The organism is Levilinea saccharolytica (assembly GCF_001306035.1).
GTDB lineage: Bacteria > Chloroflexota > Anaerolineae > Anaerolineales > Anaerolineaceae > Levilinea > Levilinea saccharolytica.
The window spans coordinates 114676-172346 of the sequence record NZ_LGCM01000002.1; the positions used below are offsets into that span (position 1 = coordinate 114676).

A 57671-nucleotide genomic window follows, 5' to 3' on the forward strand; every position below is an offset into this window, starting at 1 on the left:
GCGGCGATCAGAGCTGAGATGGAGGTGGTGAAGCCCCAATAGGCGGTGGCCATGTGGGGTGGGAGGTTTCCGGCGGCCACTGTGGCGTAGTAAACGGGCAGAACCGCCGCCATGATGGTGGTGGCAAAGGCTGAATTGGCCCAGTCGTACATCACCCAGGCCTGAATAGCGCGCTTATGCAATTGTTCTTCCATACCGATCTGCTCCATAAAACCAGGATAAATGACTCTGTGTTGATTATACAGGCAGGGTTGAAAAACAAGTTGAAAACGGCGCGGGGTTTTGCCCGGCAGGGTTTGACGCCGCTCTGAGGCGGCGCGGGCGGAGTGGTATAATAACCGTTTGCGTCGTGTCGGCATTGCATGATTGGATGGGACAGCAGAGTCCCATTATAAAACATTTGTGCTATAATCGTTTTACCTTAATGAACGAGGTTCCCCATGTCTCAAAATGTGATTCGCGTGGTTGGCGCGCGCCAACATAATTTGAAGAATATCACCGTCGAGATCCCTCGCGATAAGCTGGTGGTGATCACGGGTCTTTCGGGTTCCGGCAAATCTTCTCTGGCGTTCGATACGATTTTCGCAGAAGGGCAGCGCCGCTACGTGGAATCGCTGTCGGCGTATGCGCGGCAGTTTTTGGGACAGATGGATAAACCCGACGTGGATTACATTGACGGGCTGTCCCCGGCGGTATCCATCGATCAGAAATCCACCAGCCACAATCCGCGTTCCACGGTGGGCACGGTGACCGAGATTTACGATTACATGCGCCTGCTTTTCGCACGGGTGGGCATTCCGCATTGCCCTGTGTGCGGGCGTGAGGTGGCGCGGCAGAGCGCGCAGGAAATTGTGGACACCCTGGAAAACCTGCCGGAAGGCAGCCGTCTGCTGATCCTGGCGCCGATTGTGCGCGGACGCAAGGGGACGTATCAGGCGGTGTTGGATGAAATCCGCAAAGCCGGTTTTGTGCGCGTGCGGGTGGATGGGCAGGTGTTCAGCCTGGATGATGAAATTAAGTTAGACCGCTACAAGCAGCACACCATTGAGGCGGTGGTGGATCGCCTGGTGCTGACCAAGGCCGATGAGGAAGAGGAAGCCCGTTCCATGCGCTCGCGCCTGACCGACTCGGTGGAAACCGCCCTGAAGGTGGGTGAGGGCTATTTGACGGTGGAAAACCTCTCGGCTGAACCCAGCCAGGATTTACTGTTTTCGGAGTTCCTGGCCTGCCCGGAACACGGCATCAGTCTGCCGGAGATTGAGCCGCGCACGTTTTCGTTTAACACGCCCCACGGCGCGTGCCCGGAGTGTCAGGGGCTGGGCAGCAAGCTGGAAATCAACCCCGACCTGCTGATTCCGGATACAGACCGTTCCCTGAACGACGGCGCGATTGTGGCGATGGAGTGGAGCAACGCGCGCGACAATTCGACCTATTACTGGCAGATGCTGGAGGCTGTGTCGGAGTCGTTTCAGATTGATCTGGACCGGCCGGTGCGGGAGCTTTCACCAGAACAGCTGGATTTGGTGCTGTACGGGACCAAAGGGCGCGAAGTGACGGTGCATTATCAGCGCAACGACCGGCAGGCCACCTTCCAAACCGCTTTTGAGGGTGTGATCCCCAACCTGGAGCGGCGCTACCGTGAAACCCAGTCGGAATTCATCCGCAGCAAGATTACAGAGTTTATGAGCGACCGGCCCTGCCCCTCGTGCCAGGGGAAACGGCTGCGCCCTGAGGCGCTGGCGGTGACGGTGGACGGGCAGAACATCATTGATGTAACCGATTGGCCGGTGAACCGTACCCTGGCATGGACGAAGCGTCTGATCCACGAAGGGGTGCTTTCGAACCGCGATCAGATGATCGCCGAACGCATTCTGAAAGAGATTGTAGACCGGCTGGGTTTTTTGGTGGATGTGGGCCTGGACTATTTGACCCTGCGGCGCTCGGCCAGCTCGCTTTCGGGCGGAGAGGCGCAGCGCATCCGGCTGGCGACGCAGATTGGGTCGCGGCTGATGGGGGTGCTGTATGTGCTGGATGAGCCGTCTATCGGCCTGCACCCGCGCGATAATGACCGCCTGCTGGCCACCCTCAAGCACCTGCGCGATTTGGGCAACACCGTGCTGGTGGTGGAGCACGATGAAGAGACCATCCGCACCGCGGATTGGATTGTGGATCTGGGGCCGGGGGCGGGCGTTCACGGGGGGTGGGTGATCGCCGAGGGGCAGTTGGAGGATATTCTTAAATCGGAAAAGTCGCTGACCGGGGCCTATCTTTCACAGCGGGTGAGCGTACCGCTGCCCGCGGAGCGGCGCACCGGCAACGGCAAGCACCTGCGCATTGTGGGCGCTTCGGCCAACAATCTTAAAAACATCAGCGTGGATATCCCCCTGGGGAAACTGGTGTGCATCACGGGGGTATCGGGTTCGGGCAAGTCCACTTTGATGGTGGACATCCTTTACGCCATCCTGGCGCGGGATTTGAACCGGGCGCACACCCAGCCGGGGGCGTATGAGCGCATTGAGGGGCTGGAACACCTGGACAAGGTGATCAACATTGACCAGTCGCCCATCGGGCGCACACCGCGCTCGAACCCCGGCACTTACACGGGGCTGTTCGATGAGGTGCGCCAATTGTTCGCGGAGATGCCCGAAAGCAAGATGCGCGGGTATAAACCGGGGAGATTCTCGTTCAACGTGCACGGCGGGCGCTGTGAGGCCTGTCAGGGGCAGGGACAGCTGCGCATTGAGATGCAGTTCCTGCCGGATGTGTATGTGCCTTGCGATGTGTGCCACGGGGCGCGCTTTAACCGTGAGACCCTGCAGGTGCGTTTTAAGGATCACTCCATTGCAGATGTGATGGATTTGACGGTGGAAGCAGGGATGGAGCTGTTTGCTGCCTTCCCGTCCATCTTGAATAAGCTGCGCCTGCTGTATGAAGTTGGGCTGGGCTATGTGCGCATCGGACAGCCGGGGACCACGCTTTCGGGCGGCGAGGCGCAGCGTGTGAAGCTGGCCAAAGAGCTTTCGCGGCGCGCCACAGGCCGCACACTATATGTGCTGGATGAGCCTTCGGTGGGCCTGCACGCGGCGGATGTGCATAAGCTGATTGAGGTGCTTCAGCGCCTGGTGGATGCGGGAAATTCGGTGTTGATTATTGAACACAATCTGGATATTATCAAGGTAGCCGATCATGTGATTGACCTGGGGCCGGAAGGCGGAGACCGCGGCGGGCGGGTGATCGCAGAAGGGACACCGGAAGAGATTGCGCAGACGGCTGAATCCTACACAGGGCAGTTCCTGGCGAATTACTTTAGCAGCAGTCGTTCTGATGCGAGACTCGCGTAATCGGAAAAACTCAGGTAAAATCAAACCTGTTGTCCTATTCTCAACCTCAAGTATGCGTCAGGGCTCTGGTGACCTGGCAACGATTTGAGGCATAGCAAACAGGAAACCCTATGAGTGGAAAAAATTCTCCCCAAAGCGTGATTGACGCTTACCACCGCCGCCAGCAGATGATGCCGTTCTTAATTGGCGGCCTGGCGGTGCTTTTGGTTGCAGTGGGGATCATTGTTCTGGTGGTGTGGCTGACGGGCGGGAACGGCCCGAGCATTTCCCTTTTTGCCAGCGATACCCCAACCCCCACGAACACAGCGACAGTTACGCCCATTACCCCCACCGTCACCCCGACCGCAACGGCGACTGAAACCATGACGCCGACGGTGACGGAAACTGTGACCCCCTCGGGACCGGTTGAGTACACGGTCAAAGAGAATGATACGTGCTGGGACATTGCGGTCAATAACAAAGTGGACCTGCTGGTGTTGTTGGCGATCAACAACTTCGGCTCGGGCTGCCCGATTAAACCCGGAGACAAGATTTTGATCCCAGCGCCCGGTCAGGAGCTGCCCACAGAAACCCCAGTCCCCTTGGACCTGCCGCGCGGCACCAAGGTGGAGTATACGATCAAACTGGGAGAAACGTTGGATCAAGTGGCTTCGCGCTTCAACAGCACGGTGGAAGAGATTATCAAAGCCACCAACGACTACAATCGCAAGAACAACCTCGATTTGCTCGAGGACCAAAACAAAATTTTTGCGGGCCAACTGGTGATTGTGCCAGTAAACATCGCAACGCCGACCGCGACACGGGCAGCCACCAGCACCCCGGCGACCACCGGCACGCCCGCCCCGCCGACTGCGACACTCACGGCGACGAAACAACCGTAAACTTGGCAACAGGGTTCCAAAAAGATCCCGTTTTTCAACTGGAGAACGGGATCTTTTTCTTCAAATACGGCGGCGATGCCGACGGTGACATCCGGCGGATCGCGGCGATCCACGACAGGAGAACGGTTTGATTGAAGCAGGCAAAGTCCTCCGCACGAAGCTGATCCCCTGGGGGCTGTGGGCGGCGTTTGGGTTTTTGATCCTGGGGGGATTGGGCAGCCGCCTGGAAGGGTGGGGAGCTGTACTGCCGCCTGCTCTGGCCGGGGCGGTACGCACCGCTGAAAATCTGACGGCGGTATTCCTGGGCATCTTCATTGAGGCGGCCCCATTTTTGCTGCTGGGCACCTTGGCTTCTGGCCTGGTGGAGGTGTTTGTGGACCGGGCGGCGATGGCCAAGCTGCTGCCGCGCAGCGGGTGGGGGGCGGCCCTGGGGGGCAGCCTATTGGGGTTGTTCTTCCCGGTGTGCGAATGTGGGGTGGTGCCTTTGACCCGGCGTCTGTTTCAAAAAGGGCTGCCGCTGCCGATGGGGGTGGCTTTTTTGCTGGCGGCTCCGGTGATTAACCCCATTGTGATGGCCAGCACCCTGGCGGCTTTTGGCCCTGGGCTGGTTTTCTGGGGGCGGTTGGGCCTGACCTTTCTCATTGCCAGTCTGACCGGGCTGATTTTCTCACGCGCAGGGGATATGGGGGAACAGCTATTGCCCGCGGCACAGCCGATGAGTTTGAATTTGAGCCTGGAGCCGCAAGAATCATCCCCCGTGGAGCCTCTTCTGGGGGCCAAGATCCAGCGCATGCTGATCATCGCTGTGGATGAGTTCTTCGAGATGGGGCGTTATCTGGTGGTGGGGGTGTTTTTGGCGGCGGCCATGCAGACTCTGGTGCCGCGCTCGGCGCTGCTGGGCGTTTCTCAGGGGCAGTTGGTGTCGGTGGTGGTAATGGTGGCGCTGGCGGTGCTGCTTTCCATCTGTTCCACGGTGGACGCTTTCATCGCCCTGGCTTTTGCTTCTACGTTTACCTCTGGTTCGGTGCTGGCGTTTCTGGTATTTGGCCCGATGGTGGACATCAAAAGCACGCTGATGTTCCTGCGCGTCTTCCGCAAGCGCACGGTGGCGTATCTGATCCTGCTGCCGCTGCTGATGACTCTTTTGGCTGGCACAATTTTCAACCTGTGGGCGGGCGGGTAGGAGAGACCGATGAGCGATCACCGTTACGCGATGTTTCAGGGGCTGATCACGGCAGGGCTGGGATTTTGGCTGCTGCTGCGGGTTTGGGATGGGACCATCCTGTTTTATATCAACCAGCGCTTTGTGCTCCTGGTGCTGCTGGCAGCTTTGGGATTGCTGCTGCTGGCGCAGATGGTGTTTCGCCAGCTGGCGCAGCGGCGGCAAAGCCTGTTGACAGGCGAGGTGCAGCCGCCCCATGCCCACTCGGGAGCCGAGGAGCATGATCACACGCATGACCACGATCACGACCACGGCACGCGTCAGGCCAGTCATTTGATGTGGGTTGCGCTGCCTTTGGTGCTGGGTTTGCTTTTCTCACCCAAACCGCTGGACGCCAGCGCGGTGGCCAACCGCGGGATCAGCACCAACGCGGCGGTCAGCCGCACGGCTGCGGGAGGAATGGTCTTGGGGATTCCGCCGGAAGAGCGCACGGTGTTGGATTGGCTGTATGCGGCTGAGGACAGCCCTAACCCGGCTGAGCTGGACGGCCTGCCGGCGGTGGTGACGGGGTTTGTGGTGCGCGAAGCGGGCATGCCCGCGGATCAATTTTTGATCGGGCGCTTCACCATCACCTGCTGTGTGGCCGATTCGGCGGCTCTTGGCTTGCCGGTGATTTGGCCGGAGGCTGAGAAACTGGCTGATCAAGGCTGGGTGCAGGTACGCGGTACGGTGAAGATGGTGCAGGAGGGCGGTCGATGGCAGGTGCAGATTGCGGCGGAGCAGGTGGAGGAGGCACCGCAGCCTGAACAACCGTATTTGTTCCCATGAGTGCGCGCATGAAATCGTTTGATCGGCTGGTGATCACCATCCTGGCGGGTCTGGCAGCCGCGCTGTTGGGGGTGATGCTGATCGGCAGTCTGCGGGGGGCGCGCCTGCCGGAATTGGCCGCGGCGGAGGTGGGCAGCCGCGGGCCGCTGGAACTGATCTACGCAGGGGATACGGCTTTGACAGGGGTTGAGGCGTATGTGCGCCTGGAACCGGAGACGGCGGTGCGCACCCAATGGCAAGGATCTACCCTGCAAATCTGGCCTGAAAAGGCGTTAGCGGCGGGAGAAAATTACACGCTGATCCTGGCGGCAGGCGCCCCTGGCCCCAACGGACAGGTCACCCGCCGTGAGGGGCGCTGGGAAGTGAAGGTGCGGCCTGCGCAGGTGGTGTATCTGCATCCGGCCCAATCCCCAGATTTGTGGAGGGCCGCTTTGGACGGCAGCCCGGCGCAGCCCCTGACGCAGAGCGGCGGCAAGGTGTTTGATTTTGGCGTCAGTCCCAGCGGCCGCTGGGTGGCGGTGTCCATTCGCAACGATACCGCCGGGGTGGATTTGTGGCGGGTGAGCCGTGAGGGGGGCGAAAGTGAACTACTGGTGAACTGCGGCAAGGAGATGTGCACCAACCCGGCCTGGTCGCCGGATGAGCGCCAGCTGGCATACAGCCGCCGGAGGGTAAGCAGCACCACCGGTCAGCCGGGCCTGCCGCGCATTGAGCTTTTGGATCTGGCCAGCGGGCAGGCTGCGCCGCTGTATGCTGACCCCGAGGTGAGCGGTTTTGAGCCGGTCTGGTCGCCGGACGGACAGCGCCTGGCCTTCTTTGACGGTGTGGCGGGAGCCATCCGCATGGTCAGCCTGAGCGGAGGCGGGGAAGATCTGCTGCTGCCCTCGGAGATGGGCATGGTGGGCAGCTGGTCGCCGGATGGGCGGCGCATGGCCTACCTGGATATGCAGCTGACCAGCGCTGCGCCGTTGGTGACGCTGTATGAAGCCAATTTGGAAAGCGGTGAGGTGCGGCCTTTCCCGCTGAAAGGTGATTTCAGCCTGACCGAATTTGCGCAACCGGAATGGTCGCCGGACGGTGAATGGCTGTTAGCAGGTCTGCGCAGCCTGGATGGGCCGGTGAGCAAGCAGCTGTGGCTGATCCGCGCGGACGGCAGCGAGGCGCGGGCTTTGACGGATGATTTCACGCAGACGCACGCAGCCTACCGCTGGTCGCCGCAGGGCGAGGCGCTGGTTTACCAACAACTTTCTTTGGGCGCATCCGCTTACCGGCCGGAAGTGTGGGTGCGGCAGGGGGACGGGCAATTCCTGCGTGTAGCTGAAGACGCAGCTTTGCCGAACTGGCTGCCTTAGGGCGTGGGGGTTCCTGGGGTGTTCGTGGGGCGGCGGGTGGGGGTGCGCGTCTTCTCTACTACCTTGACGTTTAAGTACACATCAAAGAAGTTGACCCCATCTGCGTTGGAAAGCACCCAAATGGTGGTGAAGTCGCCCGCGTAACCGGGGGCGATCATATCCACTACAATGCGCGCCTCTTCCCCTGGGGGGACATCTTTGGGGAGGAAATAGGCGGCGCGCTCGCCCAGGGCGGCCCCGCTGAAGTAGCGCAGGGCGTAGCGCTTATCCCAGGTGGTTTTGCCCGTGTTGCGCAGCACCCAAACCGCGTCAAATTTGCGTTTCAGCCCCACCTCGCTGCCGTCTTCGGGCGACTGCGAGACAAATTCCGCCTTATCATCCACCTGAGGGACGGCGGTGGGCAGGTCAGGTGGGGTGGGCGAGGCTTCTGCCGGGGGTTCGGGCGTGTTGGAGGGGGCTGGCGTGGGGGTATCGGGGGCGGCATCGGCGGTCTGGCTGAGCTGCGCCTGGTAGGTCTGCACGGCGGCGGTGAGCAGGGGGCTGGGGTCGGGGGTGGCGGCAGGGGCGCAGGCGGCCAGCGCGGCCAGCAGGATCAGGGAGGTGATCGAGAGCAGAAGAGATCGAGTTTTTCTCATGAGATTGCCTTTCATCGTTAAAGGGCGGCCAGGGCACCAGCGGCTTCCAGGCGCACGCTGGGGTCAGGGTCGGTTAATTGGGCATGTTCCAGGGCGGGGCGGACGCGGGGATGGTGCAGCTGCCCTAAGGCCCAGGCCGCGTGAGCGCGCACCAGGGGTTCCGGCTCGTTCTCGAGGGTGTGGATGAGGGCGGGGGCGGCGGCCGGGTCGCCCAGGTTGCCGAGGGCCACGGCGGCGTTGCGCAGAAAACCGCGGCGTTTGGTGCGCGCCAGGGGGGTGCGGCGGAAACTGCGGTTGAAATCCACAGGGGACAGGCTGAGGGCCTCCAGCAGGTCTGGGAAGGCTTCTTCCGGGGTGAAATCAAAGGCGGCGTCCACTTGTGAAGGCGCGGCATGCTGATTCCAGGGGCAGACCTGCTGGCAGATATCGCAGCCGAAGACCCAATTGCCGAGGGACGGGCGCAATTCAACCGGGATGAGGCCTTTATTTTCAATGGTCCAATAGGACAGGCAGCGGCGGGCGTCGAGGGTGCGGTTGGGCAGGATGCAGCCGGTGGGGCAGGCGTCCAAACAGCGCGTGCAGCTTCCGCAGCGGTCGGCCTCCCAGGGGACATCGGGCTGCAATTCTACGTCCAGGAGCAGTTCACCCAACAGAAACGCCGAACCGCCGCGCGGGTGGATGAGGCAGGAATTCTTCCCAAACCAGCCCAAACCGGCCTGCTGCCCCCAGGCGCGTTCTAAAAGAGGGCCGGTGTCGGTATAGGCGCGGTGGGCCAGAGGCAGGCCCAGGCGGGTTTCCAAAAAGACGGCCAGTTGGTTCAGCCGCGGAGGGATCCGATCGTGGTAATCCTGGCCCCAGGAGTAGGCGGCGGTGCGCCCGCGCAGACGGCCGTCCGCGGGTGCGGCAGCGCGGGCGGGGTTGGGGTAGGGCAGGCCCACCGTCAGCACCGTGCGTACACCCGGCAAGGTCAGCGAAGGGTCAGCGCGGCGCAGGCGGGCGCTTTCGGCAGCCAGGTAGCCCATCTGGGCGTGGTGACCCGCCGCCAGCCAATCTTCATAGACGGCAGCGTGCTGGGCTTGGGGCTGGGCGGCAGCGAGGCCGCAAAGAGAAAAGCCGAGGTGGAATGCCTCGGCTTTTACGTCATCTTCGAAAGACATTGGACCTCATCCACAGCGAAGGGAAGACGCTGGGCGGGGGTTATTTGGGAACGTTGATGGTGATGTAGAAGCGGTAGAAGGCCACGCCGTCGTCATTGACCAGTTCCCAATAGCTGGTGTAGGCACCGGGGGTGGAAGGCGCGTTGAAATCCACGGTCATTTCTACACTGCCGTTGACGGGGACGTCCTTGGGCAGGAACACCAGATCGGTGTTGGCACCCTTCAGATTGCCGCCCGCGTGGCGGATGTAGAAGGTGGTGTCCCAGGCGCGTTTGCCCACGTTCTTGAGCACCCACACCGCGTCAAAGTCGCGTCCGGCGGGCATATTGCTGTAGTCCTGCGGGCTGGTGCTGAGGATTTTGGCCTGATCGGTGTAGGAAGAGGTGGCCGTGGCTTTGACACTGCCGCCGCCACCGCCGCTGGTGACTGGGCGGGTGAGGGTGGGCACGGCTGTGGAAGTGGGCGCATCCACCTGCACCGCGGGGGCAGCGTGGCCGAGGGGGTCAGCGCAGCCTGGAAGGTGACGCGGGCGACCACGGTCTGAGCGGCCTCGGTGCGCACCTGATCGAGATCGGGGCTGGGCTGCTGTTCGGGCGCAGCGGCGGCAGGAGTGCCCGCCAGGCTGCAGCCAGCCAAAAGCAGTAAGCTGGTGAGAAGCACCAGGCTGAAAAGCGCTTTACGAGTTGAAAACATGCGGTATATCCTCCATGATAGGGGCCATCTTAATCAGCCGTAGGGGCATTTTCAACTGAGATGACCGAATTGTCAAGGTTTAATCAGGACGCCGATCAGGGCGTGACGGTGGGGCAGGAGCCGGGGTTATCCAGGCAGGATTGGGCCGTGGCGGTCAGGTTGGGTTTGGGGGTGTTGGTGGGGGCGGTGATGATCTTGATGGTCAGATCCAGGGGGAAGAAATTGACCCCGGTGGCATTGGTGAGCACCCAGATGGTTTTTTGTTCGCCCAGGCTGTCGGGGGCCGTCATGGGGACTTCGATGGAGACTTCTTCACCGGGCTTGACCTCTTTGGGGAGGAAGACCTGGGCAGGGCCGCCAAAATTGACCTGGATGAAGGGGCGTAAATGGTATTGGGTGGTCCAGGTGGTTTTGCCCACATTCTTGAGAGTCCACACGGTTTTAAACGCCTGCCCCGCGGGGATGGACGTGCCGTCGCTGGGGGACTGCGAAACAAACTGTGCTGCGTCATCTACCTTAATGGTGCTGGTGGGGGCAGGGGCCGGGGGTTGGGTGGGGTTGGAAGGCGGGGCCTGCGTGGGGTCCGACGGCGGAGGGGCCTGGGTGGGAACAGAAACTGTGGGGAGGGCTGCTGGGGGCTGGGTGGGGGTGGTGCGGGGGCCTTGGGCGGTCAGCGCGGCCTGCACGGTTTGAGCAGCCTGGGTGTAGACCGCCTCTGGGCTGTCTTTACCGGCCTGTGAGCTGCCAGGGAAGTTGCAGGCGGCCAAGAGGAAGACCAGCGCCAGCAGGGCGAAGATTTTACGGGAAAAGATGGAGAGAAGGTTCATCATGTGAAACCGTCCTTTTTCGGCTTTTCAACAAAACCCGGGGCTTTGGCTGCCCCGGGCTGTTGTGTAGGAGAAAAGGGGGTTGGGGATTAATCCGCCGGACACTTGTCTGAATCGAAATCGTCGCAACGGGTCCCGTCGTTATCGGGATTATCGTCGCAGCAGACTTCAAGGGCGATCTTGGTGGGATCGGGGGTTTCGGTGGGGCCGGGGTTAACCGACTTGATGGTGATATCCACCACGTAGAAATTGACGCCCTGATCGTTGGTGAGCACCCAGATGGAATTGTATTCACCGTTCTTCGAGGGGGCCACCGCATCAATGACCAGATCGGTGCTGTCGCCGGGCTTGACGGTGGCGCGGAACTTGTAGGTGCTTTTCTCACCCAGCTTGGTTCCGGCGTAGTGGCGGATGGTGTAATTGGTGTTCCAGGTGGTCGTGCCGGTGTTGCGCACCGTCCAGCGGACGTCAAATTTGGTGCCGTGCTCAATGCGCGCGCCGTCGGTGGGGACCTGCGTGACCCATTCGGCTTTGTCACCGGTGGTGGCGGGGGCCGGGTTGGTGGCCGTGGCCAGGCCGGGGAGCGGGGCCAGGGTGAAGGCCACCGAGGGGGTCACATTGACATCCAGGGGCGGCAGGCTGGGCAGAGCCGGAAGCTCAGGGGTCAAGGTGGGGGTTTGAGACGGCGCTACCGTGTTGGTGGGCATGGCCGCCGCAGTTTGGCTGATCTGCACCTGCACGGTCTGCGCGGCTGCGGTGAAGATGGCGTTCGTGTCCACGGTGGGCTCGCCAGCCGCCGCTGGGTTATTGCAGGACGCCAGCAGGAAGGCGGCGATGACGATCAGCGCCCAGGTGGGATTTTTTGATTTGAACATGGGGTTCAACCTCCGTTTATTTTTCTCATTCAATTTTACCAGAACCGTAAGCGCAAATTGTCAACCCTAGCGGGTGAATTGTCAAGGGTTGGTGAACTTGAGCCAGGAGCTGGGTGAGGGGGTGGGCGGCAGGCCGGTGGAAAAACCGGATTGGCCGCGAAAGGTGAAATAGGTGACGGCGCCGGGGCGAATGGTGATTTGGGTGAGGAGGGGGTCATCCTCTTCGCGGTAGCGCAGCGACACCTGATAGTCTCCGGCGGGCAGGTCGCCGATGACGAGATTCTCGCGGTAGTAGTCATCGCTGATGACGGTGTCTTTGCCGTAACTGTTGACCGTCCATCTTTGGCGAGTTTCGAGGGAGGTGATGACCACGGACTGGTAGGTGAGCAGGGAACCGTTGGTGTTCATCAGACGGCCTACTAAAACGCCGCAATCCTGGGGTGGGGCCAGCCACAGCTCGGGGTTGCGGGTGGCAAAGTAGCTGTTATTTTCGATGCGCACCTCAAAATGCAGGTGCGGGCCGGTGGTCAGGCCGGTGGTTCCCACGCGGCCAATTTGGTCGCCGGTGTTGACCCATTGGCCGATGATGGCGTCAATCGAATCCAGGTGAGCGTAGATGGTGTACAGCTTTTTTCCCTGGTAGCCGAAATTGTGCTGAATGGTGACGGCCTGGCCGTAGGGGTCGGAAGGGTTGTTGCCGCCCAGGTAGAGGCCGTAACCGGCCCAGACAACCTTGCCCGGCCCGGCGGCCAGTACCGGCGTGCCTTTCAAGTTGGGGATGTCAATGCCGGTGTGGACGATATCCGTGCTGAAAAAGACCCCGCCGTAGCGGTAATCGGCTAGGGGCCAGTTAACCACATCCGCGGCGATGGGACGCACGAAAAAGAAATGGTCGTTGGGGTTCAACGCCCAGGGGACTTCTTGTAAGGGGGCGCGCCGGAGCGAATTTTGATGCGGGGTGGCAGGCGTTCCAAAATGGTGCCTTCGGTGGCGCGGATGAGGGATTGGGAACCCTTGTTGAAGTCGTAACATTCCAGATCCAGGGCCAACATGACCCCTCGGCGGGTTTTCCCGGCGGCCTGGCGCTCTACCAAAATGAGACCTTCATAGGTCTCGAACAAGCCCTTGTCCACATAGGTTTTCATGGCCTGTTGAGTGGCTTGAATGCGCTCGCCTTCGCCTGGTTTTTCCAGGTAGACTTCGGGAAGGATCAGGCGCAGGGTGGAGGGGGCATCCCCCACGATGCGCTCGACATCGTTCCAATATTCTGGTTGGGAGGTGAACTGGTCACAGGCGATCACCGCCCAGCGTGTCAGGTCGGTCCCGGCCTTGGGCAGCAAGACCTGGGGAATTTGGAAGCCAAGCTTCGAGTAATTTTTCATGTGGAATCCTTTTCCAAATTGGATGGGAATAAAAGTATTGTACCAAATGGAATCGGGCAAGAAAATGGCTTTCAAAAAATGAGGAAACCTGTCGTGCAGAAGGGGGAAAAATGTCTGACAAAAAACCCCGCAAGGCTGCGGGGTTTTTTCGCTCAGGCATGAAGGGGATTACAGGCCGGTCATGAACGCCAGGCCGACCGTGCCAGGGCCAGTATGCGTCCCGATGACGGGAGAAACTTCGGCGCACAGGGCGTCGGAGACTTCGCTGACGGAGAAATTTTGGCGGGCGCGCTCTAAGAGTTGGGCGGCCTCATCGGGTGAATTGGCATGAATGGAGGCCAGGCGCACAGGGCGGCGGCCGTCAATGGAGGTGCTGACGTGTTCCATCATGCGGTCGAGGGCTTTGCCCATGGTACGCACACGCTCAATGGCTTCCACACGCCCATCGCGCAGGGAAAGGATGGGTTTGAGGTTGAGGGCGGTGCCCACCAGGGCGGCGGCCCCGCCGATGCGCCCGCCGCGGTGCAGGAATTCCAGAGTGCTGGGGACAAAGTACACATTGATATTGGTGCGGCCGTGCTGGGCCAGCTGGGTGCATTCGGCCAGGGTTGCGCCTTGCTGCGCAGCGCGGGCCACGGCCAGGGCCAGGAAGCCCAAGGCCATGGAAGTGCTTTCGGAATCCACCAGGCTGATCTTGGCGCCGGGGAAGTACTGCACGGCCTGTTGGGCGGAATCCAGAGTGCCGGAGAGTTTGGAAGAGATGTGCAGGCTGAGGATTTCATAGCCTTCTTCTAACAGGCGGTTGTAAAGATCGCGAAAAGCGCCTGGGGTCACCTGTGAGGTGGTGGGCATAGTTTTGGCGGTTTGCAGGCGGGTATAGAACTCGGTGGGGGTGATATCAATACCGTCGGCATAGTTGTTCTCGCCCCAAATGACGTGCAGGGGCAACACATGCAGAGGTAAACCGCGCAGCATGGCTTCGGGGATGTTGGCGGTGCTGTCGGTGACAACGGCAACTTTGGACATAGGATCATTCCTCCAATGGGTAAAACGGATAAATATTCAAAATTCCTAAGACTATAACCCCGCACCCCGGCGTAGGTTGCGCAGGGTGCGGCGGGCGGCGGGTAAGATGTGATAAAATTCTGAGCTGGGATCGCACCCGGTTGGAGCGGCGATTTCTGGAATTGGCCCTTGACCATTCCCGTCATCAGGGCTAAAATCCGACTGCGAACACCCTTGTCCAAGGGCGTTTGATTGTCTATTGGGTTAAGGATTGGTCATTTGTTCGAGAATCTGTCTGGCCGGTTAAACGAAGTCTTCCAAAACCTGCGCCGCCGCGGTAAGCTGACCGAGGCGGACGTGGACGCGGCTCTGCGCGAAGTGCGCATGGCGCTGCTGGAAGCGGACGTTAATTATGGGGTGGTCAAAGACTTCATTGCCCGCGTGCGCGAGCGCGCAGTGGGCGCTGAGGTCTCGCGTGCGTTAAACCCGGCCCAGCAGGTGATCAAGATTGTGCATGAAGAACTGCTCAACACCCTGGGCCCGGCAGACCGCCTGAATCTGAGCGGACCGCGCCCGCGGGTGATGATGATGGTGGGCCTGCAAGGCTCGGGTAAAACCACCGCGGCGGCCAAGATCGCGCGGCTGCTGCGTTCGCAGGGCGAGCGCGTGCTGTTGGTGGCGGCGGACCCTTACCGCCCGGCGGCGATCAAGCAGCTGCAAACCCTGGGCGAGCGGGTGGGCGTGCCGGTGTTCACCGAAGACGGCAAGCTGCCGCCGGAAGTGGTGCAGCACGCCTTTACGCAGGCTGAAAAAGGCGGCGTGACGGTGATGATTGTGGACACCGCCGGCCGTTCGCAGCTGGATCAGCAGTTGATGGACGAACTGCGCGCCATTGCGCGCAAGGTGACCATCGCTGAGACCCTGCTGGTGGTGGATTCGATGATCGGTCAGGAAGCGGTGCACATCGCCACCGGCTTTCGCGACAGCGTGAGCTTGAGCGGTCTGGTGCTGACCAAGATGGACGGCGACGCCCGCGGCGGCGCGTCCATTTCCATCCGCAGCGTGACGGGCGTGCCGATCAAATTCCTGGGCACGGGCGAAGGCATCGAAGCGCTGGAAGCCTATGATCCGGCGCGGCTGGCCGGGCGCATTTTGGGGATGGGGGATGTGCTGGGGCTGATTGAAAAAGCCGAGGCCATGGATCAAAAATCGGCGCAGGAACAGGCCGAACGCATGATGTCGGGGCACTTTACGCTGGAAGATTTTGCCAACCAGCTGCGCCAACTGCGCAAGATGGGTCCGCTGCACCAAATTTTGGAGATGCTGCCTGGGAATATGGGTCAGATGGCCCGCCAGGTAGATCCGCGCGATGCGGAACGCCAGCTCAAAGTCACCGAGGCGATTCTAAGCTCGATGACCCAGCAAGAACGCAACAACCCGGATGTGCTGAATGCCAGCCGCCGACGGCGCATTGCGCGCGGATCGGGGACGGATGTTCAGGACGTGAACCGGCTGCTGAAGCAGTTCCGCGAGATGCAGCGCGTGTTTAAAACTTTGCAAAAAACAGGCGGACGCGGGATGTCTCGTCTGTTTGGCTAACCGAAGATGCCCGTCAGCGGCTGCGCGTCCTTCAGCGCACCCTCTACCCGCTTTCGCGGCCTGCGGTTGAAGAAAAATTGACAACCTATCTGCTGTAAAAAAGAGGAGTAATTCAATGGTTCGGATTCGTTTGCGCCGTGTGGGTTTAAAAAAGCAGCCCAGTTATCGCATTGTTGTGGCCAATGATGAAAGCCCCCGCGATGGGCGGTTTTTGGAAATTGTGGGTTTTTACAACCCGCGCACTGAGCCTATCACGTTAACCGTGGCCGAAGACCGTGTGTACCACTGGCTGAGCGTTGGCGCGCAGCCGAGCGAAGCTGTGGAACGGCTGTTGAAAAACGCCGGCGTCCTGGATCGCTTTGCGCGTTTCAAGAAGGGCGAGGCCGTGGAGACGCTGTTGGCTGAAGCCAAAGCTGCCCAGTAGTCCCGCGAAAAACGGAAAACGGCCTGATGCCGTGATTTTTCGGCTGTGCCATCTACCGGAAGGAGAGACCGTGAAGGAGTTAATCGAGTACATTGCCCTGTCCCTGGTGGAAGACCCGAGCTGCGTGCAGGTTCGCCAGGAAAGAAGCGGAGGGAATAAAATCCGCTTTGAACTGCGGGTGTGCAAAGAGGACATGGGTCGAGTCATCGGCAAAAACGGCCGGGTGGCGAATGCCATGCGGGTGCTGCTGCGGGTTGCGGCGGCGCGCGAGGGCAAACAAGCGATCCTGGATGTCGTAGAGCCGCGATGACCCCACGCCGAATGGTTTCTTCCGAAGATCATCAACAACCAACAGGCTCGCCCGTTGAGGGCGAGCCTGTGTACTTGGCTGTTGGCCTGCTGCGCAAGCCGCACGGGGTGAAGGGTGAAATTTCCATGCAGGTGCTGACGGATTTCCCTGAGCGCCTGCGCAAGGGAAAAGTGATTTTGGTGGGCGAGGATCACCGCCCGCTGAAAATTGAGGCGGTGCGTTGGCACGGTAACAGCCTGCTGTTGAAATTTGCCGAATTTTCAGATTGTGACGAGGTGGGGGTGCTGCGCAATTTGATGGTGTATGTGAGCGCCAAAGAACTGCCCGCCTTGCCGGAAGGCGAATATTATTACCACCAATTGATCGGCCTGTCGGTGGTGGACGAAGCCGGTCAGACGTTGGGCGAGCTGGCTGAGATTTTGGAAACGCGCGCCAACGATGTGTATGTGGTGAAGGACGAAAGCGGCAAGGAACTTTTGCTGCCGGTGACGGACGAAGTGATTTTACGGGTGGATTTGGCCGCGGGTGAGATGGTGGTGCGCCCGCCGGAGTGGTTGTAGGGGGGAGTCAGCTGAATGGACCCCAGGGCCTACTGGGTCGGATTTAACCGGGTTAAAGGCATTGGCGCGGTGCGCTTTCGGGCGCTGCTGGATTTTTTCGGCAGCGCCGAATTGGCGTGGCAGGCGCCCGCTGAGGCCTACCTTGAGGCGGGGCTGAGCGCAAAGATCGTTGAGAACTTGCTGAACACGCGCCAATCGCTGGATTTGCAAACCTATTGGGAGAAAATTCAAGCCGCGGGAATCGCAGTTTTGACCTGGGATGATGTCGAATACCCGCGGCGGTTGCGCGAGGTGGATCAATCGCCGCCGGTGCTCTATCTGCGCGGGGAGTTGACGCTGGCGGATGAGTGGGCGGTGGCGATTGTGGGCACACGCGGGGTGAGCGCTTACGGGCGGCAGGCGGCGCAGGATCTGGCGGCTTGCCTGGCGCAAAACGGCATCACCGTGGTCAGTGGGCTGGCGCGCGGGGTGGATGGCGAAGCGCACCACGCTGCCCTGGAAGCCGGTGGGCGCACGTTGGCGGTGTTGGGCTGCGGGGTAGACCGCATTTACCCGCCAGAACACCGTAAACTGGCCGAACGGGTGATCCGCAGCGGGGCTGTGCTGAGCGATTACGCCCCGGGAACCGAGCCGGAGAGCAGCAATTTTCCCCCGCGCAACCGAATTATCTCCGGTCTGTCGCTGGCGACGGTGGTGATTGAGGCGGGCACGACCAGCGGCGCGCTAATCACGGCGACTTTTGCCGTGGAACAGGGGCGCGAGGTGTTTGCTGTGCCCGGCAGCATCTATTCCCCATTAAGCAAGGGGCCGAACCAATTGATCCAACAGGGCGCGCGTCCGCTGCTGCGGCCTGAGGATGTTCTGGACGCCCTGAACTTGAAACAGGTGCAGGAATACCGCGCGGTGCGGATTCAGATGCCAGAAGACCCGGTGGAAAGCGGTTTGCTGCGCACTTTGGATCAAGAGCCGCTGCATATTGATGAGATATCGGCGCGGTCGGGCTTGCCAATCGCCCAAGTATCGGCTACACTCACGCTACTTGAGCTCAAGGGCCTGGTTCGCCAGGTGGGCGGCATGAATTATGTGGCCGTACGCGAGCGCTTATCCACATATCAGGCAGGCAGGGATGGAAGCTAATTTTTACGCGGTGATCATGGCTGGCGGGGGTGGAACCCGCCTGTGGCCGCTTTCTGTGCAGGAACGCCCGAAACAGATGTTGAGCCTGAACGGCAAACGCACCCTGTTTCAGATGGCGGTAGACCGGCTGGAGGGGTTGTTCCCCGCCGAGCGCATTTTGGTGGTGACCGTGGCAGAGCAGGCCAGGAAACTTCAGGAACAGGTTCCGGAGATTCCGGCCGAAAATTACCTGTTGGAGCCCATGCCGCGCGGCACGGCTTCGGTGGTGGGCTATGCGGCGGCGGTGCTGGCGCAGCGCGACCCCGGGGCGGTGATGGCGGTGCTGACCGCGGATCATTTCATCGAAGAGGTGGAGCATTTTCAGGCGGTGCTGCGTGCGGCCAAAAGCGTGGCGGAGCAGGGCTATCTGGTGACGTTGGGCATTCGCCCGACGGCCCCGGCCACAGGGTACGGCTACATTCAGCGCGGGGAAAGCCTGGGCGCTTTTGGCGGCCAGGAGGTCTTTCGCGTGCAGCGCTTCAAGGAAAAGCCAGATGAAGCCACCGCCCGCGGCTTCTTGGAACGCGGCGATCACGATTGGAACTCCGGCATGTTCATTTGGACGGTGGAACAGATCCTGGCGGAGATTGCGCGCTGGATGCCGGAGCTTTCGGAAAAATTGGCTGCCATTCGCAAGGCATGGGATACCCCTGAACGCGGCGCAGTTTTGGCGCAGATTTGGCCGACCATCCAGCCCCAGACGGTGGACTATGGGATTATGGAAAAAGCCGAACGGGTGGCCGTGGTGGCGGGGGCGGATTTGGGTTGGAATGATGTGGGCAGTTGGGATTCGCTGTTTGAGGTGCTGGAAGGGGACGAGCACGGCAACTTGGTGGTGAACGCCCAGCACCTGGGTTTGGATACGCACGCTTCGCTGGTGGTGGGGGACGGCAGCGAACGTCTGTTGGTGACCGTGGGTTTGGACGATATGATCCTGGTGGACAGCGGCAGCGCCTTGTTGGTGTGCCCGCGCAGCCAGGCGCAAAAAGTACGTGAGATTGTGAAGCTGTTGAAAGAAAACGGCTATCATCGCTATCTTTAGGAGAGCACTGCGTTGGAAGCTTATTGCGTAAAATGCAAGACAAAACGAGAAGTTCAGGAAGCACAAGCCGAATTTAACGCCACAGGCGCGCCGGTGACCCGCGGGCGCTGCGGCGTGTGTGGGACGACGCTGTACCGCATTGGGCGCACTCCGGCGCACGAGGGCATGGAAGCCCCGCAGCGCAAAGCGGTGCGCAAGCGCAGCGGCAAGCTGGTGATTGTGGAATCGCCGGCTAAGGCGCGCACTGTGGGCCGTTTTTTGGGCAAGGGTTATACCGTGCGCGCCTCGGTGGGGCATGTGCGCGATCTGCTGCGTTCGCAGCTTTCGGTGGATGTGGATCACAACTTTGAGCCGAAATACCGCATTCCCAATGAAAAACGGCCGGTGGTGAAAGAGATCAAGCAGCTGGCGCAGAAAGCCGAAGAAATTTACCTGGCGACCGACCCGGACCGCGAAGGGGAAGCCATTGCCTGGCATTTGATGGAAGCGGCAGAGATTGAGCCGGAAATTACACGTCGGGTGGTGTTTCATGAGATCACCGAGCCGGCCATTCAGGAAGCATTTGAGCACCCGCGTTCGATTGACATGTCATTGGTGGACGCTCAGCAGGCCCGGCGGGTCTTGGACCGGCTGGTGGGGTACAGCATCAGCCCGATCCTGTGGGAGAAGGTGCGCAGCCGCCTTTCGGCTGGCCGGGTGCAGTCTGTGGCGCTGCGGTTGATTGTGGAACGCGAACGTGAAATTGAGGCCTTTGAGCCAGAGGAATATTGGACAATTAAGGCCGAGCTGAAGCCGCAGGGCGGAAAAACCAGCTTTGTGGCGCGCCTGGTGCGCATGGATGACGAAGAACCCGCGCTGACCAGCCAGGCGGCGACTGAGGCGGTGACGGCGGACATGCAGCAGGGGGCTTACAGCATTCAAAAGATCAAACGGTCGGAGCGGCGGCGAAAGCCGATGGCCCCCTTTATCACCAGTTCTCTGCAGCAAGAGGCTTCGAGGCGGCTGGGGTTCACCGCGAAACGCACGATGGCCCTGGCACAGCAGTTGTATGAAGGGTTGGATGTGGGCGAGGGCGGGACGACCGGCCTGATCACCTACATGCGTACGGATTCGACCCAGGTGTCGGAAGTGGCATTGAAAGAAGTGCGCGAGTTGATTGCCCAGAATTACGGCGGCGATTTCTTGCCTGCTGTGCCGCCTCAATATAAGACGCGGGCCAAAGGTGCGCAGGAAGCCCATGAGGCCATCCGGCCCACCTCCGTGCGGCGTCTGCCGGAGGCGATTAAGGCCAGCCTGACCCACGACCAATTCCGTCTGTATCAACTGATCTGGAAGAATTTTGTGGCTTCGCAGATGGAAGCGGCGGTGTACGATACGGTTTCGGTGGATGTGGTGGGCAAAACCCCCTCGCACGAATACGGGCTGCGCGCCTCCGGTTCCACGGTGCGCTTCCCCGGTTATTTGGTGGTGTATGAAGAGGCGCTGGACGAGGATTTGCGCTCCGACGAAGAGATGGTGCGCATTCCGGCGGGCCTGGAAGAAAACCAGACCCAAAAACTGGTGGCGCTGCTGCCGGAACAGCACTTCACCCAGCCGCCGCCGCGTTTTTCGGAGGCCAGCCTGGTGCAGAACCTGGAAGAACACGGCATTGGCCGCCCTTCCACCTACGCGGCGATCATTTCGACCATTCAAGAACGCGGGTATGTGTACCGTGAGGCCAAGCGCCTGCTGCCGACGGAAACCGGCATGACGGTGAACGATTTGCTGGTGGCGCACTTCCCCGACATTGTGGACACCAATTTCACCGCCAACATGGAAGAGAATCTGGATCAGGTGGCGGAGGGTAAGGCGGTTTGGGCGGACGTGGTGCGCGAATTTTACGACCGCTTCGGCCCCGAAGTGGCGCGGGCGCAGGCGGAGATGCCGGCGGCTAAGGCCGAACTGGAAAAAGTGGGGCGCGCCTGCCCGCTGTGCGGCCATGATCTGGTGATCCGCTGGGGGCGGTTTGGCAAATTTATCAGCTGCAGCAATTTCCCGGAATGCCGCCACACCGAAGCCTGGCTGGAGGTGATTGGGGTGAAATGCCCCAAGGACGGCGGCGAGATTGTGCAGCGTAAAACGCGCAAGGGACGTGTATTTTACGGCTGTGCCAATTACCCGACCTGCGATTTCACCTCGTGGAAGCAGCCCATCGCTCAGCCTTGCCCGAAATGCGGCGGCCTTCTGGTGGTTGCCAACAAACGCGAGGTGCAGTGTACGGCCTGCGGCGAGTCGTTCTTAAATGAGCAGCTTGAAGCGGTGGATTCTGAGAAGGCATGAAGTTTGCAACCCTTGAATTGGGAAAAGAATCCAGGAGAAGGCGGTTTTTGGTTGCGTTGAACTAACTTTTGTTCTAAAATAACAAGTAACGCTATTCTTAAGGCCAATTCTACCTGGCTGTCATCAATGGAAGCTGCAGGAGATAACTATGGAAAAGATACGTGAGCTGCTTGGTAAGCCCCTGATCACCGCGGTGTTGGGTTTTGTGTTGGGCTTGATCATTGGCCTGCCGATTTTGGGCTGGGGTTTGTGGCCGGTGAAGTGGGTGGATGCTTCTGCCGAACATTTGCGGGCCGACCTGCGCGCGGATTACCTGCGCATGGCGGTTGAATCCTTTGGCCAGAGGCCGGATGAGGCACTGGCGATCCAGCGCTTCAAAGAACTGGGCGCCAAGGGCAGCGAAGCCCTGACGCAGGTGGCGGCAGACCCGACGATGAATTCTAAGACGGTGCAGGAATTCAGCCGGCTGGTGCAGGTGGATGTGGCCCCCGCAGCCCCGGCTGAGCAGGGCACCCCGGCGGCTGGTGCGCCCGCGGTTCCCGCGGCCCCGGCAGCTGAGAGCGGCGGCCCGAACTTTGCCTTGCTGTTGGGCATCTTCTGCGTGCTCACTCTGGTAATCGGCGCGATTTTGCTGTATTTCCTGGTGCTGCGCAAACGCAGCGGCGGGGGCGTCTTGAACCAGGCTAGCCGCCAGGCGCACGAAGCCAGCCGCACGGCGACCCGCACCGATTTTGAAGCCGAAGGCCAAGAAGCGCCCATCGCCCAGTTTATGACCACCTACATGCTTGGCGACGATCTGTATGACGACTCGTTCAGCATTGACTCTCCCTCGGGAGAATTCCTGGGTGAATGCGGCGTGGGCATTTCGGAGACGGTGGGGGTGGGAGACCCGAAGAAGGTGACGGCCTTTGAGGTGTGGCTGTTTGATAAGAACGACATTCAAACGGTGACCAAGGTGCTGATGAGCCGCCACGCTTTTGAGGATTTGGCGTTGAACCAGCGCCTGGCCTCGAAGGGCGAACCCGTTCTGCTGGAGCCGAAGAAGCGCATTCTGCTGGAAACCAAGACCCTGCAGCTGGAAGCTCGCATCGCGGACATGAGCTACGGTCAGGGGCCGGTGGGCGACAGCGCCTTCTTTGACCGGGTGACGCTGGAACTGGCAATCTGGCCGAAGGCCGGATAACCGTTCGCACGGCGAACTGATTGGGAAAGTAAAAGCGGCTGCTCTGTGACGGGCAGCCGCTTCTCTTTATGGGGTTGGAACGAGGTCGGGCAGCGATTTACTCGATGCGCGTGATTTTAAGCTGGATGGAACCGCCAGGAGTTTCGGCGCTGACCACATCCCCAACGCGGCGGCCCAAGAGGGCTTTGCCGATGGGGGATTCATGCGAGATGCGCCCCTTGGTGGGGTCGGCTTCTTTGGGACCCACCAGGTGGTAGGTTTCTTCGGGGAAGTCTTCTTCTTGAATGGTGACGTGATCGCCGATATTGACCTGAGAGGTGTCTTTTTTCATATCATCAATGATGATGGTATGGGAGAGAATGGCTTCCAATTCCTGAATGCGCCCTTCCAGGAAGCCCTGCTCTTCTTTGGCGGCGGTGTAATCGGCGTTTTCCGAGAGATCACCCATCTGAATAGCGGCGCGCAGGCGGGCTGCCAGGGCTTCGCGGGCGGGGCCTTTGAGATAGACCAGCTCTTCCTGCAAACGTTTTGCGCCTTCGGCGGTCAAATAGGATACATCGGGCATTGCAATACCTCCAAGCAGCTGTTACGGCAGCACCGTAGGATCAAATAATTTTTGGTATTCGTTAATTGCGTACCGGTCGGTCATCCCCGCGATGTAATCACACACGGTGCGTTCCAGCCCAATTTCTGGGATGGACTGCTTGGCCTGGGGCGGCAGGATGGCCGGTTCGCTGCAGTAGGCCTCAAACAGGTGGGTGAGGGTGCGTTCCGCTTTGACGGCCATGCGCATGACGCGGTGATGACGGTAGAGGTTGGCAAAGAGAAAATCTTTGATTTGCCGGTTACGGCGGTGGGTCTCTTCGCTGAAACCGATCACATTATAAGGCAGGCGCTGTAATTCGTCCACGGATTGCACACCGCTTTGCCGCAGGTTCTGGCTGGTGGTTTGAATCAGATCGGTGACTTCCAGGCCGATGAGGCGGCGGATGATGCGGTGGCGGTCAAGGGCCTGCAGGGGTTCGCCTTTCCAGCCGATTTGTTCGGTGACGATGATCCATAAATCCATGCTTTCCAACATGGACGGGGTGATCATGCCAGAGCGCAGGCCGTCGTCGAGGTCGTGGGCGGTGTAGGCCAGTTCATCGGCGGCGTTGGCGATTTGGGCTTCCAGGTGGCCGCGCAGATCGGGATTGAAATCTTTGGCGTCGGAGCGGTCGTACTCGGTTTCGTGCTTTACCAGCCCTTCCAGCACTTCCCAGGTGAGGTTGAGACCAGGAAAATCGGGATAGCGCTCTTCCAATTGGGTGACGATGCGGAAGGATTGCTTGTTGTGCTCAAAGCCGCCGTGATCGCGCATGAGGCGAGCCAGGACGCTTTCACCGGAGTGGCCGAAGGGCGGATGCCCCAGGTCGTGCGCCAGGCAGATGGTTTCGGTCACGTCCTCGTTGGCCCCCAGCGCGCGGGCTACCGTGCGGCCGATTTGGGCCACTTCGAGGGTGTGGGTGAGGCGGGTACGGTAATAGTCGCCCTCATAGTTGATAAACACCTGGGTTTTGTATTCCAGGCGGCGGAAAGCGCTGGTGTGCAGAATGCGGTCGCGGTCGCGCTGAAAGGTGGTGCGGTAATCGGGTTCGTCTTCGGGATGCAGCCGCCCGCGGGATTGGCTGGCGCGCAGGCCGTAGGGGGCCAGAGTCTGATCTTCAATTTGTTCGAGAGCCTGTCGAGACATGATCATGGGGGGTTAATCTCCAAGCAAGAGGGTTCCGGGGTTCTGGCCGCACAAGGCGCTTTGCAGATTGCCGGGGTGTTCGCCGGAAAAGATGAGAACTTGCAGGCCGGGCTGACGCTGGATGAGGGCCAACATGGAGGTGACCTTTTGCTCCATGCCGCCGGTGACGTCCACTGCCGCCGAGCCGCCCAGGTGAGATGAGAGGGCCGGAAAGGCAGCTGGTGTGATGGTGGGGATGAGGCGGGTGCAGGCGGGGAAATCTTCCCAGACGCCGGCCTCGATGCCCGCCAGCAGAATACGCTGCGGGCGGAGCAGGAGGGTGAGATGTTCAAACACATCTTCTGTGGAAAGGATCGTGCCGCCCAGAGCGTGGTCAAAGGCCACATCACCCTGCACCAGGGGCAGCAGATGATGGTCGAGGGCCGCTTGCAGGGGGCGGTGGTCCCAATCGCTGACTTTGGCCCCGCGGGCAAGGATGGCGGCGGAGGGTGGAAAAGCGATGACGGGCAGTCCTGCGGCGCACAGCTCCTGGACGACGATGTCATTCAGGGCGCGGGCCTCACGCCACACTTCGGCAAAGCCCAGCCACTGTTCGGGAGTGGAGACTCCCTGGCGGGTGTGGTGGCGTTTGGCGGGCACATGGCCAAAGGAGCCGGAGCCGTGCCCCAGCACCAGGCGCAGATGCGGGCAAACCTGGCGGGCAGCGGCGATTTCCTGGGCCAGGCGGCGCAGAACTTCGGGCCGGGGAGTGGAGGTGCCGTGCTTATCGGTGATCAGCGATCCTCCCAGCTTCAGGAAGATCAAAGGGGCGGGTTCATTCATGGACGGCCTCGACGGTGGTGATGAACACATTTTTGGCCCCGGCCTGGGTGAGGGCGGCGGCGATTTCTGGGGCGCGCTCTGGTTGGGACAGGGCGATGAGGTTTCCGCCGCGGCCTGCGCCGGAGAGCTTGGCCCCCAGCGCTCCGGCCTGCCGCGCGGCCTGGGTGAGGGTGTCCAGAATCGGGCTGGACACGCCAATTTGCTGCAACAGGGCGTGGTTGTGATCCAGCAGTTGGCCGAGGGCGGTATGGTCGCCGGTTTCCAGGGCGGCGCGGGCGCGGTTGACCAGGCTGGCAATTTGATTGAAGTAATCCTGATAGGTTTCGGGATTTTCCTGCCAGGCGCGGCGCACATCAGCCACCACGTCGGCGGTGCGGCTGGGCTGCCCGCTGTTGGCCAGCACCAGGGTAAAGGGCTGGGCGATGCGCAGGAACTGCAGGGGGTGGCCGCGCTGGAAAAAGACCGGGCGGGCGTAGGTGATGACGGTGTTGTCTATGCCGGAGGGGGTTCCGTGGTGAATTTTTTCCACCTGATAGGCCAGTTCGTTAAGCCGTTCCAGCGGCAGAGGGCGGCTCACAAAGGCATATACTGCGCGCAGCACCGCCACGGATACCGCTGCACCGGAACCCAAACCGGAAGCCACCGGGATGGTGGAAGTGATTTTCATGCGAAAGGCGGGCAGCGGGCCGCGGCGTAAGTCGCTTTCAATGAGATTGAGCAGGACAGACAGCGGGTGGGTGGGAGGCAGATCGGAGCGCGCAGTTGAAAGATGAATGTCGGGGGCGTCAATCCATACTGAGCCGGAGGGGGCCTGGATCCAGGGCTGAATCCGCACGGAGGTTTTGGCCTGAGTGATGGGCACGGCGATGGCCGGGCTGGAATAGACCACGGCGTGCTCGCCGCAGAGAATCGCCTTGGCAGGGGCGGAAGCGATCAGGGCTGGCATGGGCGTGTTTAGAACCAGTAGAAAATGATGAGTACGGTGAGGGCGAAGAGGGCAATGGTGGCCTGGAGCGGACGGTCGGTGAGCAGCAGCTCTTCGGGGGCACCGCCCTCTTCTTTAACGTAGATCAGGTACAGATAGCGAAAGATGCCGTACATCACAAAGGGGATGGTGAGCATCATGGTGTGGTTGTCGGGCAGATTGGGGGCCGAGAAGGTGTACAAAGAATAGGCGATGAGGGTGGTGCTGGAGACGATGGTGATGAGCTGATCCAGAAACGGCAGGGTGTAGCCGTCCAGCACGCGGCGGTGAGAGCCGGCGGTCTCCGCCAGGGTGGTCAGCTCGGCGCGGCGTTTGCCAAAACCGAGGTAGAGGGCAAAGAGGGTGGTGACCACATACAGCCAGGGGGAGAAACGCTGCACTTCGATGACGCTGACCCCCGCCGCCACGCGCAGCACAAACCCGGCGGCGATGGTGAGCACGTCAATGAGGGGCATGTGCTTGAGCCAGTTGGAATAGGCGATGTTGATGAGAAAATACACCAGGGAGATAATCCCCAGGCCGGGGGAAAGCCAAAAGGCCAGGGGGAAGGTGAGCAGCAGGATGACCACAGCCGCCGCGACCGCTGCGCGGATGGGCAGTTTGCCGGAGGGGATGGGGCGCAGGCGCTTCTTGGGGTGCTGGCGGTCGGCCTCCACGTCAATGATATCGTTGAGGATGTATACCGTGCCGGAAAGCAGGCAGAAGACGAAAAACGCGCCGAATGAACGCAGGATGGCGGCGGGGTTGAAGAGTTGTTGGTCAAAGACCACCGCAGCCAGGACAAAAGCGTTCTTGGTCCATTGGCGGGGACGCATGGTTTTCATCAGCGCTTTGAGCATACGGAAAATTTTAGCATAAGTTGGCAGAAAAGAGCGGAATAGCAGCAGGGGTAAGGTACAATTGTGGGGATGGATAAACAACGCCTGGACCTCTTATTGACTGAACGCGGCCTGGCCGAAAGCCGCAGCCAGGCACAGCGCCTGGTGATGGCCGGGCAGGTGCGCGTGGATGGGCAGGTGGTGCTGAAACCGGCGGTGAAAGTGCCGGAGAACGCCGATCTGACGGTGGACCGCGGGCCAAAATATGTTTCCCGCGGGGGAGAGAAGCTGGAACCGGCGTTGGAGGGCTTTGGGCTGACCGATCTGGGCGGGTGGGTGTGCGCGGATGTGGGGGCTTCGACGGGGGGCTTTACCGACTGCCTGCTCCAGTATGGGGCCGACAAAGTGTACGCCATTGATGTGGGCTACGGTATTTTGCATTGGAAGCTGCGCACCGACCCGCGGGTGGTTTCGATGGAGCGCACCAACGCGCGGCATGTGGAAAAATTGCCCGAGGCGGTGCGTCTGGTGGTGATGGACGCTTCGTTTATTTCGCTGCGGATTCTGCTGCCGGTGGTGCGGGGCTGGTTTGACAGCGCGGCGGGAGGGCAGGTGGTGGCTTTGATCAAGCCGCAGTTCGAAGCCGGACGGGCGGACGCAGCCAAGGGGGAAGGGGTGATCCGCGATCCGGCGGTGCACCGCAGTGTGCTGCGCGAGGTGCTGGGGGCGGCGGTGCGTGAGGGCTTCGGGGTGGAGGGGCTGATTTGCTCGCCGCTGCACGGGCCCAAGGGCAACACCGAATTTTTGGCGCTGCTGCGCTGGCCAGCTGGCGCGGAAAGCGCTGACCTGGAGGCACGCATCGCGGCAGTGGTTCCCAGCGAAGCAGCGGAGGATTCTGCGTAGATTTCAATCACCCAGGTTGATTCACAGGCGGTGAAATCCTGTTAACGCACCGGCGGCCCCAAAAAGATTTGAGGCCGCCGTTTTTTTTGCCTGAGGGAAAATCAGGGGTTTTGATCGTAGAGCGGGGTGGCGTTGCGCGGGGACTGCACCTCCACCGCGTCCAGATTGACGGCGTTGAGCACGTCCAACACGACAGCGGGGCTGAAATCAGCGCGTTTGGTGAAAATCCACACCGGCGGGTGGTCGTAAACGCTGAAAGCCTCTTCGGCGGCAAAGAAATTATAGTTAAAGAGGGGTAAGGTAGGTTCGCGTCCCCAGGCCAGGGTGCCGCCTACGTCGGACACCTGCAAGGGGCCGAATTTCCAGGGGGCGGTGAAGAGGGCGGCCTTTTCAAACCCCAGGCGGCCGTCGAACAGGGCGCGGTAATACTCCAGGGTCATGGGGTAGGTGACGGGGATGCGAGCCGAAGACCAGATAGCACGCTGGGAGGGCAGAATGAGCACGTCGGCCTGGGTGAGGGTTTCCACATACATAGCTTTTTTGTTGGCGTCGTCATACCAGCGGGCTTCCACGCTCAGGCCGCGGTAATACTGGCCGAATGGGTCGCGGTTTTCGAAGGGCACGGGCAGACCTTCATCCCAGCTTTCGTTGGCCAGAACGGTGCGGTACAGGCGCACGGCGCTGGAGCCCTCAACGCTGACGTGCAGGTAGTAGGGCACACCGTTTTGCAGGGTGAGGGGCGGGTCAAACTCGGCAGCATAGGTGCCCACGGGCTGATCTTTGGCTTGCGCCGGCAGGCGCAGAACGGCCTGCCCCAAAATGTCGGTGTTGTTGGCGTCGCTGCTGATGGAAAGCGTCAGCGGCGTTTCCGCAGCGGCCATGCCTTCCACGGCGGGGCGGGACAGGCGGATGCTTTCCAGCTGACCGGGGTCGGGCAGCACGAAGGCTTGCGAGAAAGGCGCGTTGGAGGTGATCAGCAGGCCGTCGGGTGCGCCCAGCGGCTCGGTGAAGGGGCCGCTGTCGGCTGAGAGATTCAGCATAAAGGGGGCGGGGATGTTGTGGAAAATCCAGGTGGTGGCGCGCAGGCGGGTGTGCGCCTGGCGGTAAACGGCCGCGGTGAATGCGTTGGCCCACAGCAGGGTGCCGACCAGCACCAGGGCGGTGAGTGCCCCGGCCAGACCCTTACGCAGCGGGTGGGCGGCTGCCCGCTGCCAAAGCGTCAACAGCAGCCAGGCGGCTAGCAAGGCTAGGATGGGGTAGATGGGAAGGAAGTAGCGGATGGATTTGACCCAGCGCGTGCCCATGAAGAGGAAATATCCGCCCGCCCACACCACCGGCAGCAGGTGCCGGCGCCACTCGGCGCGTTTCAAGGAGCGCCAGGCAGCATAGAACAGCCCCGACCAGGCGGTTAACCCCAGGAAGGGCCCCATGCCCCACACGACCATATTCATCAGCGGGAAGAGGATGGCCGGACGGTTGGCCCACTGCTCGGCGGGCGGGCCGCCGCCCTGACCGCTGGATTCGGCCTGAGCCACCTTCATGCTGTCCAGCCAATCCTGGTTGAGGTGCAGGGTGAACAAGGTGGTGTCGCCGCTTGCGGCGCGGAAGGTCATGGGTTGGCACAGGCGGAAGGTGAGCAGCGAAACCAGCCCGGCCACAGTCAGCCCCACGGCCGCGGCAGTGAGGACGCGGCGCAGGTCGCTTTGGGAGCGTAATTTGAGATCGGCGATATTGATGAAAGCGGCCAGGATGATGATCCCGGCCAAAGGCAGTAAATTGATGCGCGAGGCCATCGCCATGCCAAAGCTGAGGCCGAAGAGGGCAAACCACCCCAGGGCGCCCCAGGACAGGCGGTAGGGGGCGGTTTCAGGCTGGTCGGGGCGCACGGCCGCAGGGGTTTGGGCGGCGCGCACGGCGGCATACACGGCCAGGGTGGTGAAGAGGGCAGCAAAGTTATCGGAGGTCATGAAGTGGGACTGCTGAATCTGCATGACCGCCAGGGCGCTGAGCGCCCCCGCCAGCAGGCCAGCGCGCCGGCCGTAAAGGCGCGTGCCGATGAGGATCAGGATCAGGATGGAAAGGGTATCGGCGGCTGCGGAGAGGGAGCGCCCCATCTGGCGAATTTCGTCATAGCCGGTGCTGCCGGTTTGTTCACCAAACCAGCGCAGGAGGATGATGGGCCATTGTCCCCAGCGCATGCGGTTATCGGGGCCGTTGGATACCAGGGTTCCATCCACGCCGTATTTGGCGTAGGGGCTGATGGGCGACAGGCGCGTGTTGAAATACTCGTCCAGCGTGGCGGGGATGCTGAGTTGGGTGAGGGTGTTGGTGAGGCCGTATTCATCCGGGTGCAGGCTGGTTCCCTGGCTCCAGTTGGTCCAGGAAAAGCGGAAGAGGACGCCGATCAGGATGAGCAGGGCCAGGAGGAGGTCAAACAGAAAACCCCACGGGAAACGAAAGGTGCGGGCAGAGGGTTGGGAGGGGGCAGAAACGGTCATCAGAGGTGTTAGGGCCTTGAGTGAGTCAGGATGCTCCCATTTTAACCTATGCTGGGGTGTGTGGGGGAGGGAAGCGGGCCAGGATGTAGGGAAGAATAGGCAGCAAAAGCCGTGCGGGCGGCAAAAAATCGGTTATACTTTGGGGGATTTATGATGGAACATATTCGGAACTTCTGTATTATTGCGCACGTTGATCACGGTAAGTCCACCCTGGCTGACCGGCTGCTTCAACTTACCGGTACGATTTCAGAACGCGATATGATGAATCAAGTTCTGGATTCGATGGACCTGGAACGGGAAAAGGGGGTCACGATTAAGGCTTCGGCGGTGCGCATGGTATACACCGCTCAAGACGGCCTGGATTACGAGCTTAATCTGATTGACACCCCCGGCCATGTGGACTTTAACTATGAGGTCAGCCGGGCATTGGCGGCCTGTGAAGGGGCTTTGCTGATTGTGGATGCGACCCAGGGGATTGAGGCGCAGACGCTGGCCAACCTTTACCTGGCGCTGGAATCGGATCTGGTGATTGTGCCGGTGATCAACAAAATTGATCTGCCGTCAGCGCGCCCGGACGAAGTGGCCCAGGAACTGGAAAACCTGATGGGTTACCCGGCGGAAGAGATTGTGCGCATTTCTGCCAAAGAAGGCATCAATGTGGCGCAGGTGCTGGAGTTGGTGGTGAACAAGGTGCCGCCGCCCAAAGGCAATGCCTCCGAACCGCTGCGCGCTTTGATCTTTGATTCGCATTACGACTCGTACAAGGGCGTGATCGCCTATGTGCGCGTGAACGAAGGCGAAATTCGCAGCGGGGATTCGGTGAAACTGATGGTGACGGGGGCCGTGGTGAAGCCGGTGGAGATCGGCGTGTTTTCGCCGGGGATGCGACCCGTGGATGCGCTGCGCGCTGGCGACGTGGGCTATGTGGCCACCGGTCTGAAGACTGTGGCGGAATGTCGGGTGGGCGATACCTTCACCAACCCACAGCGGCCGGCGGCGGCTGCGCTGCCGGGCTACCGCAAGGCCAAGCCGATGGTGTTTGCGGGCATTTACCCGACAGAAGGCGAAGATTACCCCGATCTACGCGATGCCCTGGATAAACTGCAATTAAATGACGCCTCATTGGTTTTTGAGCCAGAGACCTCACAGGCGCTGAATTTTGGCTTCCGCTGCGGCTTTTTGGGCCTGTTCCACATGGAGATCATCCAGGAACGGCTGGAACGCGAATACGATCTGGATATTGTGGTGACGGCGCCGTCGGTGGAATATGAAGTCATCATGACCGATGGTGAGGTGCTGCGGGTGGATTCCCCGGCGCAGCTGCCGGACGAAAGTTTGATTAGTGAAATTCGCGAGCCGTGGATGGCGCTGCAAATCTTCTCCCCGACCGACTATTTCGGCACGATTATGGATTTGATCAGCAAGCGCCGCGGCGTGTTTGTGAGCCAGGAACACCCCGCGCCCAACCGGGTGCAGCTGAATTTTGAAATTCCGTTGTCGGAATTGATTGTGGACTTCTTCGATGCGCTGAAATCCCGCTCGCGCGGCTATGCCTCGATGGATTATCAGTTCCTGGAATACCGCCCCGGCAACCTGGTGAAACTGGAAGTGCTGGTGGGCGGCGAAGCGGTGGACGCGCTGGCGGCAATTGTGCACAAGGAAAACGCCTACCACAAGGGGCAGGCGCTGGTGAGCAAGCTGAAAGAGCTGATCCCGCGGCAGCTGTTTGACGTGGCTATTCAGGCTTCTTCCGGCGGGCGAATCATCTCGCGGGCCAATGTGAAGGCGGTGCGCAAAGACGTGCTGGCTAAATGCTACGGCGGCGACATTACCCGCAAGAAAAAGCTGCTGGAAAAGCAAAAACGCGGCAAGCGCCGTATGAAGATGGTGGGCAGCGTGGAAATTCCGCAGGATGCCTTCATGGCGGTGCTGAGGCTGGAGGAGGAGTGAGCGGCGGCGCGCGGGGTGTGTGGATGCGCGTGCGGCGCTGGCTGCCGGGCGTGATCATCAGCCTGGTGGCTTTGGTGATCGTCTTTCGGCTGGCCCGCTGGGAAGAGCTGCGCACGGCCTTTCAGAATATTCAGCCGCTGCCGGTGGCTGCCGCGGTGGCTTTGACGGTCATCTCGCTGTGGACGCGCGCCAACGGCTGGCGGGTGCTTTTGGATCACCGCCCGACGGTCTCACAAAGCTTTTTCATCATTAACGAAGGCTATTTGCTGAACAACCTGTTCCCGCTGCGCATGGGTGAAGTGGGGCGGGCGGTGTTCATGGGTCAGGCCAGCGGCCTGGGCCCGCTGCATGTGCTCTCGACAATCGTGATTGAACGCGCCTTTGACCTGGCGATTGCGGCGGGGATGCTGCTGAGCACGCTGCCGTTAGCCCTGGGCGCGGAATGGGCGCGTCCCTTTGCCGTGGTGACCCTGGGGCTGGTGATTGTGGGGTTGGCTGGTCTATATGGGATGGCGCGCTTTAACGAGCGCGTGCAGGCCTTCATCTTGAAAATGGGCCAGCGCTGGGCCTTCGTGGAACGCTGGATTGTGCCGCGGGTGGCTTCGCTGCTGGAGGGGCTGCGGGTGTTGACCCGCCCCAGCCAGTTCTTGGCCGCTCTGTTTTGGATGGTGCTTTCCTGGGTGCTGTGGGTGGCCGTGCATTACGTGATGCTGTTCACGCTGGTGCCGCAGGTGCCCTTATGGTGGCCGATGTTTATTGACAGTGTGCTGGCCCTGGGGGTGGCGGTACCTTCGGCCCCGGCGGCCTTGGGCGTGTTTGAGGCGGCGGTGGTGGGCGCGCTGGCGGTGTTGGGCGTGGATAATTCCTCCGCGCTGGCCTATGCCATCTTGATGCACTTTATCAATTTTGCGGTCACGGGCATTTTTGGGTTTATCGGATTGCTAAAAGAAGGGCGTTCATTGGGTTCGTTGAGCGCGCAGCTGCGTGCCCAGGAACCGCGGGTGTAATTTTTTCGTTTAATCCACTGAAGGATGGATGGAGCAAGAGCGATGTCCAAGCGTTATCTTGTCACAGGAGGAGCCGGGTTCATCGGCTCAAATTATGTTAACCGCCTGTTAGCGCGCGGTGAAGATGTGGTGGTGTTTGATAATTTGTCGCGCAGCGGTGCCCAGCGTAATTTGGAATGGCTGCGGGGCAAGCACGGCAAGGACTCATTTCAATTGATCACGGCGGATGTGCGCGATGCGCAGGCCTTGCAGCAGGCGGCGGCGGATCGGGACGTAATTGTCCATCTGGCGGCGCAGGTGGCGGTGACCACCTCGGTGACCAACCCGCGGGAAGATTTTGAAATTAACGCCCTGGGCACGTTCAACATGCTGGAGGCGGCGCGCGCCTCGGGCAAGTTCCCGGCGGTGGTGTACGCCTCCACCAATAAAGTCTACGGCGGGATGGAAGAGGTGACGGTGGTGGAAGAAGAAACCCGCTACCGCTATGCGGATTTCCCCTTCGGCATCTCGGAGGCGCAGCCGCTGGATTTCCATTCGCCCTACGGCTGTTCGAAGGGCTGCGGCGACCAATACGTGCGCGACTATCACCGCATTTACGACCTGCCGACGGTGGTCATGCGCCAGAGCTGCATTTACGGCCCGCGCCAGTTCGGCGTGGAGGATCAGGGCTGGCTGGCCTGGTTCGTGATCGCGGCGCTGACGGGCAAGCCGATCAGCATTTACGGAGACGGCAAGCAGGTGCGGGATGTGCTGTATGTGGAAGATTTGCTGGACGCTTACGATGCGGCCTTGAGCCACCTGAACCGCAGCGCGGGGCAGGTGTTTAACGTGGGCGGCGGCGCGGACAACGTCATTTCGGTGTGGAAGGAATTCCAACCCATGCTGGAACAGGCCGTTGGGCACGCCGTTCCGGTGGCGCTGGGCGATTGGCGCCCCGGCGATCAGCGCATATACGTTTCGGACATTCGCAAAGCTGAGCATGTGTTGGGCTGGCAGCCGCGCTATGGGGTGCGGGCCGGGCTGCGCGAACTGTTTGAGTGGGTCAAAGCCAACCGGGAGATGTTCGCGTAGCCATGCGTATTCTGATCGTATTGACCTATTACCGGCCGCACACCAGCGGCCTGACGATTTACGCCGAACGGCTGGCCAAGGCCTGGGCGCGGCGCGGTCATCAGGTGACCGTGCTGACCTCGCGCTATGACCCGTCTTTGGCGGCAGAGGAAGTGGTGGATGGGGTGCGCATTGTGCGCGCGCCGGTGTGGTTCCGCATCAGCAAGGGCGTGATCATGCCCACCTTTGGCTGGATTGCCAGCCGTCTGGTGAATGAAAATGATGTGGTGCAGCTGCACCTGCCGCAATTTGACGCTGCGGGGGTGGCGCTGCGCGGACGCCTGCTGAAGAAGCCCACGGTGATCACCTACCACTGCGATTTGATTATGCCGCCGGGGGCTTTGGCGTGGCTGGCCAATCAGGCTGTGCATGTGATGAACCGGCTGGCGGCGCTGTTTACCCACCGCTTTGTGACCTACACACGCGATTACGCCGAACATTCCCCCTATCTGAAGCGCTATTTGAACAAACTGCATGTCATCCCGCCGCCGGTGGAGCTGCCGGAGGTGAGCGCGGAATCGGTGGATGCCTTTGCGCGCGACAATAACCCCCGCGGCCAGCGGCCGGTGGTGGGCATGGCGGCGCGTTTTGCCACCGAAAAGGGGGTGGAGGTGCTGCTGGACGCCATGCCGCGCTTGCTGGAAGCCTACCCCGATTTACAGGTGCAGTTTGCTGGGCCGTATCAGAACATCATCGGGGAAGAAGCCTATCTGGCGCGCCTGTGGCCGCGGATTGAACGCTATCAGGCCGAGGGACATTGGAAGTTCCTGGGGGTGCTGGACCCGACGCAAATGGCGCGTTTTTACCCCAACATTGACGCGCTGGTGCTTTCCAGCCTGAATTCTACCGAGGCTTTCGGCCTGGTGCAAATTGAAGCCATGTTAAACGGCGTGCCGTGCGTGGCTTCGAACCTGCCGGGGGTGCGCCAGCCGGTGACGGTGCATGAAATGGGCAAGGTCATCCAAATTGGCGATTCCGCCGGTCTGGCGGACGCGCTGATTGAGGTGCTGGGCCAACGGGCGCAGTTCCAGCGCGACCCTGAACCCATTCGTGAGCGCTATTTGCCCGATACCATTGCAATCGAGTATGAAAAGCTGTTCGCCGAAATTTCAAAGGAACTGAGCGGCGCGGCCTGATCCCAGAAAGGACTTCAACCTGACATGGAACGCGACTTCTTGTGGGAGCAGATCAGCGGCATGCCCTATTTTCGGGGGGTGCTGCGCGCCGTTGAGGCGCGAGTGTACCAGGATTTTGAGCTGCCGGGGCCGGTGTTGGATTTGGGCTGCGGAGACGGACATTTTGCGACGGTAGCTTTTGACCGCAAGCTGGATGTGGGCCTGGACCCGTGGACGGGGCCTGTGCGGGAGGCGGCGCAGCGCGGCGGCTATCACCTGGTGATTCAGGGGGCGGGAGACCGCATTCCCTTTGCAGACGGCTATTTCTCCAGCGCGGTCAGCAATTCGGTGCTGGAGCATATCCCCGACCTGGACGCCGTGATGGCCGAGATGGCGCGGGTACTGCGGCCGGGCGCGGTGTTCATTTTCTGCGTGCCCAACCACCAGTTTTTGGCCAACCTGTCGGTGTCCAATTTCTTTGACCGCGTGGGCCTAAAAGGCCTGGCGGATGCCTACCGCGCCTTTTTTAACCGCATTTCCCGCCACCACCACTGCGATTCGCCGGAGGTATGGAGCGAACGACTGAACCGCGCCGGTTTTGAGGTGGAACGCTGGTGGCATTATTTCTCGCCCCGTGCGCTGCACACCCTGGAATGGGGGCATTACTTCGGTCTGCCCTCCCTCATTTGCCAAAAGCTGTTCAAACGATGGATTTTAGCCCCCACGCGCTGGAACCTGGCCTTGACGCTGGGGATCACCCGCCCGATCTACGAGGAAGCGCGTGAACAGGAGCATGGGGCGTACACGTTCTATATCGTGCGCCGCAAGGCCGCCTGAGCGGGTCTTGTGGGACGGCGCGGGATGCTGTAAGATCAATTCGTCTTTTGCACCACCGCTCGCGGAGAATGGAACCCCTGTATGGACTCAGAACCCAGTGTTTTAGACTATCTCAAATCTCGGCTGAGCCGCAAAGGCCAACCTTTCCACCTTCCGGAACTGCCCTGGGACGCGGAGCAAACGCCGGAGCCTGAAGGCGAAGAACCCCCTCCGGAACTGCCGCCGGATGAGCCGCGCTCGGAGGAAAAACCGCAGTCGCCCGTTCCGGCTGGAAAGCTGCCCTGGCAGGGGCTGGCCGCCCTGGTTCTGGCGCTGGCGGCCCAGACCCAGTTGGAACCGCCCGACCGGAATGTGCCCGTGGCGGTGGTTTTTTATGCCCTGGCGGCCGGGCTGATGGTGTGGGGATATCTGGCCGGGCGCCTGCGCACGGCGGAACCCGCGCCGGACGCGGAGCAGGGGATCAACATGCAGGGCACATGGTGGTTCCTGCTGCCGGGGGCGGTGCTGCTGGTGGGGGCTTTCATCAGCTTCTTCAGCAACCGCTTTAATTTCCTGAATTTGTTCTTCTTCCTGACGGGCGGCGGGCTGGTGTGGGCCAGCTTATGGGAACGCACGCCGCGGCGAGCAGGGCAGGTTTCGCGCTGGAAAGCGGTCACCCGCTGGCTGCGCCGTCCGCGCGTGCGCATCGAGCTGGACGGCTGGCAGGTGGGCGTGGCCTTGGTGTTTGCCGTGGCCATTTTCTACCGCTTTTACCATCTGGCGCAGACCCCCGGCGAGATGTTCAGCGATCACGCCGAAAAGCTGCTGGATGTGAACGACGTGCTCAACGGCCAATATGCCATTTTCTTTGAGCGCAACACCGGCCGCGAGGCTTTTCAGTTTTACCTGACGGCTTTGGTGGTGAAGGTGATGGGGACGGGGATCAACTTCCTCAACCTGAAGATCGGCACGGCTTTGTGCGGGCTGTTCACCCTGCCGTATGTGTACCTGTTGGGCAAGGAAATGGGCAGCCGCTGGATCGGGCTGGCCGCTTTGCTGCTGGCGGGGATCGCCTATTGGCCGAATGTGATTTCGCGGGTGGCGCTGCGCTTCACCCTGTATCCCTTCTTTGCCGCGCCGGTGCTGTATTATCTGTTCCGCGGGCTGCGCCGTATGCGCCGTAACGATTTTATGTGGTGCGGGTTCTGGCTGGGTCTGGGGCTGCACGGCTACAGCCCGATGCGCATTGTGCCGTTCTTCATTGTGCTGGCGGTAGGACTGTACCTGCTGCACCGCGCGGCGCAGGGCAAACGCTGGCAGACGCTGGCAGCCCTGGGACTGGTGGCGGTGGTGGCGCTGATTGTGTTCCTGCCGCTGCTGAGCTATGTGGTGGGGCACATGGACATGTTCGGGTCACGGGCTTTTTCACGCCTGGGAGAGACGGAACGCCCGCTGCCAGGGTCGCCGGCGGGGATCTTCTTCTCCAACTTGTGGAAAGCTATGATCATGTTCTTCTATTCCAACGGCGGCATCTGGGTGCATTCGGTGGTGGACCGGCCGGCGCTGGATGTGGTTTCGGCGGCGCTGTTCTTCCTGGGCATGGTGCTGCTGGTGGTGCGCTATGCGCGCCGCCGCGACTGGGCGGATCTGCTGCTGCTGGTATCCATCCCCTTCCTGATGCTGCCCTCGATCTTGTCCCTGGCTTTCCCAGAGGAAAACCCCTCGCTCAACCGCACCGGTGCGGCCATGATTCCCGTGTTTGTGACGGCGGGGATTGGTTTTGAGAGTCTTTTCACCAGCCTGTGGCACAGCGTGCGCACGCGTGCGGGGCGGCTTTTGGTGGCGGCCTGGGTGGTGGTGTTGGCGGTGTGGACGATGAACCAAAATTACACCCTGGTGTTTGAGAAATTCCACCAGCAGTTTATGGGCGGGGCGTGGAACACCTCGGAGATGGGGCGGGTGATTCGCGGATTTGCCGATTCGGTGGGTACGCCCGACACGGCCTATGTGGTGCCGTTTGCTCACTGGGTGGATACGCGCCTGGTGGGGATTAACGCGGGATACCCGACCAAAGATTACGCCCTGTGGCCGGAAGACTTTGAGAAAACCTTGAGCGAACCGCGCACCAAGCTGTTTATCATTAAGTATGACGACAGCGCTGCGCTGGAAAAGCTGAAGCAAATGTACCCCAGCGGGGTGCTGGCGCTGCATACCAACCCGCTGGAAGGCAAGAATTTCTGGACGTATTTGGTGCCGGGGCAGCCCGCTGGACAATAGACCTATGCAACCTGAAACCGGAACGACCCTACCCTCTGAAGCCCAGACTGCGCCGCGCAAGACGCGTTGGCCGGCCGCTGCCCTGGCGGCGGCTGCGCTGGTGTTGGTGCTGGCGTTGGGCGCGTATTTCCGCTTTGTGGGCATGGATTGGGACGGGGATCAGCATCTGCACCCGGACGAACGTTTTTTGACCATGGCGGTCACGGCGATTGAGTCTGCGGATGCAGGTTCGTACTTCGACACAGCGGCTTCTCCCTTCAACCCGGCTAACCGCGGTTTCCCTAATTATGTGTACGGCACGCTGCCGCTGTTTTTGGTGCGCAGCGTGGGCGAACTGGTGCAGCGCACCGGCTACAGCGATATTCACCTGGTGGGGCGCGCCCTGGCCGGGCTGGCGGATCTGCTGGTGGTGCTGCTGGTGTTTTTCACCGCGCTGCGGTTGTACCGCAAGGTGTGGCTGGGGGTGCTGGCGGCGGCTTTTTCGGCGGGGGCGGTGCTGCAAATTCAGATCTCCCACTATTTCACGGTGGACCCGTTCACCAACCTGTTCCTGACGGCCTGCGCCTTTTTGGCGGTGTGGATTTTGACGGGCAGGCAGCCTGAACTGCCGCAAACCGCGGCCGCGGAAGCGGACGAGGCGGAGACGGAGAGCACCGATAGCCCTGCGGCCCCTGTGCCGGTGCCGGGACGGCTGCGGGCAGCGCTGGGTGATACCTGGATGTTTGTGCTGTTCGGCCTGCTGGCGGGCATGGCGCTTTCTTCCAAACTGAGCGCGGCGCCGGTGGTTTTGCTGCTGCCCGCGGCGGCCCTGCTGCGCTATGAGCGCACGGCGCAGGACGAAAACCAGGCCTTGTGGGGATGGGCGCTGTGGCTGAAGCTGGCTTTGGCGGGCCTGACCGCGCTGATTACGTTCCGCGTATTTCAACCTTATGCCTTCAATGGGCCGGGGTTCTTTGGCCTGGGGGTGAACGAGGGCTGGCTGGCCGAACTGCGCACCGTGGCGGCACAGATGGCGGGGAAGATGGACTTCCCCCCGGCGCTGCAGTGGGTGCGGCGGCCGGTGACCTTCGCCTGGGAGAACATGATCCGCTTTGGGCTGGGCTGGCCTTTGGGCCTGCTGGCCTGGGGCAGCTTTGCCTGGATGGGCTGGCGCATCTGTAAGCAGCGGCAGATGGAACATGTGCTGCTGTGGGGCTGGACGGCGGGCTATTCGCTGTGGCAGGGGCTCAGCTTTACACGGGCGATGCGCTACCAACTGCCCGTGTACCCGTTCCTGGCCATTATGGCGGCCTGGGGCGTTTTTCAACTGTGGCAGGCCCGGCCGCGCCGCCTGTCTGTGCGCTGGACGCGCCTGGCGGCCGCTGCGCTGGGTGTGGGCGTGCTGGCTGCCACCTGGGCGTGGGCTTTTGCCTTCACGCGCATTTACACGCGCCCGGTGACGCGCATCGCCGCCAGTGAATGGATCTATGAAAACGTTCCGGCAGCTTACACCCTGGAGATTGAGGGCAGCGATGGGACGCGCAAACAGTTAGCAGGCTCACGCCTGGGCCGTGAGGTTTCGCCGGAACAGGGGCTGGTTTTGGCTTACACCCTGCCGCGCAGCGGCACCGCTTTGGGATTGGCTTTTGACCATGTGGTGGATCCCCTGGGCGGCGGGCAGGTGAAAACCCTGCGGGCGCAGATCTGTGCCGACCGGGACTGTCAGCAGCTGCTGTCTTCGGGGATGCTGGTGGACACCTTCTTGGCCGAGGGCGACCCGCGCGGACGCGCGTTTACCCTGCCGTTGATGAAGGCCGCCGCGCTGGAAAAGGGACAAACCATCTTCCTGCGCCTGGATGTGCCCGAAGGTGGGACGGCGCTGCGCCTGACCGGCGGGTGGGGGCTGAATTGTCTGATCCCGCTGGGGGTGAGTACCCTGCCTCTGCCGGACTTTGTGGAGGCGGTGGAGGCCGGCCAGGACTACACCATGACTTTCAGCGCCGCCGCCGACGGCCTGGTGCGCGGCGCGACCCTGGCGCATGCGGTGGATTGGGAGGGGCAGCCGGAGGAAAAGACCCTGCGCATGAGCCTGCTGGATTTGAGCAGCGCGGATGGGCCGGTGACCACGGCCGAGGCGCGCGGCACATTCACAGCCAGCGAGGATGCGCGCGGGGAGGCGGTTCATTTCACCTTCGATCCGCCGCTGACCATTCGCGAAGGGCAGACCTTCAGCATGCGCCTGGAACTGGCGCAAGGCCCAGGGCGTATCGCTGTGTACGGCGTGCGGCAAATTAAAGAAGGCGATTGGGACGACGGCCTGCCGCTGGCGTTGAACGGCAACAGCCCCTTTGATTACACCCAGGGCCTATACCGCAGCGAGCTGAATTTGCAGCTGTATTGGGAAGACAACAGCGATAAGCTCAACCGTATGATCTCCATGCTGGATGCAGCGGACTACATTTTCAGCTCTTCCGGCCGCCAATGGGGCTCCCTGGTGCGCATTCCAGAGCGCTACCCGCTGACCACGGCCTATTTCCGCGCGCTGCTGGGCTGCCCGGCGGAGCGCGATATCGTGTGGTGTTACCGCGTGGCGCAGCCGGGGATGTTCCAGAGCCAGTTGGGCTTTGATCTGGTGTATGCGGCCCAATCCAACCCCAATTTGGGGCCGTATCAGATCAACACTCAGTTTGCCGAAGAAACCTTCACGGTCTATGATCACCCCAAGGTGATGATTTTCCGAAAACGGACGGATTACGACCCGGATGCGGTGCGCAAGCTGCTTTCGGCGGTGGATCTTTCGGCGATTAAAAGCGTTCTGCCGCGAGAAGTGGGGCAGTATAAGGGCGACCTGATTTTGCCGCCGGAGCTTTTGGCGCGCCAGCGGGCCGGGGGAACCTGGGCTGAGCTGTTTGACCGCGAGAGCCTGCTGAACCGCTACCCGGCTGTGGGCGCGGTGGTGTGGTATCTGGTGGTGGCGCTCTTGGGTTGGATGATGTACCCGCTGACGCGGGCGGCGCTGGGCGGTCTGCGCGACCGGGGCTACCCCCTGACGCGTATGGTGGGGCTGGTGACCCTGGCCTGGGTGGTGTGGATGGCGGGGTCTTTGGGGGTGGCCTTTAGCCGCGCGTCCATCTCATTGGCCTTGGGGCTGCTGCTGGTGGTCAATTTGGCCCTGTTCTGGGGGCAGCGCGCTGCTATTTTGCAGGAGATCCGCGAACAGCGCAAGTATGTGCTGATGATCGAGGCGTTGGCGCTGGGAGCTTTCCTGTTCTTCCTGCTGGTGCGCCTGGGCAACCCCGATTTGTGGCACCCTGGCAAGGGCGGCGAGAAGCCCATGGACTTCTCGTACTTCAACGCCGTGCTGAAAAGCACCATCTTCCCGCCCTACGATCCCTGGTTTGCGGGCGGCTACCTGAACTACTATTACTACGGCTATGTGATTGTGGGCGTGCTGGTGAAGTGGCTGGGGATTGTGCCGGCCGTGGCCTATAACCTGATTTTGCCGACCTTGTACAGCGTGCTGGCATTGGGGGCATTCTCCCTGGTGTGGAACTTGCTGCGAGGGCAGCGCTGGCAGACGGCGGGGGCATTGGCGGGGGCGGCGGGCTTGCAGCTGCTGGGCAATATGGGCACGGTACGCATGATCTGGCACGGGATGATGCGGTTGGTTGCTCCGGGCGGAACGATTGACAATTCGGATCTCTTGCAGCGCATCGGCTGGACCATCTCGGGCTTTTTCCGTTTGCTGAACGGCCAGGGCCTGCCCTACGGCCCGGGGGATTGGTATTGGATCCCCAGCCGGGTGTACCCGGGCGAACCTATCACCGAGTTCCCCATGTTCACCTTCCTGTATGCCGACCTGCACGCGCATTTGATCGCCCTGCCGGTGACGGTTTTGGCATTGGCCTGGGGCCTGGGGGTGATTCAGGGGCGCTGGCAGTGGCGGCGGGATGGGCTTCCGGCGGCGGTGACAGCCGGGGCGACCCTCTTCCTGGGCGGGCTGACGGTGGGGGCGCTGTGGCCGACCAACACCTGGGATATGCCCACCTATTTGGTGCTGGCGGCTTTGGCCTGGGTGTACACGGCCGTTCGTTACGCTGGGGGCAGCTCGGCCCGGCGCTGGCTGTTGGGCCTGGGCGGGGCGGGTCTGCTGGTGGGACTGGTGGTGCTGTTCTACCAGCCCTATCTGCGCTGGAATGTGCAGGGCTATAACGCGGTAGATCTGTGGGAAGGGTCGCGCTCGCCGTTCTGGTCGTACATCACCCATTGGGCACTGCCGCTGTTTATTTTGACCTTCTGGATGGGCTGGGAAACGCGGGAATGGATGGCTCAGACGCCGGTTTCGGCGCTGCAAAAGCTAAAGAAGTACGAAGGCTGGATCTATTCGCTGCTGGCGGCCCTGTTTGCGGCGGCGGCGCTGCTGACTTTTGTGCCCAAAGTGCAGGTGGCCTGGCTGATTATCCTGCTCGGTTCGTGGGCCACGGCGCTGCTGTTGCGCAAGGATCAGCCGGACGAAAAGCGCGCGGCCCTGTTTATGATGGGCAGCGGCCTGATGCTGACCCTGATGGTGGAAGTGATCGTGCTGGTGGGCGACATTGGCCGCATGAACACGGTGTTTAAGTTTTATTTACAGGCCTGGACGCTGCTCAACCTCGCGGCGGCGGCGGCGCTGATCTGGCTGATGCCGGCGGTGATGGAACGCTGGGGGGCGCGGCTGCGCAGCGCTTTCCAGACCGCCCTGGGCATTTTGGTGGGGGCGGCGCTGCTCTTCCCCCTGCTGGCCGGGACGGATAAAATCCGCGACCGGATGAGCCGCGAGGCCCCGCACACCCTGGACGGCATGGCCTATATGGATACGTCCTATTACAACGATCAGGATGTGGAGATGGAACTGCGCCAGGATGCGGACGCCATCCGCTGGATGCAGGAGAACATCCCAGGGTCGCCTGTGATTGTGGAGGCGCACAACCCCGAATACCGCTGGGGCACGCGCATGAGCATTTACACCGGCCTGCCGGGCGTGGTGGGGTGGAACTGGCACCAGCGTCAACAGCGCGGGGTCATCTCCGATCAGTGGGTGACCGACCGTGTGGACGCTGTTCCGCGCTTTTACCTGACGACGGAACGCAGCGAAACAGAAGAATTCCTGCGGAAATATGATGTGCGCTATATCGTCGTGGGGCAGTTGGAGAAAGCCTATTACCCCGGGCCTGGGCTGGTAAAATTCCAGCAGTGGGATGGGGATCTGTGGCGCAAGGTGTTTGAGGTGGACGACACCGCGGTTTACGAAGTAACCCTGCGCCCGTAGGCGCGATTGAGGATAGAAGATGGTGGGAACCGTGATACTTTGGTATATCGTTGTCACTCTGCTGGGTTGGCTGGCCTTCCCGCTGGCTTACCGCCTGCTGCCTCATCTGGCGGACCGCGGCTACACCTTCAGCCGGGCACTGGGTTTGCTGCTGGGCGGTTTCCTCTACTGGCTGCTGGCTTCGCTGCGCTTGGCGCCGGCGGACGGCGGGGGCGTTTGGCTGGCGTTGGGGCTGACGGCTCTGCTGAGCGGCTGGGCGCTGCGGCGCGCGGGCTGTCGCACGGTGTGGGAGTGGGTGCGCGGGCAAAAAGCGCTGATTTTGAGCGCGGAGGGCTTGTTCCTGGGCGCTTTTGTGCTGTGGGTGCTGATGCGCGCGGGGAACCCGGAGATTCTCGGCACGGAAAAGCCGATGGAGATGGCTTTCATCAATGCCATCCTGCGTTCGCCCACCTTTCCGCCGCATGACCCCTGGCTTTCGGGGTACGCCATCAGCTATTACTACTTTGGCTATGTGATCATCGCCCTGCTCATCCGCCTGACGGGCGCAGACCCGGCGGCGGCCTTTAACCTGGGGGCTGCCATGTGGTTCGCGCTGACGGCCCTGGGGGCGTATGGGGTGCTGTATAACCTGCTGGCACGGCGCGGTACCCTCCGTAAGGCGGCAGCCTGGGCGGCGCTGGCTCCGTTGTTTTTGCTGGTGGTGACCAATTTTCAGGGGTCGCTGGACATGCTGCACGCGCGCGGTGCGTTTTGGTCGCCCGGACCCGACGGCACGCTGCAGTCGCCGTTTTGGCAGTGGGTGGGCATTCAGGAAGTGGACCAGCCGCCCATAGAGCCTTTTAGCTGGAATCCGACTCGCCGCCCGGGGATCTGGTGGTGGCGGGCTTCGCGCGTGCTGCAGGATTTTGATGCGGCTGGCAACGGTGTGGAAGTCATTGATGAGTTTCCGTTTTTCTCGTATTACTTAGGAGATCTGCACCCGCATGTGCTGGCCATGCCGTTTGTGCTGCTGGCGGTGGGGTTGGCGCTGAACCTCTTTCAGCGGCCCGCGCGCACGGCAGGAGAGTTGGGCGTTGTGCGCTGGCTAGGCGGCTGGCTGAGCGGAAAAGATGAAGCTTCTTTCGGACAGACCCATTTGGGCGGCTGGCTGCGCAGTGCTGATTTTTGGCTGGCGGCGTTGGTGATGGGTGGGCTGTCTTTCCTGAACACCTGGGATTTCCCCATTTACGTGGGGCTGTTCTGCCTGGTGTACGCTTTCACCCGCTTTGAGGCCCTGGGTTGGGGTTGGGGACGGGTGTGGGAATTCCTGGAGCTGGGGGCGGCCCTGGGTATCGCTGGGGTCATCCTGTATCTGCCGTTTTACGTGGGTTTCTCTTCGCAGGCGGGCGGGATTTTGCCCAGTGTGAGCTTTTTTACCCGCGGGGTGAATTTTTGGGTGATGTTCGGCACGCTGCTGATCCCCATCGCGGCCTGGCTGTTCTGGCAGTGGTCGCAGCGCACGGGGACGAATTTCCGCGCGGGGCTGCGCCTGGCGGCCGGGGTGATCTTTGGGCTGTGGGCTTTCTCTTACTTGCTGGCCGGGGTGATCCTGGCGGTGGCGGCGCTGACCGGGGCGCGCTTGGGGCAGGGCGGCGTGAATGACAGCCTGTATTCGCTCAGCTCGCTGTTCTTCCAACTGCAAGGCAGCGCAGACGCCCGCGATTTGCTTTGGGGAACATTGGCGCGGCGGCTGCTTTCACCGGGGGCGTGGCTGACGCTTTTGGGGCTGCTGGCGGCGGTGTGGGGGCTGCTGCCTGCCCTTCGTAAGACGGATGCACCGCTAGAACAGGGCAAGGCTCAGCGTGAGGACGGCTTTGTGCTGCTGCTGCTCCTGACGGGTCTGGCATTGACGACTGTGCCGGAATTTGTGTACCTGCGCGACCAGTTCGGCTGGCGCATGAACACGATTTTCAAATTCTATTTCCAGGCCTGGCTGGTGTGGTCGCTGGCGGCGGCCTATGCTTCGGCGACGTTGTGGCAGGCGCTGAGGGGAGCCAAACGCTGGGATTTTGGCGTGCTGTGGAGCCTGGTGGTGATTCTGTCTCTGGCGTATCCGTTCTGGGCGGTGAATGAACGCCTGGGCGGACTGGGAGAGGGGCGCGCGTTGAGCCTGGACGGGATGCGCTTCCTGCAGAACAACCCCGACGAGTTGGACGCGATTCGTTTCTTGCAGCAGGCTCCGCTGGGGACGGTGGCTGAAGCAGTGGGGGGGCAGTACACCTCCTACGCGCGCATGGCCACCTTCAGCGGCCAGCCGAATGTGCTGGGTTGGCCGGGGCATGAAGCTCAGTGGCGCGGCGGGGGCGCGGAAATGGGCTCACGGCAGCCGGATATTGAACTGCTGTACCGCACCAGCCGCTGGGAAGAAGCGGCCAGCATCCTGGAGCGTTATCAGATCCGCTACGTGGTGGTGGGCAGCCTGGAGCTGGGCACATATCCGGTGAATGAAGTAAAATTCCAGAAGCGGCTGAAACTGGTTTTCCAGCGCGAGAATGTGCGCATTTATGAGGTTCCGCAGAGCACCGGAACCACCCTGGGACAGCCGTAAGGATCATGGATAAGATGAAGCTGGCGATGACATGGGAAAAAGGTGTGTATGCGGCCGCGCTGGGGGTGGGGCTGGGCTTGCGCCTGGCGTTGCTGGGCCAGACGGCCTTTACAGAAAATGAGGCGGCGTTAGCCCTGCAAGCCTGGGATTTAGCCCGCGGTGTGCCCACGGTGATGGGGCCGCAGCCGGGGTACTTGCTGCTGACCCTGGTGAACTTTTTCCTGGGCGGCGCAAACGAGTTCCTGGCGCGGTTGTGGCCGGCGCTGGCAGGCAGCCTGTTGGTGCTGGCACCCTGGTTCCTGCGCGAACGGCTAGGGCGCGTTCCGGCGGTGATTTTGGCTTTTGCGTTGGCCGTGGACCCCGCGCTGCTGGCGCTTTCGCGCACGGCGGAGGGCGGCATCTTCAGCGTGTCGCTGGGACTGCTGGCGCTGGCTTTGCTGGCGGCGGGCAAACCCGCTCCGGCGGGTGTGTTGGCCGGGCTGGCCCTTTTGGGCGGGCCTGCGGCCTGGTTGGGACTGTTGGTGGGGGCGCTGGTGTGGCTGTGGAGCCGCTGGGGGCACCGTAAGACCGACACCCCCGCGGAAGCCTGGCCGTGGCGCACGTTTTTACCCTGGCTGGGGGTGGGGCTGGTGGGTTTTGGCACGCTGTTTATGCTGCGCCCGATGGGGTTGAGCGCCTGGGTGAACAGTTTCCTGGTCTTTTGGCGCGGCTGGCATTTTGGCGGCGGTTCGCCGTTGAACCAGATGGTGCTGGCGCTGGGGTTGATGGAAGCCCTGCCGCTGATGTTGGGCTGGGTGGGGCTGCTGCACGGCTGGCAGCGTAAGGACGCGTTAGACGGCTTGCTGGGGCGCTGGTTCGCGGCGGCCCTGGTGATCGTGCTGATCTACCCGGCGCGGCAGGTGACGGATTGGGTATGGGTGACGGTTCCCCTGTGGGCGCTGGCGGCGCGGGAAGTATGCCGCCTGTTCGAAGGGGAGGATGAACACGGGCTGATCTCGATTGGACAGGCTGTTTTAGGCTTCACCCTGATGGGCTTCGCCTGGTTGAATGTGGTTGGGCTGAATCTGGTGCAGGAGCCAGAGGTAACAGTCCCCGGCGGCTTGACCTCTCTGAGTCCGACCACGCTGCGCACCTTGAGCATCGTCATTTCCTTTGTGCTGTTTGTGGTGATTTCGATCATGATCGGGGTGGGTTGGTCGCGGCGCGCGGGTCTGCGCGGCTTTGTGGGGGCGCTGCTGGCTGCCATGCTGGTGTGGACGGGCAGCGCGGCCTGGCATTCGGCGGGCCTTTCCAAACATCCTGAGACCAATTTGTGGCTGAGCAGTCCCTTGATCACCGATGGAGATTTAATTCGCGGCACGCTAGGCGACCTGGCGGAATGGAATGTGCGCTCGCGCAGCGGGATTGAGATTGTGGTGGAGGATAACGCCTCACCTTCCCTGCGCTGGCTGCTGCGGGATTTCACCCAGGTGCGCTATGTCAACGCGCTGGCGGTGGACGGAACCCCGGCGGTGGTGTTCACGCGCAGCAGTCAACCGCTGTCGCTGCCCGCGGCTTACACCGGCCAGGATTTTGTGCTGCAATCCAGTTCGCCGTGGAGTTTGCTCTATGGGGATGAATGGGTGCGCTGGCTGATCACCCGTGAAGCCCCCACACAGCAGGAAGCGCTGTTTTTGTGGGCGCGCTCGGATTTGTTTGCGGGCGGCCAAGGGACAGGCCCGGTGATGGAAATGCCGGAGGATTCAGGGCCAGTGCTGGGTCCGCAAGAGGCGGCGCCGTAATCCGCATGGAGACGGCCAGCCCGGCGGGGTATTCGCTTTCCACGGCGCGCCTGACGGTGCGCGGATTGGTTCGCGGGGTGGGGCGATTGGCGTACCGGCTGTTGGCGCGGCCCGAAGTGCACGGGCTGGAAAATGTGCCGCCGCGAGGGCCGTATCTGATTGCCTTTAACCACAGCTCAATCTTCGACCCACCCTTTCTGATTACCCATTGGCCTGCGGCGCCGGAGGTTTTGGCCGAGGCGGACCTGTGGCAGGAGAAGGGACGCAAGATGTGGGTGCGGCTGTACGGCGGCATCCCCATTCACCGCGGGCAGTATGACCGGCGGGCGCTGGAACACACGTTAGCAGCACTGCGGGCGGGGGCGCGGCTGATGATTGCACCGGAGGGGCGGGTGAACAGCGGCCTGGGGCTGCTGCAAGGACGGCTGGGGCTGGGCTGGATTTTGAGCCAGGCGCCTGTGCCGGTGGTGCCGGTGGGCATCACGGGCAGCACCCTGGAATTCATGCGCAAACTGCGCGCGGGGGAACGGCCGCGGGTGATCCTGCGCATTGGTCGCGCCTTGGAAAGCGTTCCTGTGGACAGCCGCGACAAGGCGGCTATGCAGCGCCGGGTAGATACGGTGATGGCGCATATCGCGGCTTTGCTGCCGCCGGAGGAACGCGGATTTTACACGGAAATGGCCGAAGGTGTGCTTTCGGGCCAGACGGGTTCATGACTTTAGACTGGAAAGGGACACAGAGATGCCAATCCCACAAACCATTGCGGTGGACGGCCCGGCGGCTTCGGGAAAATCAACGATCGCGGAACTGCTGGCGCAGAGCCTGGGATATTTGTATTTTGACACGGGGGTGATGTATCGGGCGGTGACGTTGGCGGCGCTGCGGCAGCTGCAGGCGGTGACGGATGAGCGGGCGGTGACGCACCTGGCGGAGACCGTGCACATTGATGTGCGCGAGGCCAGCCAGGACGATGGGCGCAAGAGCGATGTTCTGCTGGATGGGGTGGACATCACCTGGGAGATTCGCGCGCCGGAGGTGGACGCCAACGTGTCGGTGGTGTCGGCCTACCCTGGAGTGCGTGTAGCCATGACGGAACAGCAGCGCAGGATTGGCAAACGGGGGAGAGTGGTGATGGTCGGGCGGGATATCGGCACGGTGGTGCTGCCCGATGCAGATTTGAAGGTGTATATGGACGCCTCGGTGGAAGAGCGCGCGCGGCGGCGTTTTGATGAGGTGCGCCAGCGCGGTGAGGCGGCCGATTACGAGGCGATTCTGGCCTCCATGCGGCGGCGGGATGAGATTGATTCAACCCGCAAGGTGGCGCCGCTGCGCCCGGCGGATGACGCCGTGATTGTGTCCACCGATGGATTGAGCATTGAGCAAGTCTTGGAGAAGATTCAGGCTCTGGTCAAAGCGAGGTAAATCATGTGCGATACCCTGGTTGCCACCCCCGAAGTGACTGCCAACGGCAAGATGCTGTTTGCCAAAAACAGCGACCGCGAACCCAACGAGGCGCAGGTGCTGGTGATGGTTCCGGCGGCGGACCACCCCAACGGCAGCCAATTGCGCTGCACGTATATTGACATTCCGCAGGCGGCCCACACCCACGCGGTGCTCTTGAGCCAGCCGTTTTGGATGTGGGGGGCTGAGATGGGGGCCAACGAGCACGGGGTGGTGATCGGCAATGAGGCCGTGTTTTCCAAGATTGCACCCAATCAAAAACCAGCCCTGCTGGGCATGGATTTGCTGCGCCTGGGGTTGGAACGCGGCAGCAGCGCCCAGGAGGCGTTGGGGGTGATCACCCAATTGCTGGAGACTTACGGACAGGGCGGGAACTGCGGTTTAACCCACCCGTTTTACTATCACAACAGCTTTTTGATCGCTGACGCGCACGAAGCCTGGGTGCTGGAGACGGTGGACCGTCTGTGGGCGGCCAAGAAGGTGGTGGGGGTGGCGTCCATTTCCAACGGCTACACCCTGGGGAGCGAGTGGGATATGGCTTCGCCTGGGCTGGTGGAAACAGCCGTGCAAAAGGGCTGGGCGCGCGGCAGAGCGGATTTTGACCTGGCGCGCTGCTACGCAGACGCCCTGTACACCCCGCTGAGCGATTCGCGCCGGCGGCAAAGCTGCACGGTGGGCGCGCTGCAGGCGGAGGCGGGGCGTTTGACAGCGGCCAGCATGATGGCCATCCTGCGCAGCCACGGCAGCGGCGGACCAGACCGCGGCCTGCTGGGGGCGGATGTGTGCATGCACGCCGGGTTTGGCCCGGTGCGCAACAGCCAGACGGTGGCTTCGTGGGCAGCAGAACTGGGCGAACAGCCGGTGCATTGGGTGACGGGCAGTGCCGCCCCCTGCACGGGAATTTTCACGCCGGTGTGGATGGACGCGGGCCTGCCCGATTACGGCCCGGCGCCCAGCGCTAAGGCGGATGAACTCAGCCATTTTTGGCGGCACGAGGCCCTGCACCGCCAGGTGCTGATGGGGTATGAGGAGCGCCTGGGGAGGTATGAGACCCAGCGGGACGCTTTGGAAGCGGATTTTGTGCGGCGGGCTGCCGCTGTGGGGGCAGACAGTTCGGCGCGGCGGCAATTGAGCGCGGCTTGTCTGCGCGAAGCGCAGGCGGCACGGGAAGAATGGCTGCGGGCGGTGCAGCAGCAGCCGGCGATGCAGCGGCCTTCATGGCTGTACCGGCGGGCCTGGGCGGGGTTTAACCGTCAGGCTGGGTGGAAAGAAAGAAAATGAGGTAGGGGGAAAACGCGGCCCACTTGCGGCAGAAATGCTATAATCAGCTCATCGAGCCGCCGCCGGGTTATTCACAGGCTGGCACAAAACTTGCAAGGATGACCGCATGCAATTCCTGCTCACATTGCTGAATGCACAGGCGCGCCTTGACCTGCCTTATGACCTCTTGGGCTGGTTGGGGTGGTTTTTGCTTGCGCTTCTGATTGTGATCGGGCTGTGGCGAAGTTGGGAGCCTGCGCCGTTCACTCCGGCGCGGAAGTGGATTTTCCTGGTGATCCTGGGGGCGATGACGCTGTTCACCAGCCTGTTTTTTGGCATGCGCCTATCAACCGAAAACGTACTGCCCATCCCCGGCATTCCGGTGGAGAGCAGCGCACCGTACTGGATGTTCTTCCAGGCGGTTCCGTGGATGCTGGCGGCCGGCTGGATTGGACCGTGGGGGGCGGTGCTGGTGGGCGGGTTCAACGGCCTGCTGGCGGGCATTTGGGGCACACACCACACCTTCACCATCCTGGAGCTGGCTGCCGCCGCCCTGATCTTCAGTCAGCTTACCCGCCAACGCTACGCATCGCGCTCATATCAAATCTTACGCCATCCTTTTGCGGCCGCTCTGGTGCTGGCCGGGTTCAGCGTTCCGCTGTATTTTGCCACAGCCCTGTTCATCACCGGCGGGTCCCTGGCGGCGCGCCTGGATTATGCGCTGACGCAAACCTGGCCGCTGATCGGCGCGCGTAACCTGGAGATCCTCCTGGGCGGCGTGGTGGCCGAGTTGGCTTCCCTGGTGTGGCGCAAGGGTTGGGGCCGGCAGGATACGCTGCGGCCTTCTCCGGCGGATACCAGCCTGCAAACCCGCTTTCTTTACAGTACCCTGCCGTGGGCGGGGGTCTTGTTCCTGGTGATGGTGCTGACCGACTGGTGGGTGGCGGGGGCCGCGGCGCAGCGCATGGTGCGGCAACAGTTGGAAAGCACAGCACGGGTGGCTTCGGAAAGCCTGCCCTATTTCCTGGAATCCGGCCAAAATCTGATTTTGACTTTGGCGGATGCTGAACTGGTGGATCTGCGCGGTGAAGCGCTGCAAAACGCCCTGGCCCAACGGCTGCGGGCGGTGCCGTATTACCGGCAGCTGTACCTCATGGATGCAGCCGGGCAGCCTTTGGGGGGCTACCCGCTGAATGACTTTGGCCAGCTGGGCGCCTCACGGGAGGAATTGGCCGGCATTGAACTGGCGCTCAATGGGGTGCTGGTGCAGACTTACACCATCCCCCCCTGGGAAGGGGAAAGCACGGCGCAGATCACCTTCTTGGCGGCAGTGCGCGGTGAAGACGGCACGACGCGCGGGGTGCTTTTGGGGCGCACCGACCTGAACTCGAACCCGTTTACCCAACCCGCCATTCAAGCCCTGGAGACCATTCGCTCCATCGGCGGTGAAGGGGTGGTGCTGGATGAAAATAACCGCATCCTGTATCACCCGCTTTCGAGCCTGGTGATGACGGCCTATAAGGGGCAGGTTTCACCGGACGGGCGCAACTTTTATGAAGATTTGTCGGCGCAGGGCGACCGGCAGTATGTGTATTACCAGCCGATGGTGGGCCGCCCCTGGGCAATCTTGCTGGCGGTTCCCGCCTCACACGCCCAGGAACTGGCGCTGTCCATCGCCTTCCCCTTGCTGGGCGTGCTGATGGCCGTGGTGCTCTTGGTGGTCTTTTCCTTGCGCTTCACCCTGGGCCGGGTGGTGGGTTCCATGCATCAGCTGGCGCAGGAAGCGGGGCGCATTGCCCAGGGACAGTTGGACCACCCTGTGCAGGTGCAGGGGGTGGATGAGATTGGGCGGGTCAGCCGCACCTTTGAACAGATGCGGGTGTCGCTGCAGGCGCGCCTGGAAGAACTGAACCGGCTGCTACAAGTGAGCCAGGGGGTGGCGGCCAGCCTGGAAGCCAGCCACGCGGTGACGCCCATTTTGAAGGCGGCCCTGCGCGACAACGCCTGCGCGGCGCGGGTGATTTTGATCCGCGAGGCCTCGCTGGATTTGCAGTCCACCCATCCGGTGGGCGTGGGGGTAGGCCCTTCGGCGGAGTTGTACGCGCGGTTGGACGAGCCGATTTTTGAAATGGCCCGCCAGCAGGACATCATCTCGGTGGCCAATATGCAGCGGGTACGGCGGTTCGCCTTGCCGCACGGCACAGCCCAGCCTGGGGCGCTGATCGCCCTGGCGCTGCACCATGAGGGGCTGTATTACGGAGCGCTGTGGGTGGCGTATGAGGCTGCGCACACCTTTACCGAAGAGGAAATCCGTTTCCTGAGTACCCTGGCGGGGCAGGCGGCGCTGGCAGCGGCCAATGCGCGGCTGTACGCCACGGCGGAAATTGGCCGCCAACGCCTGGAAGCGGTGCTGTCATCCACGCCGGACCCGGTGCTGGTGATTGATGAGCATAATTGCTTGCAGCTTCTGAACCCGGCGGCTTTGCAGCTGGCGGGTCTGCTGGTTTCGCCGACCCCGGGCAAGCCGGTGAAGGAGACCGTGGTTCACCCGGATTTGCAGGATTTGCTGAGCGGGCCGGTGGAACAGCGGGTGGTGTCGCGGGAGATCTCGCTGCCCAACGGGCGCATTTATTCGGCCAGCGTTTCATCGGTGGCGGCGGAGGGTGTACCGGTGGGGCGCATCGCCATCCTGCGGGATATCACCCATTACAAAGAATTGGATACGCTCAAGACCGACTTCGTTTCCACCGTCAGCCACGACCTGCGTTCGCCGCTGACCCTGATGCGCGGGTACGCCACCATGATGCAGATGGTGGGTGAACTGAACGCGCAGCAGAAAGAGTATGTGGCTAAGATCATCTCCGGCGTGGAGAGCATGAGCCGCCTGGTGGGCAATTTGCTGGATTTGGGGCGAATTGACGCCGGCATTGGGCTGCAAATTGAGCCGGTGACGGCCTGGGGTATCGCCTCACACGTGGTGGAAGCCCTGCAGCCGCAGGCAGACAACAAAAGCATTGCGTTGGAGCTGGAACGGCCGGAAGGGTCGCAGGTGGACCTGCTGAAGGCTGATAAGGCTTTGCTGGAACAGGCGGTGTACAACCTGGTGGATAACGCCATCAAATACACGCCGGTGGACGGCAAGGTGAGCGTGCGGCTGGGGCTGCGGGCGCAGACCGTGGTGTTTGAGGTGACGGACACGGGCATTGGGATTGCGCCCTTGGATCTGCCGCACATGTTTGAGAAGTTCTACCGCAGCCGTCGGAGAGAGGCTTATCAACAGCGGGGAACCGGGCTGGGTCTGGCAATTGTGCGTTCAATTGCTGAGCGCCACCACGGGCGGGTGTGGGTGGAGAGTCAGCTGGGCAAGGGCAGCACTTTCTATTTGGAAGTACCGTATGTGCAGCCTGAGGCGGGGAAAAACGGGTAATTCCTAATCCAATTCTTAAAATTGCATCTTCCATTTCAATTGAAGTGTGCTATAATTTACGGTCGCATGTGTGTTAATCGGCTTAGGTAACATTTAATGTTTGCGGGTGCCGGGGCAGTGCGTCCTGTGCGCCCTTTCATGGTTAATCTTTCTTATTCCGGTCAGGAGGCATTCGGTGGAAACTAAGGGTCTGGTGGCGTTACGTATTAGCCTGGCTTCTCCGGAGACCATTCGCAGTTGGTCGTACGGTGAAGTGCTGAAACCGGAGACCATCAACTATCGGCGGCTTCGCCCCGAAAAAGATGGTTTATTTTGTGAAGCGATTTTTGGCCCTGCCCGTGATTGGCAGTGCTACTGCGGAAAGTACAAGAACCCCCGTTACAAAGGCATCATCTGCGATAAATGCGGCGTCGAAGTGACGCGCGCCGCAGTGCGCCGCGAACGCATGGGTCACATTGACCTGGCGACCCCGGTGGCGCACATCTGGTACACTCGCCGCATCCCCTCTTACCTGGGGCTGCTGCTGGATATTTCCCGCCGGAACCTGGACCGCGTGCTGTATTTTGCCCAATATATCGTCACCTTTGTAGACGAAGAAGCCCGCAACAAGGCCTTGAAGCGCCTGGAAGACGAGATCAACGTCTCGGAGCGCGAGGTAGCCGGGCAGATTAACGCCAAGATTTTGGAAATCAAAGTATCCCGCGACCACAAGCTGAACGAGCTTCAGGCTCAGAAGACCGAGCTGCAGGCGCGCGCGGATGAGCAGATTGCCCAGCGGCTGGAGCCGGTGATTCAGGAAGGCCAGCATCTGGAGCGCACCCTGCAGGATTTGCAGGGCAAAGCGACCCGCACCGCGATTGTGTTCAGCGGCACCAGCATTGTGATCGCTGAAGCCGGCGAAACCATCTCTGCGCAGCACATCACCAAGGTGCAGCGGGTGGTGAAAGAACGCCTGGAAGAGCTGGAATCGGAATTCAAAGCGCAGATGGACCGCGACTTGAGCCAGATGGACATCACCAAGGCGCAGATCAAGGCCGAGGCGGATGAGCAGATGGAAGGTCTGCGCAACCAGTTGGAAGATCAATCGGCTGAGTCGCAGAACCAGAATTCACGCATGCGCGACGAACTGCACGAACTGAAGGCTTTGACCTTCATCAGCGAAAGCCGCTACCGCGAACTGAAGCAGCGCTGGGGCCAGGTGTTCCGCGCGGATATGGGCGCCGAAGCCTTTTATGACATCCTCAAGCGCTTGGAGCTGGACCAGCTTTCCAATGATCTGTGGGAAGAGGTGCGCACCTCGAAGAGCAAGCAGAAACGCAAGAAGGCCACCACGCGGCTAAAGATTGTGGAAGCCTTCCGCCGTTCAGGGAACCGCCCGGAATGGATGATTTTGACGGTATTGCCGGTGATCCCCCCCGACCTGCGCCCGATGGTGCAGTTGGACGGCGGCCGCTTTGCCACTTCCGATTTGAACGACCTGTACCGCCGTGTGATCAACCGCAACAACCGCCTGAAGCGCCTGTTGGAATTGGGCGCCCCGGACGTGATTGTGCGCAACGAAAAGCGTATGCTGCAGGAAGCTGTGGACTCCCTGGTGGACAATTCGCAGCGCGGCAAGGCGCTTTCGCGCCGCGGACGCCGCGAGCTGAAGTCGCTGAGCGATATGCTCAAAGGCAAGAAAGGCCGCTTCCGCCGCAACCTGCTGGGCAAGCGCGTGGACTATTCGGGCCGCTCGGTGATCGTGGTCGGCCCGGCGCTGAAGCTGTACCAATGCGGTCTGCCCAAGGCGATGGCTTTGGAACTCTACCGGCCGTTTGTCATTTCTCGCCTGGTGGCGCACAACTACGCCGCCAACGTGAAGGGCGCGCGCCGCTTTATTGAACGCAACCGGCCTGAGGTTTGGGAAGTGCTGGAAGAGGTGATCAAGGACCGCCCAGTGCTGCTGAACCGCGCGCCCACCCTGCACCGCCTGGGTATTCAGGCTTTTGAGCCTACCTTGATTGAAGGCTCGGCCATTCAGCTTCACCCATTGGTTACCACGGCTTTCAACGCTGACTTCGACGGCGACCAGATGGCTGTGCACGTGCCTCTTTCGGAAAAAGCGGTGTGGGAAGCGCGCAACCTGATGCTTTCCTCGCGCAACTTGCTGAAACCTGCGGACGGCGAGCCGATCATCAGCCCGTCGAAAGACATGGTTTTGGGCGTGTATTACCTGACGGTGCTGGACAACCGCCCGCATAAGGGCGACGGCCGCGTTTTTGCCGATTCGGATGAGGTGGAACTGGCCTACAACCTGGGTCAGGTGGACATCCATGCGCATGTCAAAGTGCGCGTGATGACGCACTACGACGAGAACGGCGACTATAAGACCGAAGCTCAGCCGGTGCTGCTGGAAACCACGGTGGGACGGGTGCTCTTTAACCGCATTCTGCCCAGCGAAGTGCAGTTCACCAACGATGTGCTGGATAAGGGCGGTGTGAAAGACCTGATCGCCACGGTGTACGAGCTGTGCGGCCAGGACGTGACCACGGAAGTGGCCGACCGCGTGAAGGATATCGGTTTCGAATATGCCATGCGCTCCGGCTCGACCATCGCGGTGGCGGACATCCTGATCCCGCCTGCCAAGGCCGAGATTTTGGGCGAGGCTCAGCGCGAAGTGGAGAATGTGACCCGTTCCTGGCGGCGCGGTCTGCTGACCGAGCAGGAACGCAACGAGCGCATCATTGATATTTGGCAGGAAACCACCAAGAAGGTGGGGGCTGCCGTGCGCAAGAACATGGATCCCAACGGCAACCTGGCCATCATGGCCAACTCAGGGGCCACGAAAGGTGGTTTCGGCCCGATCTCGCAGCTGGCTGGTATGCGCGGCTTGATGGCCGACCCCTCCGGGCGCATCATCCGCCTGCCGATCCAGTCGAACTTCCGCGAAGGCCTGACGGCGCTGGAATACTTCATCTCCACGCACGGCGCGCGCAAGGGTCTGGCGGATACGGCGCTGCGCACTGCGGACGCGGGCTATCTGACCCGCCGTCTGGTGGATGTGGCCCAGGATGTGATTATCAACGATTATGACTGCGGCACGAC

At 61.5% G+C, this 57671-nt stretch carries 43 protein-coding genes (2 of these 43 only partly in view); 28 read left to right on the plus strand and 15 right to left on the minus strand.

The window, feature by feature from the left end; translation table 11 throughout:
• Positions 1 to 194, minus strand: partial view of an MFS transporter gene (locus ADN01_RS00560; RefSeq protein ID WP_062418029.1) — the 5' portion only. Its footprint begins 1129 nt before the window's first position; only the first 194 of its 1323 coding nucleotides appear in the window; it begins with the start codon at positions 192 to 194; its stop codon lies beyond the left edge, outside the window.
• Positions 195 to 440: 246 nt separating this feature from the next.
• On the opposite strand from ADN01_RS00560, the gene uvrA reads away from it, so the two are divergent.
• The 5 genes from uvrA to ADN01_RS00585 all read left to right on the plus strand — a co-directional run bounded on the left by uvrA (position 441) and on the right by ADN01_RS00585 (position 7564).
• Positions 441 to 3341, plus strand: coding sequence for an excinuclease ABC subunit UvrA (gene uvrA, locus ADN01_RS00565; protein ID WP_075070830.1), 2901 nt, complete (start codon positions 441 to 443; stop codon positions 3339 to 3341).
• Between the two features lie 110 nt (positions 3342 to 3451).
• Entirely contained in the window at positions 3452 to 4222 is a 771-nt protein-coding gene (locus tag ADN01_RS00570; RefSeq protein ID WP_062418030.1) for a LysM peptidoglycan-binding domain-containing protein, read from the plus strand.
• Between the two features lie 127 nt (positions 4223 to 4349).
• Entirely contained in the window at positions 4350 to 5405 is a 1056-nt protein-coding gene (locus ADN01_RS00575) for a permease (RefSeq protein WP_062418031.1), read from the plus strand.
• A 9-nt stretch (positions 5406 to 5414) separates the two neighbouring features.
• Positions 5415 to 6212: a TIGR03943 family putative permease subunit gene (locus tag ADN01_RS00580; protein WP_062418032.1), complete on the plus strand. Its 798-nt coding sequence runs from the start codon at positions 5415 to 5417 to the stop codon at positions 6210 to 6212.
• Positions 6213 to 6220: 8 nt separating this feature from the next.
• Positions 6221 to 7564, plus strand: a complete 1344-nt coding sequence (locus tag ADN01_RS00585; RefSeq protein WP_147239024.1) for a TolB family protein — start codon at positions 6221 to 6223, stop codon at positions 7562 to 7564.
• Here the strand turns inward: ADN01_RS00585 and ADN01_RS20165 are convergent.
• The 8 genes from ADN01_RS20165 to ADN01_RS00625 form a co-directional block, all read right to left on the minus strand.
• Positions 7561 to 8199, minus strand: a complete 639-nt coding sequence (locus ADN01_RS20165; protein WP_152973989.1) for an NBR1-Ig-like domain-containing protein — start codon at positions 8197 to 8199, stop codon at positions 7561 to 7563. The two genes, ADN01_RS00585 and ADN01_RS20165, sit on opposite strands and share 4 nt — an antisense overlap.
• A gap of 17 nt (positions 8200 to 8216) precedes the next feature.
• Positions 8217 to 9356 carry a tRNA epoxyqueuosine(34) reductase QueG gene (queG, locus tag ADN01_RS00595; RefSeq protein WP_062418034.1) on the minus strand — a complete coding sequence of 380 codons (1140 nt, stop codon included), beginning with the start codon at positions 9354 to 9356 and terminating at the stop codon, positions 8217 to 8219.
• 40 nt (positions 9357 to 9396) lie between these two features.
• The gene (locus tag ADN01_RS00600; RefSeq protein ID WP_075070832.1) at positions 9397 to 9834 is read right to left on the minus strand and encodes an NBR1-Ig-like domain-containing protein; all 438 of its coding nucleotides are present in this window, start codon (positions 9832 to 9834) and stop codon (positions 9397 to 9399) included.
• Positions 9835 to 10144: 310 nt separating this feature from the next.
• Positions 10145 to 10879, minus strand: coding sequence for an NBR1-Ig-like domain-containing protein (locus ADN01_RS00605; protein WP_075070833.1), 735 nt, complete (start codon positions 10877 to 10879; stop codon positions 10145 to 10147).
• A gap of 86 nt (positions 10880 to 10965) precedes the next feature.
• On the minus strand, positions 10966 to 11751 hold the full coding sequence (locus ADN01_RS00610; protein WP_062418035.1) for an NBR1-Ig-like domain-containing protein: 786 nt from the start codon (positions 11749 to 11751) through the stop codon (positions 10966 to 10968).
• Between the two features lie 81 nt (positions 11752 to 11832).
• Entirely contained in the window at positions 11833 to 12657 is an 825-nt protein-coding gene (locus ADN01_RS00615) for a M23 family metallopeptidase (protein ID WP_075070834.1), read from the minus strand.
• Complete coding sequence (locus ADN01_RS00620) at positions 12654 to 13133, minus strand: DUF1015 family protein (RefSeq protein ID WP_082389695.1); 480 nt, start codon at positions 13131 to 13133, stop codon at positions 12654 to 12656. Before ADN01_RS00620 ends, ADN01_RS00615 begins: the two co-directional genes overlap by 4 nt.
• 168 nt (positions 13134 to 13301) lie before the next feature.
• Complete coding sequence (locus tag ADN01_RS00625) at positions 13302 to 14159, minus strand: DegV family protein (RefSeq protein ID WP_062418038.1); 858 nt, start codon at positions 14157 to 14159, stop codon at positions 13302 to 13304.
• A gap of 258 nt (positions 14160 to 14417) precedes the next feature.
• Between ADN01_RS00625 and ffh the strand changes: the two genes are divergently transcribed.
• From ffh to ADN01_RS00665, 8 genes are all read left to right on the plus strand, one after another.
• On the plus strand, positions 14418 to 15737 hold the full coding sequence (ffh, locus tag ADN01_RS00630; RefSeq protein WP_062418039.1) for a signal recognition particle protein: 1320 nt from the start codon (positions 14418 to 14420) through the stop codon (positions 15735 to 15737).
• Between the two features lie 115 nt (positions 15738 to 15852).
• Positions 15853 to 16161, plus strand: coding sequence for a 30S ribosomal protein S16 (rpsP, locus tag ADN01_RS00635; RefSeq protein WP_062418040.1), 309 nt, complete (start codon positions 15853 to 15855; stop codon positions 16159 to 16161).
• 70 nt (positions 16162 to 16231) lie between these two features.
• On the plus strand, positions 16232 to 16471 hold the full coding sequence (locus ADN01_RS00640) for a KH domain-containing protein (RefSeq protein WP_062418041.1): 240 nt from the start codon (positions 16232 to 16234) through the stop codon (positions 16469 to 16471).
• 68 nt (positions 16472 to 16539) lie between these two features.
• Positions 16540 to 17031, plus strand: a complete 492-nt coding sequence (gene rimM, locus ADN01_RS00645; protein WP_062418042.1) for a ribosome maturation factor RimM — start codon at positions 16540 to 16542, stop codon at positions 17029 to 17031.
• 15 nt (positions 17032 to 17046) lie between these two features.
• Entirely contained in the window at positions 17047 to 18168 is a 1122-nt protein-coding gene (dprA, locus tag ADN01_RS00650; protein WP_062418043.1) for a DNA-processing protein DprA, read from the plus strand.
• Positions 18158 to 19249 (plus strand): mannose-1-phosphate guanylyltransferase, encoded by a 1092-nt coding sequence (locus ADN01_RS00655; RefSeq protein WP_062418044.1) that lies wholly within the window; start codon positions 18158 to 18160, stop codon positions 19247 to 19249. The genes dprA and ADN01_RS00655 overlap by 11 nt, the downstream gene beginning before the upstream one ends.
• 12 nt (positions 19250 to 19261) lie before the next feature.
• Positions 19262 to 21568 carry a type I DNA topoisomerase gene (gene topA, locus ADN01_RS00660; protein ID WP_201778602.1) on the plus strand — a complete coding sequence of 769 codons (2307 nt, stop codon included), beginning with the start codon at positions 19262 to 19264 and terminating at the stop codon, positions 21566 to 21568.
• Between the two features lie 148 nt (positions 21569 to 21716).
• Entirely contained in the window at positions 21717 to 22751 is a 1035-nt protein-coding gene (locus ADN01_RS00665; RefSeq protein WP_062418045.1) for a hypothetical protein, read from the plus strand.
• Positions 22752 to 22848: 97 nt separating this feature from the next.
• Here the strand turns inward: ADN01_RS00665 and greA are convergent, their stop codons facing one another.
• From greA to ADN01_RS00690, 5 genes are read right to left on the minus strand one after another with little or no spacing between them, the layout of a single operon-like run.
• On the minus strand, positions 22849 to 23316 hold the full coding sequence (greA, locus tag ADN01_RS00670) for a transcription elongation factor GreA (RefSeq protein WP_062418046.1): 468 nt from the start codon (positions 23314 to 23316) through the stop codon (positions 22849 to 22851).
• Between the two features lie 21 nt (positions 23317 to 23337).
• Positions 23338 to 24489, minus strand: a complete 1152-nt coding sequence (locus tag ADN01_RS00675; protein WP_062418047.1) for a deoxyguanosinetriphosphate triphosphohydrolase — start codon at positions 24487 to 24489, stop codon at positions 23338 to 23340.
• Positions 24490 to 24495: 6 nt separating this feature from the next.
• Entirely contained in the window at positions 24496 to 25305 is an 810-nt protein-coding gene (locus ADN01_RS00680; RefSeq protein ID WP_062418048.1) for an isopentenyl phosphate kinase, read from the minus strand.
• Positions 25298 to 26251, minus strand: coding sequence for a mevalonate kinase (mvk, locus tag ADN01_RS00685; RefSeq protein ID WP_062418049.1), 954 nt, complete (start codon positions 26249 to 26251; stop codon positions 25298 to 25300). Before mvk ends, ADN01_RS00680 begins: the two co-directional genes overlap by 8 nt.
• An 8-nt stretch (positions 26252 to 26259) precedes the next feature.
• The gene (locus tag ADN01_RS00690; RefSeq protein ID WP_062418050.1) at positions 26260 to 27129 is read right to left on the minus strand and encodes a decaprenyl-phosphate phosphoribosyltransferase; all 870 of its coding nucleotides are present in this window, start codon (positions 27127 to 27129) and stop codon (positions 26260 to 26262) included.
• Between the two features lie 69 nt (positions 27130 to 27198).
• On the opposite strand from ADN01_RS00690, the gene ADN01_RS00695 reads away from it, so the two are divergent.
• Positions 27199 to 28011, plus strand: a complete 813-nt coding sequence (locus ADN01_RS00695; RefSeq protein WP_062418051.1) for a TlyA family RNA methyltransferase — start codon at positions 27199 to 27201, stop codon at positions 28009 to 28011.
• A gap of 101 nt (positions 28012 to 28112) precedes the next feature.
• Here the strand turns inward: ADN01_RS00695 and ADN01_RS00700 are convergent, their stop codons facing one another.
• Positions 28113 to 30509: a phospholipid carrier-dependent glycosyltransferase gene (locus ADN01_RS00700; protein ID WP_062418052.1), complete on the minus strand. Its 2397-nt coding sequence runs from the start codon at positions 30507 to 30509 to the stop codon at positions 28113 to 28115.
• Positions 30510 to 30659: 150 nt separating this feature from the next.
• Here ADN01_RS00700 and lepA point away from each other — a divergent pair, with 150 nt between their 5' ends.
• The 14 genes from lepA to rpoC form a co-directional block, all read left to right on the plus strand.
• A complete protein-coding gene (gene lepA, locus ADN01_RS00705; protein WP_062418053.1) occupies positions 30660 to 32459 on the plus strand; it encodes a translation elongation factor 4 in 1800 nt (599 codons plus the stop codon).
• Entirely contained in the window at positions 32456 to 33466 is a 1011-nt protein-coding gene (locus ADN01_RS00710) for a lysylphosphatidylglycerol synthase transmembrane domain-containing protein (protein ID WP_062418054.1), read from the plus strand. The genes lepA and ADN01_RS00710 overlap by 4 nt, the downstream gene beginning before the upstream one ends.
• Positions 33467 to 33508: 42 nt before the next feature.
• A complete protein-coding gene (locus ADN01_RS00715) occupies positions 33509 to 34537 on the plus strand; it encodes a GDP-mannose 4,6-dehydratase (RefSeq protein WP_174232584.1) in 1029 nt (342 codons plus the stop codon).
• A 2-nt stretch (positions 34538 to 34539) separates the two neighbouring features.
• Positions 34540 to 35712: a glycosyltransferase family 4 protein gene (locus ADN01_RS00720; RefSeq protein WP_062418056.1), complete on the plus strand. Its 1173-nt coding sequence runs from the start codon at positions 34540 to 34542 to the stop codon at positions 35710 to 35712.
• Positions 35713 to 35736: 24 nt separating this feature from the next.
• Positions 35737 to 36528 (plus strand): class I SAM-dependent methyltransferase, encoded by a 792-nt coding sequence (locus tag ADN01_RS00725; protein ID WP_062418057.1) that lies wholly within the window; start codon positions 35737 to 35739, stop codon positions 36526 to 36528.
• An 81-nt stretch (positions 36529 to 36609) separates the two neighbouring features.
• Positions 36610 to 38784, plus strand: a complete 2175-nt coding sequence (locus tag ADN01_RS00730) for a glycosyltransferase family 39 protein (protein ID WP_062418058.1) — start codon at positions 36610 to 36612, stop codon at positions 38782 to 38784.
• Between the two features lie 4 nt (positions 38785 to 38788).
• Positions 38789 to 44071: a DUF2298 domain-containing protein gene (locus tag ADN01_RS00735; RefSeq protein WP_062418059.1), complete on the plus strand. Its 5283-nt coding sequence runs from the start codon at positions 38789 to 38791 to the stop codon at positions 44069 to 44071.
• A gap of 19 nt (positions 44072 to 44090) precedes the next feature.
• On the plus strand, positions 44091 to 46658 hold the full coding sequence (locus tag ADN01_RS00740) for a DUF2298 domain-containing protein (RefSeq protein ID WP_062418060.1): 2568 nt from the start codon (positions 44091 to 44093) through the stop codon (positions 46656 to 46658).
• A 26-nt stretch (positions 46659 to 46684) separates the two neighbouring features.
• Positions 46685 to 48439, plus strand: a complete 1755-nt coding sequence (locus ADN01_RS00745) for a hypothetical protein (RefSeq protein ID WP_147239027.1) — start codon at positions 46685 to 46687, stop codon at positions 48437 to 48439.
• Between the two features lie 5 nt (positions 48440 to 48444).
• Positions 48445 to 49155, plus strand: a complete 711-nt coding sequence (locus ADN01_RS00750; protein WP_062418062.1) for a lysophospholipid acyltransferase family protein — start codon at positions 48445 to 48447, stop codon at positions 49153 to 49155.
• Between the two features lie 25 nt (positions 49156 to 49180).
• Entirely contained in the window at positions 49181 to 49861 is a 681-nt protein-coding gene (gene cmk, locus ADN01_RS00755) for a (d)CMP kinase (RefSeq protein WP_062418063.1), read from the plus strand.
• Between the two features lie 3 nt (positions 49862 to 49864).
• Entirely contained in the window at positions 49865 to 51181 is a 1317-nt protein-coding gene (locus ADN01_RS00760; RefSeq protein WP_062418064.1) for a C69 family dipeptidase, read from the plus strand.
• A gap of 106 nt (positions 51182 to 51287) precedes the next feature.
• Positions 51288 to 54587, plus strand: a complete 3300-nt coding sequence (locus tag ADN01_RS00765) for a HAMP domain-containing histidine kinase (RefSeq protein WP_062418065.1) — start codon at positions 51288 to 51290, stop codon at positions 54585 to 54587.
• Between the two features lie 175 nt (positions 54588 to 54762).
• Positions 54763 to 57671: the 5' portion of a DNA-directed RNA polymerase subunit beta' gene (rpoC, locus tag ADN01_RS00770; RefSeq protein ID WP_062418066.1), read on the plus strand. 1321 nt of this gene lie beyond the right edge of the window; the window shows 2909 of its 4230 coding nt (coding positions 1-2909); it begins with the start codon at positions 54763 to 54765; its stop codon lies off the right edge, out of view.

Bases quoted from the DNA above. Each gene is read 5' to 3' on its own strand.
- queG (WP_062418034.1), bottom strand. From the start codon at position 9,356: ATGTCTTTCGAAGATGACGTAAAAGCCGAGGCATTCCACCTCGGCTTT.
- ADN01_RS00675 (WP_062418047.1), bottom strand. From the start codon at position 24,489: ATGATCATGTCTCGACAGGCTCTCGAACAAATTGAAGATCAGACTCTG.
- ADN01_RS00580 (WP_062418032.1), top strand. From the start codon at position 5,415: ATGAGCGATCACCGTTACGCGATGTTTCAGGGGCTGATCACGGCAGGG.
- uvrA (WP_075070830.1), top strand. From the start codon at position 441: ATGTCTCAAAATGTGATTCGCGTGGTTGGCGCGCGCCAACATAATTTG.
- ADN01_RS00620 (WP_082389695.1), bottom strand. From the start codon at position 13,133: ATGAAAAATTACTCGAAGCTTGGCTTCCAAATTCCCCAGGTCTTGCTG.
- ADN01_RS00745 (WP_147239027.1), top strand. From the start codon at position 46,685: ATGACATGGGAAAAAGGTGTGTATGCGGCCGCGCTGGGGGTGGGGCTG.
- cmk (WP_062418063.1), top strand. From the start codon at position 49,181: ATGCCAATCCCACAAACCATTGCGGTGGACGGCCCGGCGGCTTCGGGA.
- ADN01_RS00735 (WP_062418059.1), top strand. From the start codon at position 38,789: ATGCAACCTGAAACCGGAACGACCCTACCCTCTGAAGCCCAGACTGCG.
- mvk (WP_062418049.1), bottom strand. From the start codon at position 26,251: ATGCCAGCCCTGATCGCTTCCGCCCCTGCCAAGGCGATTCTCTGCGGC.
- ADN01_RS00725 (WP_062418057.1), top strand. From the start codon at position 35,737: ATGGAACGCGACTTCTTGTGGGAGCAGATCAGCGGCATGCCCTATTTT.
- lepA (WP_062418053.1), top strand. From the start codon at position 30,660: ATGATGGAACATATTCGGAACTTCTGTATTATTGCGCACGTTGATCAC.
- ADN01_RS00665 (WP_062418045.1), top strand. From the start codon at position 21,717: ATGGAAAAGATACGTGAGCTGCTTGGTAAGCCCCTGATCACCGCGGTG.
- ADN01_RS00570 (WP_062418030.1), top strand. From the start codon at position 3,452: ATGAGTGGAAAAAATTCTCCCCAAAGCGTGATTGACGCTTACCACCGC.
- ADN01_RS20165 (WP_152973989.1), bottom strand. From the start codon at position 8,199: ATGAGAAAAACTCGATCTCTTCTGCTCTCGATCACCTCCCTGATCCTG.
- greA (WP_062418046.1), bottom strand. From the start codon at position 23,316: ATGCCCGATGTATCCTATTTGACCGCCGAAGGCGCAAAACGTTTGCAG.
- rpsP (WP_062418040.1), top strand. From the start codon at position 15,853: ATGGTTCGGATTCGTTTGCGCCGTGTGGGTTTAAAAAAGCAGCCCAGT.
- ADN01_RS00605 (WP_075070833.1), bottom strand. From the start codon at position 10,879: ATGATGAACCTTCTCTCCATCTTTTCCCGTAAAATCTTCGCCCTGCTG.
- ADN01_RS00715 (WP_174232584.1), top strand. From the start codon at position 33,509: ATGTCCAAGCGTTATCTTGTCACAGGAGGAGCCGGGTTCATCGGCTCA.
- dprA (WP_062418043.1), top strand. From the start codon at position 17,047: ATGGACCCCAGGGCCTACTGGGTCGGATTTAACCGGGTTAAAGGCATT.
- ADN01_RS00610 (WP_062418035.1), bottom strand. From the start codon at position 11,751: ATGTTCAAATCAAAAAATCCCACCTGGGCGCTGATCGTCATCGCCGCC.
- ADN01_RS00720 (WP_062418056.1), top strand. From the start codon at position 34,540: ATGCGTATTCTGATCGTATTGACCTATTACCGGCCGCACACCAGCGGC.
- ADN01_RS00700 (WP_062418052.1), bottom strand. From the start codon at position 30,509: ATGACCGTTTCTGCCCCCTCCCAACCCTCTGCCCGCACCTTTCGTTTC.
- ADN01_RS00585 (WP_147239024.1), top strand. From the start codon at position 6,221: ATGAAATCGTTTGATCGGCTGGTGATCACCATCCTGGCGGGTCTGGCA.
- ADN01_RS00730 (WP_062418058.1), top strand. From the start codon at position 36,610: ATGGACTCAGAACCCAGTGTTTTAGACTATCTCAAATCTCGGCTGAGC.
- ADN01_RS00740 (WP_062418060.1), top strand. From the start codon at position 44,091: ATGGTGGGAACCGTGATACTTTGGTATATCGTTGTCACTCTGCTGGGT.
- ADN01_RS00760 (WP_062418064.1), top strand. From the start codon at position 49,865: ATGTGCGATACCCTGGTTGCCACCCCCGAAGTGACTGCCAACGGCAAG.
- ADN01_RS00655 (WP_062418044.1), top strand. From the start codon at position 18,158: ATGGAAGCTAATTTTTACGCGGTGATCATGGCTGGCGGGGGTGGAACC.
- ADN01_RS00690 (WP_062418050.1), bottom strand. From the start codon at position 27,129: ATGCTCAAAGCGCTGATGAAAACCATGCGTCCCCGCCAATGGACCAAG.
- ADN01_RS00765 (WP_062418065.1), top strand. From the start codon at position 51,288: ATGCAATTCCTGCTCACATTGCTGAATGCACAGGCGCGCCTTGACCTG.
- ADN01_RS00695 (WP_062418051.1), top strand. From the start codon at position 27,199: ATGGATAAACAACGCCTGGACCTCTTATTGACTGAACGCGGCCTGGCC.
- ADN01_RS00680 (WP_062418048.1), bottom strand. From the start codon at position 25,305: ATGAATGAACCCGCCCCTTTGATCTTCCTGAAGCTGGGAGGATCGCTG.
- ADN01_RS00750 (WP_062418062.1), top strand. From the start codon at position 48,445: ATGGAGACGGCCAGCCCGGCGGGGTATTCGCTTTCCACGGCGCGCCTG.
- ADN01_RS00625 (WP_062418038.1), bottom strand. From the start codon at position 14,159: ATGTCCAAAGTTGCCGTTGTCACCGACAGCACCGCCAACATCCCCGAA.